Source organism: Phaeobacter sp. S60 (assembly GCF_000826845.1).
GTDB classification, from domain to species: domain Bacteria; phylum Pseudomonadota; class Alphaproteobacteria; order Rhodobacterales; family Rhodobacteraceae; genus Phaeobacter; species Phaeobacter piscinae.
In genome coordinates this window covers 1-56,823 of sequence record NZ_JSWJ01000016.1, presented here as the reverse complement: position 1 = coordinate 56,823, position 56,823 = coordinate 1, and the positions used below count along the sequence as shown (strand labels likewise).

Annotated in this window: 52 protein-coding genes (1 of these 52 only partly in view); 28 read left to right on the top strand and 24 right to left on the bottom strand. The window is 61.6% G+C overall.

Going from position 1 to position 56,823, the window contains the following annotated elements; translation table 11 throughout:
- The 4 genes in view from OO25_RS15625 to lptF are tightly spaced (at most 1 nt apart) and all read right to left on the bottom strand, a layout consistent with a single transcriptional unit that may run on beyond the window.
- Positions 1-266, bottom strand: the 5' portion of a protein-coding gene (locus OO25_RS15625; RefSeq protein WP_040181071.1) for a peptidylprolyl isomerase. Its footprint begins 1,000 nt before the window's first position; the window shows 266 of its 1,266 coding nt (coding positions 1-266); it begins with the start codon at positions 264-266; its stop codon lies off the left edge, out of view.
- Entirely contained in the window at positions 251-2,440 is a 2,190-nt protein-coding gene (locus OO25_RS15620; protein ID WP_040181069.1) for an LPS-assembly protein LptD, read from the bottom strand. Before OO25_RS15620 ends, OO25_RS15625 begins: the two co-directional genes overlap by 16 nt.
- Before the next feature lies 1 nt (position 2,441).
- Positions 2,442-3,545, bottom strand: coding sequence for an LPS export ABC transporter permease LptG (lptG, locus tag OO25_RS15615; RefSeq protein WP_040170731.1), 1,104 nt, complete (start codon positions 3,543-3,545; stop codon positions 2,442-2,444).
- Positions 3,542-4,693, bottom strand: a complete 1,152-nt coding sequence (lptF, locus tag OO25_RS15610; RefSeq protein WP_040170733.1) for an LPS export ABC transporter permease LptF — start codon at positions 4,691-4,693, stop codon at positions 3,542-3,544. The genes lptG and lptF overlap by 4 nt, the downstream gene beginning before the upstream one ends.
- 248 nt (positions 4,694-4,941) lie before the next feature.
- Between lptF and OO25_RS15605 the strand changes: the two genes are divergently transcribed.
- Positions 4,942-6,417 carry a leucyl aminopeptidase gene (locus OO25_RS15605; RefSeq protein WP_040181068.1) on the top strand — a complete coding sequence of 492 codons (1,476 nt, stop codon included), beginning with the start codon at positions 4,942-4,944 and terminating at the stop codon, positions 6,415-6,417.
- 34 nt (positions 6,418-6,451) lie between these two features.
- The gene (locus OO25_RS15600; protein ID WP_040181067.1) at positions 6,452-6,925 is read left to right on the top strand and encodes a DNA polymerase III subunit chi; all 474 of its coding nucleotides are present in this window, start codon (positions 6,452-6,454) and stop codon (positions 6,923-6,925) included.
- A gap of 20 nt (positions 6,926-6,945) precedes the next feature.
- On the opposite strand, the gene OO25_RS15595 is transcribed toward OO25_RS15600, so the two are convergent.
- The 3 genes from OO25_RS15595 to OO25_RS15585 form a co-directional block, all read right to left on the bottom strand.
- Positions 6,946-7,527 carry a TIGR02281 family clan AA aspartic protease gene (locus tag OO25_RS15595; RefSeq protein ID WP_040181066.1) on the bottom strand — a complete coding sequence of 194 codons (582 nt, stop codon included), beginning with the start codon at positions 7,525-7,527 and terminating at the stop codon, positions 6,946-6,948.
- 67 nt (positions 7,528-7,594) lie between these two features.
- The gene (locus OO25_RS15590; RefSeq protein WP_024096902.1) at positions 7,595-8,215 is read right to left on the bottom strand and encodes a MarC family protein; all 621 of its coding nucleotides are present in this window, start codon (positions 8,213-8,215) and stop codon (positions 7,595-7,597) included.
- Positions 8,215-10,068 carry an ABC-F family ATP-binding cassette domain-containing protein gene (locus tag OO25_RS15585; protein ID WP_040181065.1) on the bottom strand — a complete coding sequence of 618 codons (1,854 nt, stop codon included), beginning with the start codon at positions 10,066-10,068 and terminating at the stop codon, positions 8,215-8,217. The genes OO25_RS15590 and OO25_RS15585 overlap by 1 nt, the downstream gene beginning before the upstream one ends.
- Positions 10,069-10,311: 243 nt before the next feature.
- Here OO25_RS15585 and ndk point away from each other — a divergent pair, with 243 nt between their 5' ends.
- Positions 10,312-10,734 carry a nucleoside-diphosphate kinase gene (gene ndk, locus OO25_RS15580; RefSeq protein ID WP_014874960.1) on the top strand — a complete coding sequence of 141 codons (423 nt, stop codon included), beginning with the start codon at positions 10,312-10,314 and terminating at the stop codon, positions 10,732-10,734.
- Between the two features lie 104 nt (positions 10,735-10,838).
- On the opposite strand, the gene OO25_RS15575 is transcribed toward ndk, so the two are convergent.
- The 3 genes from OO25_RS15575 to OO25_RS15565 all read right to left on the bottom strand — a co-directional run bounded on the left by OO25_RS15575 (position 10,839) and on the right by OO25_RS15565 (position 11,925).
- A complete protein-coding gene (locus OO25_RS15575; RefSeq protein WP_040181063.1) occupies positions 10,839-11,363 on the bottom strand; it encodes a DUF4112 domain-containing protein in 525 nt (174 codons plus the stop codon).
- The gene (locus tag OO25_RS22395) at positions 11,356-11,526 is read right to left on the bottom strand and encodes a YqaE/Pmp3 family membrane protein (protein ID WP_040170748.1); all 171 of its coding nucleotides are present in this window, start codon (positions 11,524-11,526) and stop codon (positions 11,356-11,358) included. Before OO25_RS22395 ends, OO25_RS15575 begins: the two co-directional genes overlap by 8 nt.
- Before the next feature lie 69 nt (positions 11,527-11,595).
- Positions 11,596-11,925 carry a TfoX/Sxy family protein gene (locus OO25_RS15565; RefSeq protein WP_040181061.1) on the bottom strand — a complete coding sequence of 110 codons (330 nt, stop codon included), beginning with the start codon at positions 11,923-11,925 and terminating at the stop codon, positions 11,596-11,598.
- A 238-nt stretch (positions 11,926-12,163) separates the two neighbouring features.
- Between OO25_RS15565 and OO25_RS15560 the strand changes: the two genes are divergently transcribed.
- Positions 12,164-13,534 carry an alginate biosynthesis protein gene (locus tag OO25_RS15560; protein ID WP_040181060.1) on the top strand — a complete coding sequence of 457 codons (1,371 nt, stop codon included), beginning with the start codon at positions 12,164-12,166 and terminating at the stop codon, positions 13,532-13,534.
- Between the two features lie 90 nt (positions 13,535-13,624).
- On the opposite strand, the gene OO25_RS15555 is transcribed toward OO25_RS15560, so the two are convergent.
- The 3 genes from OO25_RS15555 to OO25_RS15545 all read right to left on the bottom strand — a co-directional run bounded on the left by OO25_RS15555 (position 13,625) and on the right by OO25_RS15545 (position 16,497).
- Positions 13,625-15,379, bottom strand: coding sequence for a SulP family inorganic anion transporter (locus OO25_RS15555; RefSeq protein WP_040181058.1), 1,755 nt, complete (start codon positions 15,377-15,379; stop codon positions 13,625-13,627).
- A gap of 121 nt (positions 15,380-15,500) precedes the next feature.
- On the bottom strand, positions 15,501-15,713 hold the full coding sequence (locus tag OO25_RS15550; RefSeq protein ID WP_040181057.1) for a DUF2892 domain-containing protein: 213 nt from the start codon (positions 15,711-15,713) through the stop codon (positions 15,501-15,503).
- Positions 15,714-15,819: 106 nt separating this feature from the next.
- The gene (locus OO25_RS15545; RefSeq protein ID WP_369808871.1) at positions 15,820-16,497 is read right to left on the bottom strand and encodes a Crp/Fnr family transcriptional regulator; all 678 of its coding nucleotides are present in this window, start codon (positions 16,495-16,497) and stop codon (positions 15,820-15,822) included.
- A gap of 276 nt (positions 16,498-16,773) precedes the next feature.
- Here OO25_RS15545 and OO25_RS15540 point away from each other — a divergent pair, with 276 nt between their 5' ends.
- The 3 genes from OO25_RS15540 to OO25_RS22595 are packed head-to-tail and all read left to right on the top strand — an operon-like array spanning position 16,774 to position 19,384.
- Positions 16,774-18,198 carry a cytochrome ubiquinol oxidase subunit I gene (locus OO25_RS15540; RefSeq protein WP_040181055.1) on the top strand — a complete coding sequence of 475 codons (1,425 nt, stop codon included), beginning with the start codon at positions 16,774-16,776 and terminating at the stop codon, positions 18,196-18,198.
- Between the two features lie 14 nt (positions 18,199-18,212).
- A complete protein-coding gene (cydB, locus tag OO25_RS15535; RefSeq protein ID WP_040181054.1) occupies positions 18,213-19,217 on the top strand; it encodes a cytochrome d ubiquinol oxidase subunit II in 1,005 nt (334 codons plus the stop codon).
- Entirely contained in the window at positions 19,217-19,384 is a 168-nt protein-coding gene (locus OO25_RS22595; protein WP_082035340.1) for a DUF2474 family protein, read from the top strand. Before cydB ends, OO25_RS22595 begins: the two co-directional genes overlap by 1 nt.
- Positions 19,385-19,529: 145 nt before the next feature.
- Here OO25_RS22595 and OO25_RS15530 read toward each other — a convergent pair whose 3' ends face one another.
- On the bottom strand, positions 19,530-20,144 hold the full coding sequence (locus tag OO25_RS15530) for a response regulator transcription factor (RefSeq protein WP_040170765.1): 615 nt from the start codon (positions 20,142-20,144) through the stop codon (positions 19,530-19,532).
- A 325-nt stretch (positions 20,145-20,469) separates the two neighbouring features.
- Here OO25_RS15530 and OO25_RS15525 point away from each other — a divergent pair, with 325 nt between their 5' ends.
- Together OO25_RS15525 and OO25_RS15520 are read left to right on the top strand one after the other, a co-directional pair.
- Complete coding sequence (locus OO25_RS15525) at positions 20,470-21,099, top strand: molybdopterin-dependent oxidoreductase (RefSeq protein ID WP_040170766.1); 630 nt, start codon at positions 20,470-20,472, stop codon at positions 21,097-21,099.
- A gap of 50 nt (positions 21,100-21,149) precedes the next feature.
- Complete coding sequence (locus OO25_RS15520) at positions 21,150-23,795, top strand: PAS domain-containing hybrid sensor histidine kinase/response regulator (protein WP_040181090.1); 2,646 nt, start codon at positions 21,150-21,152, stop codon at positions 23,793-23,795.
- Positions 23,796-23,996: 201 nt separating this feature from the next.
- Here OO25_RS15520 and OO25_RS22390 read toward each other — a convergent pair whose 3' ends face one another.
- The gene (locus OO25_RS22390) at positions 23,997-24,170 is read right to left on the bottom strand and encodes a DUF1328 domain-containing protein (RefSeq protein WP_040170768.1); all 174 of its coding nucleotides are present in this window, start codon (positions 24,168-24,170) and stop codon (positions 23,997-23,999) included.
- A gap of 969 nt (positions 24,171-25,139) precedes the next feature.
- On the opposite strand from OO25_RS22390, the gene dusA reads away from it, so the two are divergent.
- From dusA to OO25_RS15495, 3 genes are all read left to right on the top strand, one after another.
- The gene (dusA, locus tag OO25_RS15510; protein WP_040181053.1) at positions 25,140-26,147 is read left to right on the top strand and encodes a tRNA dihydrouridine(20/20a) synthase DusA; all 1,008 of its coding nucleotides are present in this window, start codon (positions 25,140-25,142) and stop codon (positions 26,145-26,147) included.
- A 212-nt stretch (positions 26,148-26,359) separates the two neighbouring features.
- Positions 26,360-27,226 carry a sulfite exporter TauE/SafE family protein gene (locus OO25_RS15500; RefSeq protein WP_040181049.1) on the top strand — a complete coding sequence of 289 codons (867 nt, stop codon included), beginning with the start codon at positions 26,360-26,362 and terminating at the stop codon, positions 27,224-27,226.
- 18 nt (positions 27,227-27,244) lie between these two features.
- Positions 27,245-28,039 (top strand): hypothetical protein, encoded by a 795-nt coding sequence (locus tag OO25_RS15495; protein ID WP_040181048.1) that lies wholly within the window; start codon positions 27,245-27,247, stop codon positions 28,037-28,039.
- 162 nt (positions 28,040-28,201) lie between these two features.
- On the opposite strand, the gene OO25_RS15490 is transcribed toward OO25_RS15495, so the two are convergent.
- The 3 genes from OO25_RS15490 to ccmI are packed head-to-tail and all read right to left on the bottom strand — an operon-like array spanning position 28,202 to position 30,167.
- Entirely contained in the window at positions 28,202-28,435 is a 234-nt protein-coding gene (locus OO25_RS15490; RefSeq protein ID WP_040170777.1) for a DUF1289 domain-containing protein, read from the bottom strand.
- A gap of 5 nt (positions 28,436-28,440) precedes the next feature.
- The gene (gene ruvX / locus OO25_RS15485; protein ID WP_040181046.1) at positions 28,441-28,914 is read right to left on the bottom strand and encodes a Holliday junction resolvase RuvX; all 474 of its coding nucleotides are present in this window, start codon (positions 28,912-28,914) and stop codon (positions 28,441-28,443) included.
- A complete protein-coding gene (gene ccmI, locus OO25_RS15480; RefSeq protein ID WP_040181045.1) occupies positions 28,911-30,167 on the bottom strand; it encodes a c-type cytochrome biogenesis protein CcmI in 1,257 nt (418 codons plus the stop codon). Before ccmI ends, ruvX begins: the two co-directional genes overlap by 4 nt.
- Positions 30,168-30,399: 232 nt before the next feature.
- Here ccmI and OO25_RS15475 point away from each other — a divergent pair, with 232 nt between their 5' ends.
- From OO25_RS15475 to OO25_RS15435, 9 genes are all read left to right on the top strand, one after another.
- Entirely contained in the window at positions 30,400-31,644 is a 1,245-nt protein-coding gene (locus tag OO25_RS15475; protein ID WP_024096925.1) for a sarcosine oxidase subunit beta family protein, read from the top strand.
- An 85-nt stretch (positions 31,645-31,729) separates the two neighbouring features.
- On the top strand, positions 31,730-32,059 hold the full coding sequence (locus tag OO25_RS15470) for a sarcosine oxidase subunit delta (protein WP_040170784.1): 330 nt from the start codon (positions 31,730-31,732) through the stop codon (positions 32,057-32,059).
- A 58-nt stretch (positions 32,060-32,117) separates the two neighbouring features.
- The gene (locus OO25_RS15465; protein ID WP_040181044.1) at positions 32,118-35,150 is read left to right on the top strand and encodes a sarcosine oxidase subunit alpha family protein; all 3,033 of its coding nucleotides are present in this window, start codon (positions 32,118-32,120) and stop codon (positions 35,148-35,150) included.
- Positions 35,143-35,715, top strand: coding sequence for a sarcosine oxidase subunit gamma (locus OO25_RS15460; protein ID WP_040181042.1), 573 nt, complete (start codon positions 35,143-35,145; stop codon positions 35,713-35,715). The genes OO25_RS15465 and OO25_RS15460 overlap by 8 nt, the downstream gene beginning before the upstream one ends.
- A gap of 180 nt (positions 35,716-35,895) precedes the next feature.
- Complete coding sequence (locus tag OO25_RS15455) at positions 35,896-36,351, top strand: hypothetical protein (protein ID WP_040181041.1); 456 nt, start codon at positions 35,896-35,898, stop codon at positions 36,349-36,351.
- A gap of 65 nt (positions 36,352-36,416) precedes the next feature.
- Positions 36,417-36,884 (top strand): hypothetical protein, encoded by a 468-nt coding sequence (locus OO25_RS15450; protein ID WP_242407053.1) that lies wholly within the window; start codon positions 36,417-36,419, stop codon positions 36,882-36,884.
- Between the two features lie 175 nt (positions 36,885-37,059).
- Positions 37,060-37,659 carry a superoxide dismutase gene (locus tag OO25_RS15445; protein WP_040170796.1) on the top strand — a complete coding sequence of 200 codons (600 nt, stop codon included), beginning with the start codon at positions 37,060-37,062 and terminating at the stop codon, positions 37,657-37,659.
- A 155-nt stretch (positions 37,660-37,814) separates the two neighbouring features.
- Positions 37,815-38,015, top strand: coding sequence for a hypothetical protein (locus tag OO25_RS15440; RefSeq protein ID WP_040170798.1), 201 nt, complete (start codon positions 37,815-37,817; stop codon positions 38,013-38,015).
- Complete coding sequence (locus OO25_RS15435; protein WP_024096933.1) at positions 38,015-38,467, top strand: host attachment family protein; 453 nt, start codon at positions 38,015-38,017, stop codon at positions 38,465-38,467. The genes OO25_RS15440 and OO25_RS15435 overlap by 1 nt, the downstream gene beginning before the upstream one ends.
- Positions 38,468-38,579: 112 nt before the next feature.
- Here the strand turns inward: OO25_RS15435 and OO25_RS15430 are convergent, their stop codons facing one another.
- Positions 38,580-39,122 carry a TIGR00730 family Rossman fold protein gene (locus OO25_RS15430; protein ID WP_040181038.1) on the bottom strand — a complete coding sequence of 181 codons (543 nt, stop codon included), beginning with the start codon at positions 39,120-39,122 and terminating at the stop codon, positions 38,580-38,582.
- Positions 39,123-39,287: 165 nt separating this feature from the next.
- Between OO25_RS15430 and OO25_RS15425 the strand changes: the two genes are divergently transcribed.
- Positions 39,288-40,982: a LysM peptidoglycan-binding domain-containing protein gene (locus tag OO25_RS15425; protein ID WP_040181037.1), complete on the top strand. Its 1,695-nt coding sequence runs from the start codon at positions 39,288-39,290 to the stop codon at positions 40,980-40,982.
- A 135-nt stretch (positions 40,983-41,117) separates the two neighbouring features.
- Positions 41,118-42,926 (top strand): ABC transporter ATP-binding protein/permease, encoded by a 1,809-nt coding sequence (locus OO25_RS15420; RefSeq protein WP_040169551.1) that lies wholly within the window; start codon positions 41,118-41,120, stop codon positions 42,924-42,926.
- A gap of 47 nt (positions 42,927-42,973) precedes the next feature.
- Here the strand turns inward: OO25_RS15420 and OO25_RS15415 are convergent, their stop codons facing one another.
- The 3 genes from OO25_RS15415 to OO25_RS15405 all read right to left on the bottom strand — a co-directional run bounded on the left by OO25_RS15415 (position 42,974) and on the right by OO25_RS15405 (position 48,380).
- Complete coding sequence (locus OO25_RS15415) at positions 42,974-43,201, bottom strand: hypothetical protein (RefSeq protein WP_024096937.1); 228 nt, start codon at positions 43,199-43,201, stop codon at positions 42,974-42,976.
- 89 nt (positions 43,202-43,290) lie between these two features.
- Entirely contained in the window at positions 43,291-47,094 is a 3,804-nt protein-coding gene (locus OO25_RS15410) for an efflux RND transporter permease subunit (RefSeq protein ID WP_040181036.1), read from the bottom strand.
- Positions 47,091-48,380: an efflux RND transporter periplasmic adaptor subunit gene (locus tag OO25_RS15405; protein ID WP_040181035.1), complete on the bottom strand. Its 1,290-nt coding sequence runs from the start codon at positions 48,378-48,380 to the stop codon at positions 47,091-47,093. Before OO25_RS15405 ends, OO25_RS15410 begins: the two co-directional genes overlap by 4 nt.
- A 297-nt stretch (positions 48,381-48,677) precedes the next feature.
- Here OO25_RS15405 and OO25_RS15400 point away from each other — a divergent pair, with 297 nt between their 5' ends.
- The 5 genes from OO25_RS15400 (at position 48,678) to OO25_RS15380 (ending at position 54,323) form a co-directional block, all read left to right on the top strand.
- Positions 48,678-49,349, top strand: coding sequence for a hypothetical protein (locus tag OO25_RS15400; RefSeq protein ID WP_040181034.1), 672 nt, complete (start codon positions 48,678-48,680; stop codon positions 49,347-49,349).
- Between the two features lie 66 nt (positions 49,350-49,415).
- On the top strand, positions 49,416-50,738 hold the full coding sequence (locus tag OO25_RS15395) for a PQQ-like beta-propeller repeat protein (protein ID WP_040169542.1): 1,323 nt from the start codon (positions 49,416-49,418) through the stop codon (positions 50,736-50,738).
- Positions 50,739-50,837: 99 nt separating this feature from the next.
- Positions 50,838-52,298: a ribosome biogenesis GTPase Der gene (gene der / locus OO25_RS15390; protein ID WP_040169646.1), complete on the top strand. Its 1,461-nt coding sequence runs from the start codon at positions 50,838-50,840 to the stop codon at positions 52,296-52,298.
- A gap of 331 nt (positions 52,299-52,629) precedes the next feature.
- Positions 52,630-53,643, top strand: coding sequence for a fatty acid desaturase (locus OO25_RS15385; protein ID WP_040181032.1), 1,014 nt, complete (start codon positions 52,630-52,632; stop codon positions 53,641-53,643).
- A complete protein-coding gene (locus tag OO25_RS15380; protein WP_040181031.1) occupies positions 53,640-54,323 on the top strand; it encodes a helix-hairpin-helix domain-containing protein in 684 nt (227 codons plus the stop codon). Before OO25_RS15385 ends, OO25_RS15380 begins: the two co-directional genes overlap by 4 nt.
- Positions 54,324-54,413: 90 nt before the next feature.
- Here the strand turns inward: OO25_RS15380 and serS are convergent, their stop codons facing one another.
- Positions 54,414-55,706: a serine--tRNA ligase gene (serS, locus tag OO25_RS15375; RefSeq protein ID WP_040181029.1), complete on the bottom strand. Its 1,293-nt coding sequence runs from the start codon at positions 55,704-55,706 to the stop codon at positions 54,414-54,416.
- 109 nt (positions 55,707-55,815) lie between these two features.
- A partial coding sequence (locus OO25_RS15370) for a pentapeptide repeat-containing protein (protein WP_139044789.1) occupies positions 55,816-56,823 on the bottom strand: 1,008 nt, incomplete at its 5' end.

Genomic DNA, 56,823 nt, shown 5'->3' with positions numbered 1-56,823 from the left:
CGATCAAGGATCAGATCCTCGCGGGCCTTTTTCTGCGGATCGCCCGGATCGCGCAGCAGCGTCAGAAAGCGGGCGCGCTGCTGCAGCTCATAGTTGGTGACCACGGCGTCGTTTACCGTCACGGCCGGGGCAAACAACCCCTGCGCCGCCGCGGGCACGGGGCCAAACATGACCGCCGTTGCCAAGGCAATGGCTGCTGCGCTCTGGGTTAGGCGCTGAACGAAGGGGGCCGCATCTTGGGGCCGGAAACTCAGGTGTTTTTGCATGATCGCCTGTACTTCTTGCTGCCGCTGTCCACGGAAAACCCGTTTAACGCGATGGTAAAGCCGAAATCCGTTGTCGGCTCAACACTTGTTGTCGATGTATAGCGCCGGTTGACCGAAAGATCGACCTTCACGCATTCATTGGAATAAACCAGTCCCAGCCCGGCGCGGGTGGCGCGGGCATCCGAAATGTCGTAGCGCAGACTGGCACTTGCGGTCCAGCCGGGGGTGACCTCATAGGCGCCGTCGAACCAGAGTTCGGAGACCTCTTCGGAGCGGCCTTCTGCGGGGTCGGTGCCCAGCCACATATAGGTGCCGGTGAGGCGGCTGCGGTCGGTCATCCAGTCGCCGCGCACCTCTGCCTTGGAGAAGTTGAGCGAGCCGTTGAGCAGCCCGCGCGTGGTGATCGCCAGATCGTCGTTCAGCTTCAGCTGCGCCGCCATCAACAGGTCAGAGGACGTGCCGCCAAGGCCAGAGCTTTTGGTGAACCGCCCATCGTCGCTGTCACGAAACACCTGACCGATCGTGGCCGAGGCCTGCCAGCCACTGGGGGAGAACCGCGCCCAGTTCAGACCGTAGACCACGGTCACCCCATCCTCGCGCGCATCCGTAGCTGGAAATCGCGACAGCTCCAGTAGGTTGCCGCGATCAAATTCGACAAAGTTGCTCTCGTCGTTGGGCACGGCCGTATCACCCGTATCAGTCCAGCCGATTTGCAGGATGGGTTCCAGATATTGCGTCGCGCCGGATTGCTCGCGCCGGGTCATCGGCAGCCGGAAGGTGAGCGCACTGCGCGGGCTGAAGCGTGAGGTTTTATTGGCGAACACGCTGTCATCATAAACCGCGAAGGCATCTGCCGCAGCGCCCAGCGACCATTCCGCCACCAACCCGCTGCCAAAGCGCCAGCTGCGCTGCCAATCCACATCGAAGGTGGCGCGCCCAACATCACGGCCGCCGGGATCTGTCAGAGTGCCTTTGATGTCAGATGTCCGGTTGTGACCGTGTGTTTCCAGCGACAGGCGCAGCTCGCCGCCGATCCGGGTCGGAAAGAACCGCTTCTCATAGTAGAGGTTGCCGATGGAGGAGGGGATCAGATCCTGATTTTCACTATCCCGCAGCGTCTTGTAGGAAATTGCGCTGGCGCGGAACAGGCTGTCGCGCTGCACTTTGGACACCACCACCTCGGAGCGCAGCCGGTCCAGATCCTGCAGGCCGTAGTCCACCAGATAGGCGTCATCCGACACGGTCTTAAGGTCAAAGCGCAGCTTGAACTCATTGCGCAGGTCAAATGTCCCCTCGGCAAAGACATAGCCGCGATCCTCGCCCCGGTAAAGCTCATCGCGGGTGTAGGCGCCGTTGATCTCAATCTCACCGCGCCGGAAGGCCTGCCGGTACCGCATATCCAGCGTCCGGGTGCGGGACGAAAGGTACGGCGATAGTGTCAGGTCGCGGTGGGGGCCGATGGTCAGGAAATATGGCACCTTCACCCCGGTGCCGAGGTTGGAGGTGGTGCGGATGGACGGGATCAGAAATCCGTTGGCGCGCTCCAGCGTCGGATCCGGCAGGCGGATGCCAGGAAAATAGAAAATCGGGGTGTCCAGCACCCGCAGCTGGGCGTTCTCAAGATAAAGCTGGCGTTCCTGCTGGTCGTGGGTGATCCGCTCGGCCCGGATCTGCCAGAGCGGCGGCCGCCCGTCGTTGCAGACATGGCAGGAAGTAACAGCGGTTTTGTAGAGCTGCGTATAGCGCCCGCCGACCCGTGTCATCTGCAAGGAGGCCAGTTGCAGCTGCTGCTGGAACACCATTCGCGCGCCGACAAGCAGACCGTTGCGCAGGTCGCGGTCCAGCTCAGCGGCATCCGCCAGAATGGTGATATCGCCGCCTTCGTCGATGCGAATGGGGCCCTCAATTTGCAAGGCGCCTTGCGTCTGGTCAAAGGTGATCTTACGCGCTGTCAATCTGACATCGCCCTGAAACGCCTCGACATTGCCCTCTGCCACCAGGGTGCGGTCCGGGGTGATGAACAGCTGATCGGCCACCAGAATTGCGGGGGCGTTATCTGCTGGTGCGCTCACCGCGCCCAGCGGTGCGCTTTGGGCGCGGGCGCTCTCGGGCAGGGCAAGCTGACCCAGCGCCAACCAAGGCAGAACCGTCGAAAGCAGCAGGGCGCGGCGCATGTTATCCGTCCTCGGCATGTAAGAGTAACCCCATCGTCAGCAGGATAGCGGCCACCGGCGGTGCCCAGCCGGCCAGCGCCACGGGGATCTGACCATTCTCCCCCAGGATCTGCGCGAAATTGCGCAGGAAATAAAGCCCAAAGCCCAACAGCACCGCTGTCAGCACCGCCAGCCCCGTGCCACCAAACCGTGCGTGGCGCATGGTGAAGGCCGCGCCAACCAGCGCCATGGCGATCAAAAACAGGGGCCGCGCCAGTTCGACCTGCAGCCAGACCTCATAGCGTTTGGTGGAAAACCCCGCCTCTGAGAGTTCGCGAATGGTGGCAGGAAGATCGTAGATCGAGATCCCCGTCGCCGTGCCCAGCGTGTCTCGGATCCGTTCCGAGGTCAGCGTGGTCGACAGGCGCAGGGTGGGGTGGCGCTCGGCATTGGTTTCCGGGTTCACGCCGACAATCAGCGGCCAGACCTTGGCCTTGGTCAACACCCAGTCACCGTTATCCAATGCAGCCTCTTTCGCCAGCGTCTGGCGGATCGGGCGTCCTTCCGGTCCGTAGGACAGGATCGTCACATCATAGAGCGTGATATTCTCGGTATCGCCACTGTAGCCTGTGGCGTGAATGACGGATTGCCCCTGCGCGCCGCCCTGACGCAGCCACAGCCCCTCACCAGTAAGCGACAGCGCCGCCGGGCCGCCGTTGCGATAGGTCTCCGCCAGGTCGCGGTAGCGGTTGGAGGTCGCCGCCACGATCGGGTTCAGCGTGCTGACCGCCAGCACGCCAATGAGAGCCGCCAACAGGACCGGCGCCGCCAGCGCCCGGATGCCGGAGCGGCCAATGGCGCGGGTCACCACCAATTCGCTGCTGCGGGCCAGCCCGATGAACAGCACAATGGTGGTGAGGATCATGATCAGTGGCAGAAACTCACTCAGCGCGGCGGGCGTGTTCAGCAACGTCAGGCCAAACAGCTGGCCCAGCGACAGATCCTGCGCCTCGAACCGACGGATCTGCTCGTTCAGGTCGATCAGCATCACAAGGGTTAACAAAACCCCGCAAATCACTGCAAACCATTGAAGAAACCGGCGCGCGTAATAGAGGTCGAGGGTCATGTTGCGCGCTCCCTGCGGCTTTGGCGGCTGTGACGGCCCCGCGCCAGAATTGGCCCCAGTGGCTTCGCCGCCAGTTGCAGGAAGACCAGCCCGACCAGCAGTCCGATCAGCGTTGGCAGGTAGATCAACGGCCAGAGATCCGCGTTCTGCAGCACCGGTTCCGACACCACGCCGCGCAACCCCTCAACGAAGATCAGGAGGACAAAGGCCAGCAAGGCCTGCCGCCAGACACCAAATCGCGAGAACCCGCCCAGCATCAGCGCAGCAAACCCGATCATCACCACCGCCACGCAGACCAGCGCCCGCGCAAACCGAAGGTGCAGCTCCTCCGCCAGCGCACCGGCGCTATAGGGGCCGTCGGCAATCAGCTTGGCGCGGTCGCGCAGCAATTCCAGGCTGGGGATCGCACGGATATTGCGGGTCTTTTCTTCAGCTTTGTTGGCAAGGCTGCTGATATCATAGGAGAAATCGGAGAATATGGTGGAGGAGAGCCGCTGCGTTTCCGCATTGATACGCTGCGACATGCCATCGACCATCACCAGATGAGTTCGCTCACCGTCGCGCACCAGATAGGCTTTGCCACCGGTGTAGGTCACACTTTCGGCGGGGTTGCGGCGGTCCGACAGAAACACGTCGTTCAGCGTGCCATCAGGATCAATCCGCCCGATATAGAATGTCACGCCCCGCGCCGGATGCAGGAAATCGCCCTCACTCAGCAGCTTGGCGGTCACATTGCGGGCAACCTCAGATTCGCGTTGCTCCAGCGTCGCTATGGAGGCCGGCAACAGCACATGGGTGAGGATCGACATCATCGCAGCCGTGATGAGGCCAAAGACCAGCGCCGGTTTGGCCATCTGCCAGGGGCTGGTGCCGGTGGCGCGCAGCACGGTCAGTTCGCTCTCGCTATTGAGCCGGTTGGTCACCCAGACTGAGGCAGCGAAGGCCGCAACCGGCAGCACCATACGCACCAGATTCGGCAGCGCCAGCGCGGTGAATTCGAGGAAAACCAGCGCCGACTGCCCATCACCGATCAACCGGTCAAACAGCACCACAGCGCGGTTGATCCAGAACACGGCCACCAGAATCAAGGCAAAGAACCCGAAAAACAGCAGGTATTGGGACAGCACATATCTGTCGTATCGTGACACGCGATCCCCCCAGATCCTACTGCCCTTGTTTTGAGGTGACCTTAGAGGATTTCATTGCCGGGGAAAACTGCATTCTGAACGCGCGCGACAGTCAGCCGGTGGCGGTCTGATACGCGGCGGCTTCTACGCCATCTGTGCCGGGCGTGGCGCTAAAATATATCTGACCCTAGTCATCGCCGCACAGGCAGGCTACCTGTTGGGCATTGAGGAATTGACCCTGAGAATTGACCCTGACAGGAGCCCCGAATATGCGTCCGCTGACCCCCACACGTTTTGTCGAATTTGATCCCAAGACCCTCTCCGATATCGAGGGCCGCGTGGTGGTTCAGATCACCCCCGAAGGGACATTGGGGCAGGCTGCGCGCACGGCCAATCGGCTGACCAAAGGCGCGCTGGCGCGTCTGGTCGAGGCCAAGAGCTTTGAGAAGGCCAAATCCGGCGATGTCATCTCGCTGGCTTGGCCCGCAGGCATGAAGGCCGAGGCACTGGACATCCTTGTGACCCCGCGCCGGATCAGCGCCATCGAGGCGCGCAAAGCCGGGGCCAAACTCGCCGCCCGCAGCGGTGGCAAGCCAGTGACAGTGATGGCAGGCTCCATGCCGCGCGCCGCAGATCTGGCGCTGGGAATGGCACTGCGCGACTACCGTTTTGACGATCACAAAACCGCTGACAAGGATCCGTCCGAGGCGGAAGTGGTCATCGCCCATAAATCCCCCGCCGATATCGAGGCGAGCTATGGCCCGCTGGCAGCCGTCGCCGAGGGCGTGCACATGACCCGTGATCTGGTCAATGAGCCTGCAAACGTGCTGACCACCACCGAATTTGCCAATCGTCTCGCCGAGATGGAGAGCCTCGGGCTCAAGGTTGAGGTGCTGGAAGAGGCCCAGCTGGAAGAGCTGGGCATGCGGACGCTGCTCTCGGTCGGGCAGGGCTCGGACAGCCCCTCCAAGGTGGTTGTGATGCAATGGAACGGCGGCGACGACGATGCCGCCCCGCTGGCGCTGGTGGGCAAGGGCGTTGTCTTTGACACCGGTGGCATCTCGCTGAAGCCTGCGGCGGGCATGGAAGATATGACCATGGATATGGGCGGCGCCGGCGTCGTTGCCGGCACCATGCGCGCCTTGGCCCTGCGCAAGGCGAAGGCCAATGTGGTCGGCCTTGTCGGGCTGGTGGAAAACATGCCTTCGGGCAATGCGACCCGTCCGGGTGATGTCATCAAATCCATGAAGGGCGACACCGTTGAGGTGATCAACACCGACGCCGAGGGCCGCTTGGTGCTCTGCGATGTGATGTGGTACGCGCAGGAGCGGTTCAAACCTGCCGGGATGATCGACCTCGCCACCCTGACCGGTGCGATCATCATTGGTCTCGGCCATGAAAACGCCGGTGTGTTCTCCAACGATGATGCGCTCTGCAATGCCTTCCTCAAGGCTGCCGAGGCCGAGGGCGAGGGCGCATGGCGCCTGCCGCTGGGCAAGGCCTATGATGATCTGCTGAAATCGCGCATCGCGGATATGAAGAACATCGGTGGCCGCGCCGCGGGGTCCATCACCGCAGCCCAGTTCCTGCAACGGTTTGTGCAGGACGACACCCCCTGGATCCATCTCGATATTGCCGGTGTGGCCTCGGTCAAAAGTGATACCGATTATGCGCCCAAAGGCGCCACCGGCTGGGGCGTCATGGCGCTGAGCCGTCTGGTGCAGAACATGTTCGAAGCGGACTGAAACGGGTAGCGTGGGGCAGGCAGAGGCGTAAACCATGGGTGCGGCCTATTTCTATCATCTGACCCGGCGGTCTCTTGAGGAGACGCTGCCGGTGCTGCTTGAGAAGGCGCTTGGCGCTGGCTGGCGCATTGTGGTGCGCGGCGTGGACCTGCCGCGGATCACGCGGCTGGACGAACGGCTGTGGCTGGGGGCGGAGGATCAGTTCCTCCCCCATGGCCTGGTCGGCGGCCCCCATGACGCGCTTCAGCCTGTCCTGCTCAGCCATGAGACCACGCCGGTGCCCGGCACCAGCTGCCTGATGGCGGTGGATGGGGCCGAGGTCGCGGCGGAGGAGGTCACCGCCTTAGAGCGTGTCTGCATCCTCTTTGACGGCACCAACCCCGACGCGGTCGCCCGCGCGCGGGTGCAGTGGAAATCCCTCACCGATGCGGGCTGTTCCGCCCAATATTGGTCCGAAGAGAGCGGGCGCTGGGAGAAAAAGGCCGAGAAAACAGCGGGCGGCGACTAAGGCGCAGGTTGGCCCCAACCTCAGCGGGTCAGGATCAGCGATCCGTTGCGGATCTCGATACTCGACCAGCGTTGCAGGTAATCCATCCCCAAGAGAGACTGATCCATCTGCCCCTCATTGACCGAGAGGGTGATATTGCGGTCCGTGATGCCGCCCAGCGACATGCTCTCAACCTTGGCCAAGGCGGTGCGCACCTCGCCATTGGCGGTCCGTGCGCGTCCCAGATAGGCCAGATCATCGGGGTTCAGGCCAACCCGCCGGGCGTCTTCCTCGTTCAGCACCACGGCGCTTGCGCCGGTATCGACCAGAAACTGCACCGGCACGTCATTCACATCCACGGTCAGGTAATAATGCCCGTCGCGGGCGCGCGGCACATCCACACGGCCCGCGTCGCGCATCACCACCTGCTGCGGCTGAACGGTGCTGCGGATATCTTCCCAGAGGCCATAGCCCGCAATCACCCCAAGAAAGATGAACGCCCAGATCGCCAGCTGCTGCACGGTCTTGCCCAGCCCCTGCCGGTTCTGCACGAACACCCAGGAGCCAACGGCCACCAGAAGCAACACCAGATATATCAGCCGTGGGGTTTCAATGCCGTCCAACTCGCCTCTCCTGCGCTATTTGGGCTTCAACACCCAATATGGGATGAATATCACCCGTTACGAGGGGTCAGCCCCCGGCAAAGCCAAAGGCGCGCAGACCGTCCAGAACGAACTGCACCGACAGCGCCGCCAGCAGCATCCCCAACAGGCGGGTGACGACAGTAATGCCGGTCTTGCCCAAAAGCCGCTCAAACAGACCGGAGAACAGGCACATGACCAGCAGGATACCCAGCACCGCAAAGACGACGCCCATCACCATGGCAAACCCGGCAAACCCCGGCTGCTGACCGGTCAGCAGGATCACCGTTGCGATGGAGCCGGGGCCGGCAATCAGCGGGATCGCCAGCGGAAAGACAGAAGGATCATCGAAGTCATCTTCCTCGCTGCGGTCCTCGCGCCGCTTGTTGCGGCGTTCAAACAGCATGTCGAGGGCGGTCAGGAACAGCAAGACGCCGCCCGCGATGCGAAAGGCGGCCATGGAGATCCCGGCAAATCCCAGCACCGCCTCGCCAAAGGCAGCAAACACCGCCAGCAAGATCGCCGCCGTCACAGTAGAGCGCAGGGCAATCGCCCGGCGCTGCGCTGGTGTCATGCCTTGCGTCAGCGCCAGAAAGATGGGGGTCAGGCCAATCGGATCCACGATCACAAACAGGGTGACAAAAGAAGTGATCAGAAAGGCCGTATCCATCACAGCGCCTCCGCTTTCTCCAGCTTCTCCACCGCCTTCAGCCACAGATCCTCTGCCCGGTCCTGCGCTTCCATCACTTCGGCGTATTTGCGTTGCCAGACCACGGCCTCATCCTTGCGCTCTTCGTCATAGAGGGCCGGATCGGCCAGCTTCTTGGCCAGCTTGTCCCGCATTTCACTGACCTTCTCCAGACGTGCCTCACCTTTGCGGACTTCGGCGCGCAAGGCAAGAAGCGCATCGCGCGAGGGGCGTTTGGGCTTTTCGGCCTTGGTCTTGGATTTACCCGCCGGTTTGTCGCGTGTCAGCAGCAGATCACGGTAGGAGGGCAGATCCCCCTCATAGGGTTTCACCGTGCCGCCGGAAACCAGCCACAACCGATCGGCCACAAGGCTGAGGAGGTGCATATCGTGGCTGACCAGAATAACCGCACCGGAATAAGCGGTCAGCGCCTCCACCAGCGCCTCGCGGCTTTCGATGTCCAGGTGGTTGGTCGGCTCATCGAGGATCAACAGATGCGGCGCGGGCAGGGTGGCCAGCAGCAGCGACAGACGCGCCTTTTGCCCACCAGAGAGCCGCCCGACCTCCATATCCGCCTGATCCGACCCAAGACCAAAGCCCGCCAGCCGCGCGCGCAACCGGGCCTGTCCCTCATTCGGGCGCTCACGTTGCAAATGCTGCAAGGGGGTTTCGTCAATATGCAGCTCATCCACCTGATGCTGGGCGAAAAACCCGATCCGCAGCTTGCTGGATTGGGTCATCTTGCCGGTCATCACATCCAGACGGCCCGACAGCATTTTGGACAGGGTCGATTTGCCCTCACCGTTTTTGCCCAGAAGCGCAATCCGGTCGTCCTGATCGATGCGCAGGTCCAAGCGGCTCAGGATTGTGGTGCCGTCATAGCCGACCGATGCGCCCTCGGTGGCGATGATCGGCGGCGACAGCTCTTCGGGTTCGGGGAAGGTGAAGACGGTGCGCGCCGCATCTTCGGGGGCGCGGATGGTTTCCATCTTCTCCAGCATCTTCACCCGGCTCTGGGCCTGTTTGGCCTTGCTCGCCTTGGCTTTGAACCGGTCGACAAAGGCCTGAAGATGCGCGCGGCGGGCGTCCTGCTTCTTGGCCTGTGCGGCCTGATTGGCGCGGTTTGCGGCGCGCTGGCGGGCAAACTGATCGTAGTTGCCGGAATAAAACGTCAGCCCGAGGTCTTCCAGATGCAGGATCCCGTTCACGGACCGGTTCAACAGCTCGCGGTCGTGGCTGATGATGATCACGGTGTGCGGGTATTTGACCAGATAGGCCTCCAGCCACAGCGCGCCTTCCAAGTCCAGATAGTTGGTCGGCTCATCGAGCAGCAGCAGATCCGGCTGCGAAAACAGCACCGCTGCCAGCGCCACCCGCATGCGCCAGCCACCGGAGAAATCCGAACAGGGGCGCTGCTGCGCCTCATAGTCGAACCCCAGACCCTTCAGGATCGAGGCGGCGCGCGCCTCCGCCGACCAGGCGTCGATATCGCTGAGCCGCGTCTGAATTTCGGCGATGCGGTTTGGATCCTGTGCGGTCTCCGCCTCCGCCAGCAGCTCCGCCCGCTCGGTGTCTGCTGCCAGCACCGTCTCGATCAGCGACACATCCGAGGCCGGGGCCTCCTGTGCGACGCCCCCAATGCGTGAGCGACTGGGCAGGGAGATGCTGCCGGATTCCAGCGACAACTCATTGCGGATGAGGCGAAAGAGGGTGGTTTTGCCGGTGCCATTGCGGCCCACCAAACCGACCTTATGGCCTGTGGGGATCGTGGCGCTGGCGCCATCGAAGAGAAGACGGCCTTCGACCGCATAGGAGATATCGCTGATACGTAACATAGGGGCGGTGTGGCCCAGCGACCCGGTGCTGTCAATTGGCCTCAGGACGTCTGACGGGTCAAAGCGCGCCGCAATGCGCGCGAACGGGCATATATGTCGCGACTTTGGCCAACTGATGGTCCCGACCGGGCAGGGGGAGTGCAACAACCCCCTTCCCATGAGGCGCAAGCCATGTTAGGCGGCGCGCGAAGTTTCCGGCCCCGGGAGGTCCTTTCCGTGGCCCAATATGCAGGAGTATGCCTAATGGCTCTGGAACGTACCTTTTCGATCATCAAACCCGATGCAACCCGTCGCAACCTGACCGGCAAAATCAACGCCAAGTTCGAAGACGCAGGTCTGCGCATCGTCGCACAGAAGCGCATCCACCTGACCAAAGCGCAAGCGGGTGAGTTCTACGCTGTGCACGCCGAGCGTCCGTTCTACGACGAACTCTGCGAATTCATGGCATCCGCGCCGATCGTTGCGCAGGTTCTGGAAGGCGAAAACGCCATCGCGAAAAACCGCGAAGTCATGGGCGCCACCAACCCGGCCGACGCTGCTGCCGGCACCATCCGCGCTGAGTTCGCCGAATCCGTTGGCGAAAACTCCGTCCACGGTTCCGACGCACCGGAAACCGCAGCGGTTGAGATCGCGTATTTCTTCTCCGGTCTGGAGCTGGTCGGCTAAGCCACCGCTGTTTCAGTATGTGAGCAAGACTAAAGGCCGCGCCGGAGCATCCGGGGCGGCCTTTTTCATAACGCGCCTTTCGGCGCGATCGTCAGGGATATCGATCAACTGTGACGCAGCCGTGCTTCGCCTGCACTGGTCGTCGATACCACGCTACCGCGACTGTGCACGCGTTGCGGCAGATTACGGGCGGCCTTCAATGTCTTGCGGGTCGGGGCGTTGATATGGTCGAACCCCCTGCGGGCCAGCCGTTTGGCCAAAGGCTCGCCCGCCATTGTCTTTTTTTCGAGGTGCCGCCTCAAGATGGCAACGTTGCGTAGATTGGCTTTCCAGCCAATGTCGAACAGATCGCCTACCAGGGGGATCGTGCCGATCGCCGCGTCAACGCCGATGTTACCGACCATCCGCGCCAAGGTTCCGTTTGAGGCCCCCATCCGGTAGCCGGACAGTACGATGTACCCGGCCGGCGCCAGCGCCAGCGCGTCACCGACGCCCGGCACCAGACCCAGAATGCTGTCCCAACCGACCCGCGTGCCCACAACAGGCAGGCGAAAGGCGCGGTCCATGCCATGCGCCAGCCGTTCAAGCGATTGCAGGCGCTCCTCATGCGGTGTGTCAACCTTAGGCATGATGGGGATCCCGCGCGATAATCCACACGGCATGAACGATACCGGGGATATAGCCCAGCAGCGTCAGCAGAATGTTGAGCCAGAAATGCTTGCCCAAACCAACCTGCAGAAAAACACCCAGTGGCGGCAGGATGATGGCGGCGATAATGCGAATAAGATCCATGATAGCTCTCCCAATTGCGCGGTTGCAGTTGCAGGGACAACGCGCAGCTTTGAGCAAAGGTTCCCGGAATCAGCGCCGTTCGATCACCCCGATCTCATTGAGCGCACGCTCGAATTCCGATCGGCTGGCATCGAAGCTCTCGGCCTTCAGCGTATCAAATCGTTTGCGCAGGGCCACTTTCTCCGCCCCTTTGCAATCATTCCAGGGCCGCCCCTGCAGGGCCATCACCAATACATAGTAACCGATAAAATGTGGCCGGCTGCCCGCTTCCAGCAATCGGGTGTAAGCCGCATCCGCCCCCAGCGCGCGCAATGCTTCGGCGGAGGGGATACCCGCCTTGATACAGGCAGTTTCAAAGGCAGGGCCAAGGTTTCGAATGGCGGAGATCGGCGTGGACATAAAGAGAACATAGCTGCCGACTTAGCGACTGTCACGGTCGTATTTTAGGGAAATTTGAAAGACTTCTATGATGAACTAAGCGCCGGTCCAGCGCTAAGGTTGTAGGGCGCTATCCTTTTTCGCGCATAAAAACGCCCACTGGATAGAAGATCGTCAACGCCGAATTTCTTAATGTGAAATCAACACGCCACCTCTGGCACGACCCAGATACGCCACGATACGCCGAAAGGAATGCAGCATGATCTACCCCATCGTTCTCGCCGGAGCTACAGACGCCGATATCGCCAACAGCGCGGATATGACGCCCCTGCACTTCGAAGAGGCCGCTGGTGTTGACAGCCGCTTTCAAACTTTGCTCTCGGCCCTCACAGTAGCCGAGTTTCACACACCAACCGTGCTGACCAGCAGCGCCTTTGCTGAGGTTACCGAGCGTCAGATGGCGGCACTGAACATCCCCGGCCGCCTGCTGTTGGAACCCGGTGCGACCAAATCCGCGGCCGGAACGGTTGCTGCGCTGCACAGCCTTGGCGGTTCTGCAGATACTCTGGCTCTAATTCTGCCCGCTGACCAGGATTTTGACTATGAAGGCCAGCTTCAAGAAGCTGTGGCAAAGGGTGTGCGGGCCGCTCAGCAAGGCGATATCGTGATGCTGGGTGTGCAGACCGACCGCGCCTGCCGCAGCCGTGGCTACATTGAATGCGCCCGCAGCCTTGCGGCCGATGAGGCCACGCCGGTGAGCAAGTTCCTCGACCAGCGCAGCCCGGCCTTCGACGGTTGGCGTGAGCAGCCTGCAGCAAAGCTCTGGAGCACAGGTATCTACCTTGCCAGACTCGACACGCTGCTTGCCGCCTACAAAAAACGGGCTGCCAGGATCCTCATGCCCAGCAAAACAGCTGTGACCCGAGGCCGACTGACAGAGAGGGGGCTTACACTGGACGCCGAAAGCTATCGCCGTGCCCGCGGCAGCTCTTTTGAGAGCGCGATCATCAGTCAGCATGACCGGCTGTCGGTGGTCGAGCTGGATACGGGGTGGGACGAAGCGGCGGCGTGGCAAGTGGAGCCGGAGGTTGCCAGTGACGCGGAGTGGAACGCCTGGCTCAAGGGCAGCGTCTCCGGTGAGGCAGACTGGTGCAAAACCCTGCCGCACAGCCGCAGAGTGAGTGCAGACCGCCCGGCCGGGACGGCGTGCCACAGCAGTAGGGAAAGCGATGCGGCAACTTTGGCCAGCTGGTATGCTGACCAGCTCCTTGAGGGGGGCACGTGTGGCCCCAATCAGACCACTGCGGAAAGCACCGCTGAAAGTTGGGGCCGCAGCGAGATCCTTGAAAGGGGTGCGCACTATATCGTTAAGAACCTGACCGTGATCCCGGGCCAGAGCCTGCCGCTTCCGGCGGCAACGCTGGGCACCCATTGGCGGGTCGTCGAAGGGGCCGCGATGATCTCTTCGCAGGAACGTGTGCAGATGGTCTGGCGGGATCAAAGCCTGACCAGCGGTGGTGAAATCCAGCAGATTGACAACATCGGTATACGCCCCTTGCAGTTGATCGAAGTGGCACCGGCCCGCAGCATCCGGATGGCAAAACGCAGGGTCTTGTCGGGCGTCGCTTAGGGGTCAGCTGGATCTCCGGCAGGCGCCAAACCTGAAACACCACGGGCTGCAGTATTTTGCGGCCCGGTTTGCGTTTGGCCGGGACTGCGCCTAGTCCCTAAGGGACGGCGCGGAGAGACGTGTCTCGCCTCCAGCAGGCCGCAATGCCTCCACCGCGTCGTGCTGGCTCAGGAAGACCTTGCCGGTGAGGTGATCCAACAGTGCCCCGCGCCGCAACCGGTCCATCACCGGCCCCTTCACCTCCGACAGATGCAGCGTCACGCCCATCTCGCTCAGCCGGTGCATGATCTCCTCCAGCGAGTCCAGCGCGCTGAGGTCGATGTCATTGATCGCGGCGCAGTGCAGCACAACGTGATCAATCTGCGGATCATCCGCCACCCGCCGGTGGATGCAGTCTTCCAGAAACCGCGCATTGGCAAAAAACAGGCTCTCATCAACGCGCAGGGTCAGCAGGCTGGGGTAGGTCTCCACCTCATGGCGCAGGATATTGCGGAAGTGTTCGGTGCCCGGCACCCGGCCCACTTCGGCGATATGCGGGCGCGAGGATTTATAAAGATGCAGCCCTATCGACAGCACCACACCGGCGGAAACACCCGCCTCGACCCCCATCAACAGCGTCAGCGCGATGGTGGCCAGAACGGCAGCGAAATCTGCCTTTGAATAGTCCCAGCTCTTGCGCAGGATAGAGAAATCCACCAACCCCAAGACGGCGGTGATGATGGTCGCGGCAAGGGTCGCCTTGGGCAGAAAATAAATCAACGGTGTCAGGGCAACGGCGGCAATTGCCAGCCCGATCGCCGTAAAGGCCCCGGCCGCCGGGGTTTCCGCTCCAGCGTCAAAATTCACCACTGACCGGGAAAACCCGCCAGTCACCGGGAACCCGCCGGTGAAGGCCGCGCCGAGATTGGCGGTGCCCAGACCGATCAGTTCCTGATCCGGGTCGATCCGCTGGCGCCTTTTCGCAGCAAGGGTCTGCGCCACGGAAATCGATTCCACAAATCCAATGACGGAAATCAGCACCGCAGGCAGCAGCAGCTGCGCCAGCAGATTCTGTGACAGATCTGGCAGGGTGAGGGGCGGCAGCGCCTGCGGCACCACGCCGACAATCTTCACACCGCTCTGCGCCAGCCCCAGTCCCCAGACCGCCAGCGTGGTGACGACAACCGCGGCAACCGGCCCGGCCTTGGTCAGAAAACCCGCCAGGCGCGTCCCGACCCCAAGTCGGCGCAGGGCCGGGTTCAGCCCGCGCCGCACCCAGAACAGAAACGCGGTTGCGCCACCGCCGATCAGCGCAGTTGGCCAGTTGAGCTGCGGCAGATGCTCCAGCAGCGACAGGAGCAACTCAGGCAGGGTGTGCCCCTCCGCATGGATCCCCAGCAGATGCTTGATCTGACTGGTGGCGATCAGCACGCCAGAGGCTGTGATAAATCCGGCAATCACCGGATGTGACAGGAAATTCGCAAGAAACCCCAGCCGCAGCAGCCCCATCGCCAATAAGATCGCCCCCGACAGCGCGGCCAGCGACAGGGCCGCAACCGCGTAGCCCATACTGCCCTGTGCGGCGATCTCACTCAGGCTCGCGGCGGTCATCAGGGAGACCACGGCGACGGGTCCCACCGCCAAGGCGCGGCTGGTGCCAAACACCGCATAAAGCAGGATCGGCACGATTGACGCATATAACCCGGCCTCAGGCGGCAAACCCGCCAGCAACGCATAGGCCAGCGACTGCGGGATCAGCATAATGGTGACAATCACCGCCGCGATCAGGTCATTGGTCAGGGTCAGGCGGTCATACTCCCGCCCCCAGGTCAACAGCGGGACATAGCGGGTCAGGAGAGAGGGCATTCAGGTCTTTCTTTGCGTGTGACATGCGGTCTCGCAGCGGGGCGTGTCTCAAACCGGCGCATCACCTTGAACGACAGCGCAGCGCCGGGGTCAAGCGACCAGCCGGACAACAGGACCGGGATCAGAGCTTGCAGCTGCGCAGGCCCAGAAGCGTGTAGACCGGACAGCTCCGGGTCAGCGCCACCAGTAGCATCACCGCCCCGAAAACCACCGACAATACCGTGGCCCAGGTTGCGGCAAAAATGGCAAATCCGCTGACAAAGGGCGCGGCAATGAGGGCCAGGCCCAGCATCAGGCGCATCATCCGGTCTAGGGTGCCGACGTTTCTGGTCATCTTATCTACTCCTTGGCGATATCTTCTCGCCAGAAACCGCAGATTGCCCCGCTCTGTCTGTGACAAAGTCACCCTGACGCACAACTATCGCCAAAACCGGCGCGCCTCAGCGTCCGGCCAGCTGCCGCAGGGCCTCGCGGTTCACTATGGCAACACTGCCACGCGCCAGCTGCACCCAGCCGCGGCGCTGAAACTCCTGCATCTGGCGCGACACCACCTCGCGGGCGGTGCCCAGATCCACGGCCAGTTGCTGATGGGTCACCGCCAGATGATCATCTGCTCCGGCCAGATCCAAAAGCCCCTGCGCCAGCCGCACGTCAACGCGCTGAAACGCGACCTCGTCAATAACCAGAAACAAATCAGTGATCCGCTTGGAGAAGGCCGAAAAGACAAAACTGCGGAACTCTGCCGAAGTGGCGACCAGCGCGTCAAACACCGACCGGGGCAGGGCTGCGGCGGCCACATCTGTCTCGGCAATGCCTTCTGCCGCGTAGTCTTCATAGGCGAGCAGGCAGGCGGTGGTCAGCACACAGCTGTCGCCCGCGTTGATCCGGTACAGCAGGATCTCGCGCCCACTGTCGGAGACCTGCTGTACCCGAACCGTGCCATCCAAGAGGAACAGCATGTTTTCGGGCGACTTGCCGGGACCAAAAATCACCGTGCCCTGCGGCACCTTCACCAACGCGGATTCGGCGAAGATATGCGCCTTGGTCTTCGAATCCAGCCTGGCCAATCCGGCGAAACGATCAATCCAGAGGGGCTCTGCCGGGGTCATAACTGTCATTCCGTTCCTGCCTGCGCCATTCTGCCACCTTCACCTCACCCCGAGGGGTCGCTGTTGCCCCAAGCCCTTGAAACAGGCTGTGCAACGGCATTTTCAGGAACTAGCATAAATGGGTGCGGTTCGGAAAACCTGAGACCTGTCGCCGCGCTGCGGCTTTCTGCCACCTGCAATTCTGCGCTTCGGTATTAGCTTTGTCACAAGAAGAAGGCCGCGCCACCACAGTTCGCACTCCTAACCGGTCAGGGGCGGCACCGAGTTCTAGGAAAGAGACCAGATATGTTTGATGGCCTGACAGCCGAGACACTGGCACGTATGCAATTTGCGTTCACCGTCTCGTTTCACATCATCTTCCCGGCATTCTCCATCGGTTTGGCCAGCTATCTGGCCGTGCTGAACGCGCAGTGGCTGCGCACCCGGGATGAAACCTACTACACCCTGTTTGAATACTGGAAAAAGATCTTCGCAGTCGCCTTTGGCATGGGGGTCGTCTCCGGCATCGTGATGTCCTACCAGTTTGGCACCAATTGGTCGGTGTTCTCGGACAAGACCGGTCCGGTGCTGGGTCCGTTGATGGCCTATGAGGTGCTGTCTGCGTTCTTCCTTGAGGCTGGGTTCCTCGGCATCATGCTGTTTGGCCGTGCCCGCGTCGGAGATCGGCTGCATATGTTCGCCACCGCCATGGTGGCCTTTGGCACGTTGATGTCGGCGACATGGATCCTCAGCGTGAACAGCTGGATGCAGACCCCCGCAGGCTACAGCATCAATGAGGTCGGTCAGTTTGTGCCGGAGGATTGGTGGCAGATTGTCTTTAACCCGTCCTTCCCCTACCGGCTGGTGCATATGGTTCTGGCGGCGTTCCTGACCACCGCGCTGGTGGTGGGCGGCGTCGGTGCCTTGCATTTGCTGCGTGACAAAACCGATGTGGCAGCCCGGCGGATGTTTTCCATGGCGATGTGGATGCTGATCGTGGTCGCTCCGCTCCAGATCTTTGCCGGTGATATGCACGGGCTGAACACGCTGGAGCACCAACCGGCCAAGGTGATGGCAATGGAAGGTCACTATGACAGCCACCCCGAGGGCGCCCCGCTGATCCTGTTTGGCCTGCCGAATGCCGAAACAAAAACAATCGACTACGCCATTGAGATCCCTAAACTCTCAAGCCTGATCCTGAAACATGATCTGAACGCGCCGCTGGCCGGGCTGGACACCATCCCGGACGAAGACGAGCCGCCGGTTGCCATCCTGTTCTGGAGCTTCCGGGTGATGGTTGGTCTTGGGTTTGCGATGGCGGGTCTTGGGCTGTGGTCGCTTTGGGGGCGTCTGCGCGGGCAGCTCTATGACAGTCGCTGGCTGCACCGCGCCTCGATTGCGATGGGGCCAATGGGCTTCGTCGCGGTTTTGGCCGGTTGGATCACCACCGAGGTCGGGCGCCAGCCGTTTACGGTCTATGGTCTGCTGCGCACCTCCGACAGTCTGGCGCCCGTGTCCGCACCTGCGGTCGCGGCCTCGCTGACGGCGTTTGTGATTGTCTATTTCTTCATCTTCGGGGCCGGAACCTTCTACATCCTGCGGATGATGAACAAGGCACCGGCGACCCGCAACCTTGGTCTGCGTGACGGGCCGGTGCGGGCGGCGGGGATCACCCCGGCGCAGCAGGTTGACCGAGACATCACCGATGATCCCACCCCGCAAGGCAACTGACAGAGGTCCTTACTATGTTGTTTGATCTATCCTTCATCTGGGCCGGGATCATCGCCTTTGCGGTGCTGACCTATGTTGTCCTCGACGGGTTCGACCTCGGCGTCGGCATCCTGTTCCCCTTCGCCACATCAGAGCGCGACCGTGCCACCATGATGAACTCCATCGCGCCGGTCTGGGACGGCAATGAGACCTGGCTGGTCCTTGGCGGCGGCGGGCTGTTTGCGGTCTTTCCACTTGCCTATGCGGTGATCATGCCAGCACTCTATATGCCCATCACCCTGATGCTGCTGGCGCTGGTGTTTCGCGGTGTGGCCTTTGAATACCGCTGGCGCACCACCCGCTGGCGCGGCGTCTGGGACAGCGCGTTCTTCGGCGGTTCCGTGGTCGCTGCCACCATGCAGGGCATCGCGCTGGGCGCGTTGGTGCAGGGGATCGAGATTGAAGGCCGCGCCTACGCAGGCGGCTGGTGGGACTGGCTGACGCCGTTCTCGGTCCTCACCGGGTTGGCAGTGCTGACGGGCTATGCGCTGCTGGGCGCGACCTGGCTCAATATGAAGACCGAGGGTGAGCTGCAGCGCCAGATGCGCGGCTACGCCCGTTGGCTTGCGGCGGCGACTCTGGTTTCAATCGGGCTGGTCAGCCTGCTGACGCCGTTTCAGGATCCGGAGTATTTCCGCCGCTGGTTTAACCTGCCCGGCAGCCTGTTCAGCCTATTGGTGCCAGGACTGGTCGCGCTGTGCAGCTACGCGCTGTTTCAGGGGCTGAAGGGCACGCGGGATGCGCAGCCATTCCTCGCCGCACTTGGGCTGTTTGTTCTCAGCTTTATCGGGATAGGTATCAGTTTTTACCCGTTCATCGTGCCGCCGGGGCTGACCATCGCCGAGGCTGCTGCCCCGGATGAAAGCCTGATGTTCACACTGGTCGGCGCGGTGGTGCTGGTGCCGCTGATCCTGGGCTACACCGCTTATGCCTATTGGGTGTTTCGCGGCAAAATCAACCCGGAGGAGGGCTACCACTGATGCAGGGAAAGCCCGTGAAACCCCGTCGTGAGCGCCAGTCCCCCCAGCCCGAACCGGGCGCGCGGCGCCCTATGGGTCGACTGATGTGGTTCGCGGCGATCTGGATTGCCAGCGTCGCGGCTCTGGGCTGCGTGGCCTATGTCATCCGCTGGGCGGTGGTTCCCTGATTTCGGCAGCCGGAGCGGGTTTATAGGCCCATCATCCGCGCCCGACGGTATATTCAGGATAAAAAAGCGCACTCAGCCACCGGGCTGGGCGCGCTTTCATGATTGAAGCGACTGTTACCAGATATGGTAGAGGCCGGCTGGCGGCTTAAAAAAGGCCAGCCTCCTTGGCTGTCAGCGCGGCTTGGGTGCGGTTCTTGGCCTCAAGCTTGCGACAGAGCGTGCGGACATGCAGCTTGATTGTGACCTCCTGCAACTCCAGCTCGCGGGCGATTTCCTTGTTCGACAGACCGCGACATAGCCCGTCCAGCACCTCAATTTCGCGCGGGCTCAGCTTGTCAGCAAGCGGGTGGGCAGGGGCCTCCGCCTCCTTACGCATCAGCTCAACCGGAACGTAGATTTCCCCGGCGCTCATGAACCGTACGGCATTCAGAAGCGACTGCGCGCCCATTGTTTTCGGGATGAAGCCAACGGCCCCGGCATCCAATGCCTCCTGCGCCGTGCGGCTGGGCGCACTGCCAGAGATGATCGCAACCCCCTTGCCACCATTGGCTTTCAGCGCGGTGCCCAACCCGGCGAGCCCCTGCATGCCAGGCATATTGTAATCCAGCAGGACCAAATCATAAGGCCCGTTTTCTTCAATTTCACTCAGCGCGCCGGGCAGATCGATGGTCGAGGTCACGGCGGCACCACCTTCTGATTTCAGATAGGCGGATATTGTTTCGCGAACCATGTCGTGATCGTCCGCCAAAAGAATACGCATGTAAGCTCCTGCTAAGTACCGGCTTTGATGTTAGGATAACCGTAATTTGGTTGATAAAATGTCAATCGCCCTTTGAGATGGGGCGCCGTGGTCTTTGGCCGTAGGTCGGGCTGGGCCGGGTGAAGGGTTGGGCCGTGGGTGTGGCGGCGGTTGGGGCAGCGGCTGGGGCAAGGGGATCAAATCCGTCCCTCCAAACCCGTAAGCCAGCTCCTATTTTGCCCTTCTGCGGGCGCAACCGCACGTAAAATCGTCCTCAGGTGGCAAAAAATCGCAGTTCTGGTTACGAATCCTATACCAAAGAATAGCAGTCTATCCGCAGGAACAGATGCCCGGCGCGGCGGTTTGTGACAGGTTGGGACCAGATCAAGGATGTGCATGGCCGCAGGGACACGATTGTTCAACGGATCGCACGGGCAAAAGGATTGACGCTATGAAACACTGGCACCTTCACATTGCAGCACTGCTCGCAGCTGTCACACTTTTTTGCGGTCTGCCATCCGGCGCCGTGCAGGCGTCCCAATCGGATGCGGCGGTGCTGACCGTGGCCATCAAACCTGCCAATGGCGGCGACATGCAGCGGCATGAATTCTCCATGGAGGAGCTGCGCAGCCTGCCGGTGGCCCAATTTGATACCCGGACCATCTGGACCTCGGGGGAGCAGGCCTTCACCGGGGTGAGCCTCGCTGCCTTGCTGGCCCATGTCGGCGTCGCCGACGGGCAGTCTGGTGTCGTCGTGGCCCGGGCGATCAATGATTACGCGGTTGAAATTCCCGTTTCTGACGCCACCAGCGGCGGCCCGATGGTTGCCTATGAACGCAACGGGTCGTCCATGTCGGTTCGCGACAAGGGGCCTTTGTGGATCGTCTACCCCTATGATAGTGACCCCACATATCGCACGGAGGCGGTTTATTCCCGCAGCATCTGGCAGCTTGAGGAGATCACAGTAGGCCAATGACAGGCACAGACAGAGGCCTCTCATAGGTGCGGCTCCGGGAAAACCCCTTGGTGTCGCGCAGCGTCCTGATCACCGTGGGCTTGGTTCTTGCCTTGCTCGCGGTGCAGTCTGTTCGGCTGGGGCGCGAGGTGCTGGTACGCCTGGAGGTGCTCTCTACCGCCGCCACCGATAGCCTGCAGTGGACCCTGTCCCAGGCCGAAATTGAGCAGCTGAAGCTGGAGAATGCCATTCTGTCAGCGCGCAGTGTGCAGGATCTGTCGCAGGTGCGCCGTGAATTCGATATCCTCTACAGCCGCGTGGCCACCATCCGCGAAAGCCGGACCTTCCAATCCGTGCGGGAAGCGCCGGAAAATGCCCAAATTCTACAACGGGTCATGGCGCGGATCGACAGGTTGATCACCTACATTGACGGCCCGGATGAGGCGTTGCTGTCCGGCCTGCCAAAGGTAAGCGAGATTTTGCGGGAGAACCGAGATGACCTGCGGGTGTTGGCGCTGGCAGGGCTTTCTGAACATGCGCGCGCAACGGAAGAGAAACGCCTGAACCTCTTTGCGATCCTGTCCCGGCTGGCTTGGGTTGTGCTCGCGCTTTGCGTGGCACTGGGGCTGACCGCGTTGATGTTGGGGCGGCTCTATCAACGCGGCAAGCGCCTCGCTGAACGCACCCGCTTTGCGGTAGCAAGGATGCGCGCCATGATCACCTCTTCCCTGGATGCCATCTTGGTTGTCGGCGACGATGGGCGCATTCAAGAGGTGAACGGCGCGGCAGAGACGATTTTTGGCTACTCCAGAGGGGAAGCCATTGGCGCCGATATGGCGGGGCTGATTGTTCCTGACCACCTGCGGGATGCCCATGAGCAGGGCATGCAGGCCTACTGCGCTGGCTGCCCTCCCAAGGTTATCGGCCAAGGGCGGGTCCAACTGGAGGCCAAGCGCAAGTCAGGCGAGATCTTCCCGGTAGAGCTGTCGATCACCGCGAGCCAATCTGCCGAAGAAACCGTTTTTGTCAGCTATCTGCGCGATATCTCAGAGCGAATTGCCGCCGAGGAGGAGCTCACTCGCACCCGCGACGAGGCGCTGGCGGGCGAGCGGGCGAAAGCAGATCTTCTCACCGTGATGAGCCATGAGATGCGCACACCGCTGACCGGAATCCTTGGCGCGTCTGAATTGCTGGACGGCACCTCCCTGTCGCCGGAGCAGCGCGAGTACCTCTCGGCGATCCGCATCTCAGGCGACCGGCTGATGGCCCATGTCAATAACGTCCTGCAGTTGTCGCAGCTGGAAACCGGGGTCGACTTTGAGCATCAGCGCATTTTCAACCTCAGTGATTTGGTGCAGGAGTTGGTCGATGCCCATCAGAATGTTGCCAGACGTGGCCGCAACGATCTGAGTTTGCACTGTAGCCTCGGGGCCATAGACGATGTGCTTGGGCGCCCGGTGGCGTTGAAGAAGATTTTGATCAGCCTGATCGAGAACGCGTTGCAGTATACTTCGGATGGGGCGGTGTCGGTCGATGTCCAGCGGCTTGGACAGAGTGATACCGTCGAAATCAGCATCGCTGATACTGGAGCGGGTATTGCCGAACATGATCTGGATCGGATTTTTGAAGATTTCATCCGCCTCGACGCAAGTTACGCGCGCAGCAGCGATGGCACCGGGCTTGGCCTAGCGATTACCCGCCGGATTGTTGTGGCCCTTGGGGGGGAGATTTCTTGTGAGAGCGAGCTGGGGGAGGGCAGCCTTTTCACTATTGCGCTGCCGCTACCAGCTTCCCGTACAGGTGGACCCGCCTCTGCTGTCGGGGGCGTTCCGACGCCCGAGCAGAGCGGGGCACAAGCTTTGGGGCCCGCCCCGCAGAGCGCCAACAACCGCCAGCCTATCAATGGCGCAGGGCGGATTCTCGTCGTAGACGATAATGAAATCAACCGGGTACTGGTGGAGCGGATGCTGACCAGTCTCGGCCATCATGTGGTGATGGCCTCTGGCGGCGCTGAGGGTGTTGAGGCCGCCCGGGCGGGCTGCTTTGATCTGATCTTCATGGACATCAGCATGCCCGAGGTCGACGGGATTAACGCCTCCCGCCAAATTCGAGAGCAGCAACTGGCCGAGGGTACACAGATCGTCGCCCTGACCGCCCATGTCGCCGCCCGAGATCACGCAAGGATACTTGACGCAGGGCTGGCTGAGGTGGTGACCAAACCAGTCAGCAGATCAACTCTTGCAGCGGTGATATCGCGCCGCATGCGCAGCGATCGGCCATGCGACAAAGAGATCACTGTAGCGAGCCGGCTGTCAGCATCCGCACCGGAACCCGCCGCGACCACTGGTCAGACTGCGGGCGGGGCGGTGTCGCATTCAGCAGCCAATTCCCCTGATCAAAGATCTGATATTGCTCAATTTTTACATGCTCTTGGCATGGACCGCGGAGCACGATTCCTTGTCGGGTACTGCGAAGAAGTTGGACAATTTCTGAGTGAATTGCGCAGCGCTGAAACCCTTGATCCGGCGTTGCGGCAGGAGGCGCATCGGCTGGCAGGATCGGCTGCAGTGCTTGGTTTCGCTGATCTGAGAGAGGCATTTTTGGGTCTCGAACATGCCGAAATACAGCATGTTCCGGACCTGACAGCATTGGTGCAAATATGGGACCAAGCCAGCCAAGAAATTGCAGAGTGCCTTCCGGGAAAGGCGACGGGCTAAATCGTGGCGCGGTGACGTAAAGCCAGACTGGGCACAGCCAAACGGCCGCATTTTCGATCAGCACAGGAACCCCTGCGACCGGCCACGGGCGTGACTGCCAGAACTACGTTTTTTCAGAATACAGATTTGAATGGTCCCGGCCCGGAGGGAGGGCCGGTGACAGGCGGTCTGCTGCGCTTAGGTGCCGACAGGTGGCGCAGGTTACACTGGCGGTTTGCCCTTCATCGCGCGCATGACCATTGCCACGACGAAGAGAACGAGGAAAATGATGAAAAGAATTTTTGCGATACCGGCAGACGCTCCGGCGATGCCACCGAAACCAAGCAGACCCGCGATCAGTGCCACAACCAGAAATGTAAGTGCCCAACCAAGCATTTTCTCTCTCCTTCAAAAGGTTAGTCCACAATCCGTGGATGCAAGGGTAACGCGTCAGGCCTCAGTTTGTTCCCCTGGCTCTGCGCCCGCGCCTATTGGGTCCGCTGCAGTTAGCCTTTGATTGGCGCAGTGACCAATAGGGGACACGGGCTTTCTCGAGGGTGTCACGAGCGTTGAGGCGGCAGAAGAGGGCGGAGAAAATGTGGAGTTTGCCGGATCGACGACCGGGATCGTGCACCCGTAGGTTTTTTTGACAGTGCATTTATGTCCCGATCAGGCTCCGGGCCGGGATTTCTGTCCCATGCGTTTCCTGAGGTGCGACCGCAGTGCCGGTCGGTGCGCAGAGGTCTGTCTCCGATCTACGCAACCAATCGTTCCCGCGGAAACGGATCAGTGGGCCAGCAGCACAGTTGATGAGAGGGTGTAACACGGCGCATGTCAAAGACCCCGACAGCGATCACTTCGCCGATCTATTTGCCCTTCGGAAACATGATGCCGCAGGTCAGATAGAAACAGGCTCCTGCGGTTGCGACTGGAGGGTGAAATTGACAGCCCCGAAGGCAGCTGCGGCATTAGTCACCGCTAGAAGCACCTCAGAACACGGGTAAACTGCGGATCGAGATTGCTGTTCAGGATTGGGGTGGTTTCGTCTACCTGCCGATGGAGAGCAGGGCGTAAGGGGCTATCCCGTCGCGAGCCGCGGCTCGGGTCTCGAGGTTGGCGCGTTTCATTTCAGGTTTCAGCGGCTGATCGCTTCTCAAAGGTGCGGTTGTCGCTAAATCTTTTGCCGTTTCGTTTCAGGTCCATTTGTGCGAGATAGCCGACCAACCCACAGAGGTGCTTGTGTTCTGTTCCTGATCCCATGATCCATAAATTTGGTAGGAGATTTGCGATTGTAGGATCACCGCGTCACAATGGGAGAAAAGCTCAATAAGCGGGTCCAGCATTGACCGCAAAACTGGTATCGTCATGGCAGAAAATATATACAAATCAGATATTTGGACAAGCTCGCGCCTGTCGGTTGCACCCATGATGGATTGGACCGATCGCCATTGCCGCTATCTGCACCGGCTGCTGAGCAAAGAGGCGTTGCTTTACACGGAAATGGTAACGGCGCCTGCTTTGGTGCGGGGGGGCGCGTTGCATTTGCTGGATCATTCTGTGCAGGAGCATCCCGTTGCGCTGCAACTGGGGGGATCGGACCCGGTTGAGCTGGCGGAGGCGGCGCGTTTGGGGGCAGGGGCGGGCTATGATGAGATCAATCTCAACTGCGGCTGCCCCAGTGACCGGGTACAGTCCGGCGCCTTCGGCGCGGTGCTGATGAAATCGCCGGATCTGGTGGCAGAATGTGTCGCGGCCATGCGGGCCAAGGTGGATGTCGAGGTCACTGTAAAGTGCCGCATTGGTGTCGATGATCAGGACCCGCAGGAGGTGTTGCCGGGGTTTATTTCCGCCATCGCAGAGGCAGGGTGCCCGCGGGTGACGATCCATGCGCGCAAAGCCTGGCTGAAAGGGCTCAGCCCCAAGGAAAACCGCGATATTCCGCCGTTGGATTATGACATCGTGCATCAGATGAAGGCGGAGTTTCCGCAGCTGCATATCTCGCTCAACGGGGGCGTGGCCAGTCTGGATGAGGCGCTGCCGCATCTGGAGCGTGGGCTTGATGGGGTGATGATTGGCCGTGCGGCCTATCACCAGCCCGCCGATATCCTGTCGCAGGCGGATCCGCTGATTTATGGCACCGGCAGTGCCACGGATCCGGTCGCCGTTGTGGGGCAGATGCTGACCTATATCGACGATCAGATGGTGCAGGGGGCCCGGTTGCATCAGATCACCCGGCATATGCTGGGGCTGTTTGCAGGGCGGCCCGGTGCGCGCAACTGGCGGCGGGTGTTGTCAGAGGGCGCAAGTCGGCCGGGAGCGGACACCCGATTGGTGGAAACCGCGCTGGAGCAGGTGACCGGGATCGCGGCCTGATCCGGCAGAGGCCTGAATATGGGCTGATCAAGCATCAGGTCTGCGATGCCCTGCGACCACGGGTCACTGCTGCAATCGACGGACCTGCAAGAAATCCTGAGACAAATTTGCGCTCACCCTGTAGGGGAGGGTTTGGATCTGCGCGCCGCGCACCGCCCACAAGAGGGCAAGGTGCCGACCGGGATCGCGACCGCCATGAAGGAGAGCCGTCAATGTCAGCCCTGACCACCAGTCTTGTGACCACTGCTGCCCTGCTGCCCGCGCCTGCGGTGCTGGCCCAGATGGCCGGCCTGCTGATCGTGACAGGGGCTGTGGCCGGTGTTCTGGCGGGTCTGCTGGGGGTTGGTGGCGGTATTGTTCTGGTGCCTGCGTTTTTCTATGTCTTCCAGACGCTTGGCTATGGCGGTGATCAGCTGATGCAGATGTGTCTGGCGACCTCACTTGCGACGATCATCGTGACCTCCCTGCGCTCAGTGATGAGCCACAATAAGAAGGGTGCGGTGGATTGGGGGATCCTGCGCGGCTGGGGACCGGGGATCGCCATTGGTGCCATCATTGGCGTCACGGTGGCGTCCTCGCTGCGCTCCACCACGTTGCAGGCGTTGTTTGGCGTGCTGGCGTTGGTAATTGGGCTTTACATGGCTTTTGGGCGCGCGGACTGGCGGCTGGGGCAGGAGATGCCAAAGGGCGCCCGGCGCATGATCCTGTCACCCATGGTGGGGTTTCTGTCGGTGCTGATGGGCATTGGCGGTGGCAGTTTCGGGGTACCACTGATGAGCCTGCATGCAACACCCATTCACCGGGCGGTGGCAACGGCGGCGGGCTTTGGCGTGATCATCGCGGTGCCTTCTGTGATTGGGTTCCTGTTCCTGCCAGTTGAGGCTGCGGCGCGTCCGCCGCTCACTGTTGGGGCGGTCAATCTGGTTGCTTTTGTGGTGGTGATTGCGATGACGCTGATCACTGCGCCTTGGGGGGTGAAGCTGGCCCATGCGATGGACCCGAAACCGCTAAAACGGGTGTTTGCGGTGTTTCTGATCCTTGTGGCGCTGAACATGCTGCGCAAGTCGCTCGGCTTTTGATTTTGTTAGGGGTTCGCAATGGGCTGGCAGGACTTCTTAACCCGTGGCTGGTGTGATTTCCCAGCTGATGCGGCCACCCTGGCCTGGGCGCGACATGCCCATGAGGCGGGCGTTCAGGCCTTAGCGGATCCGGCCAATGCCGACTGGCTGCAATGCGAGGGGACCTGGTTCATTGGCGTGGATGCGCTGCCCAATGATGCGCAGGGTCAGCTGCCCGGTGGGCCTGAGCTGGCGGGCCCCGCGCTTGATTTTATCACGGCGCATCTGGGCGGTCTGCCGGATCTGCATCGCGGGCAGGTGTCCTCCGTCTTTCCCGGCTATCCACGACCGCGCCCCGGTGAGGGGGAGGCGGCGCTGCGCTACCGGATCAAACGGGATGCGGCCCATGTGGACGGGGTGAAGATGTTCGGCGATGCCCGTCGCCGCAAGGTGGAGGAACCGCATGCCTGGGTGCTTGGCCTGCCGCTGAATGACAGCAGCGCGGATGCCTCCCCACTGGTGATCTGGGAGGGCAGCCATGTGATCATGCGCCGTGCCTTTGCAGCAGCTTTTGACGGCATCCCATTGGAGCAATGGGGCGATGTTGATGTGACCGACGCCTATACGGCCGCCCGCAAGCAGGTGTTTGAAACCTGTCCGCGTGTCACGGTGTCAGCAAAACCGGGGGAGGCCTATCTGATGCACCGGCTGTGTCTGCACGGTGTTGCGCCCTGGGCAGAGGGCGCCAGCGCACCGGAGGAGGGGCGGATGATCGCCTATTTCCGACCTGAGATGGCGGAGTGGACCGATCCGGTGCGGGGGTGGCTGTCTTAGGTCAGCAATCCTGCCTGGATGTTTCGCGTGCGAAACAATAGGTCAGGGGTTATTCCGCATGATTTTCAAAGTGTTACCGAGGCGCGCGCGGCTTTCGCTGGCAGAAAACTGTGCGGGGTCAGCCCACTACCCGTTGCTGCGCGACATGTGCCGCACGCCGCGTTAGCTGCGTTTTAGGCGGGCACTGCGGCCGCCGCGGCGCTTGGTCAGCTCCTTGGCGCGCTCGGGCAGGGCCTCCAGCAGCTCGGCCCGTTCATCGTTGCTCATCTTGGACCAGCGGGTGATCTCGTCGATGGAGCGGTAGCAGCCGGTGCAGATCCGCGCCTCCGGGTGGACGACACAGATTTGGATGCAGGGCGATTGCACCTCGTCACGTTTCCAGACCTCGTCGCTCATCTGCTTTATCCTGCCTTGATATGGCGCATCCGGTCGAGCGCCCCCTGCAGGATATACGACGCAGCGACGTGATCGATCACCTCTGCGCGACGTTTTCTGCTCGTATCCGCCTCCAAAAGCGCTCTTTCGGCGGCAACCGTGCTGAGGCGTTCGTCCCAGAAGCCGATTGGCAGCTCTGTCAGCTTGGCCAGATTGCGGGCAAAGGCGCGGGTTTTCTGACAGCGCGGTCCTTCGGTACCATCCATATTGCGGGGCAGGCCCAACAGCAGCGCGCCGACCTCGCGGGCTTTGACGATTTCGAACAGGCGTTCTGCATCCAGCGTGAATTTCTTGCGCCGGATGGTTTCGAGCGGTGTCGCCACGGTGCCCATCCGGTCCGAGATGGCGACGCCCACGGTTTTATCGCCAAAATCCAGCCCGGCAATCGGGGTGAAATTCGGGACTGCCGCCGCGAAGGCTTCAAAGTCATCATAGATCATTGGGTCAGTCCTGCCTGTTTGGCGGCGGCGGTGATGGTGGCAAGGGCCTCGGGCACCTCGGCGAAGACCTCTTGCGCCTCAGCATAGATGGCTTGCGCGCGATCGGTCTGTTGCAGCACCGATAGGGCGCCGATCAGCTGCGCCCATTCCTGCGGCGTGCCGCCGGTGGTGGCGAGCCGGTCTGAGAGGCCCTCAACCATGCCACGGATCATCTGCTGGCGGTCTTCGGCGCTCATGTCTTCCGCGGCGGCGATATCGTCGGCGCTGGGACCTGTCGCAGGGGCAGAGGGGGCGCGGCCCGGTGCAGGCACGCTGCCGGGGGTGATCGGCGTGTACTCAACACCGGCGCGATAGGCGATATCCTCAATCTGGGCGCTGATGGCGGTGACCCAGGGCGCGCCTTCCGGTCCCATGGCGAGGGTTTCGCTCCAGACCTCATAGGCGACATCCGGGCGGCCGATCTGGGCCATCATCAGCCCCCAGTAATAGCGCGCGCCGCCGTCAAAGCGGTCGAGCGTCAGCGTGGTGCGCAGGGCGTCCTCCGCCTCCGGGGAGACATAGCCGCCGGCGGCCATGATCTGCAGCTCTGCCAGCTCGCCGAAATCGCGGGCCTCCACATCACCGGACATGATGCGGATGTAGTTTGCCTTGGCTTTGGCAGCGGCGGCGAAATTGCCGAGGTTGGCCTCATGCTGGGCCAGCAGCGCCTGACCCTGCGCGTCGTCAACGCGTTTGCTGGCGGTGTCGCGCAGCTGATCGACCAGCGTGGCATAACCCGGCTCTACCACGCGGGCCGGGCGTTCGGGGGCGTCGGCCTCCGCCTCAGCCTGCGTGGGACGGGTGGCGGCGCGTTCCGCGGCGGCGTCGATGCGCAGTTGCAGGCCAAGGTCGCTGTAGCCCGGCGCGCCGAGATTGGCATAGAGCAGGTAGGTGCCACCGCAGACCAGCCCGATCAGCGCGATGGCGGCAGCGCTGGTCAGGGTGCGGGGCTGGGTGTGGCCGCTGGCGGCGGCCTGGACCTGAGCGTCGGCGCTCAAGATGCGGCGGGAGATCTCGGTGCGGATACGCTCGGCATCGCTGGCCTGCAGCACCCCGCGCGCCAGATCCTTGTCCACATCGCGCAGTTGCTGTCGGTAGACCTGCAGGTCATAGGCGGCGGCCGGTTCGCCGCTGTCGCGTCCGCGCAGCAGCACAAGGGACAGCAGCGTGGCGGTGGCCAGCGTGATGAGGCTGATAACGATCCAGAAGGTCATGGGGGCTCCCGCAGTTTCAATCCCATGTATAGGGGCTGGGGGGCGGAAAAAAGGCCTATCTGCTGCGGCGCGCTGTCCCGGTGGCGGGCGTAGAGGACGCAAAGGGTGCGATGAGCCTGTGGCGTCTTTGCTGCCGGATGTCGCAACCATGCATGATTGCGACGATAAACGGCGCAGGTCAGCCTTGTCTGTGGTGCATACCCGTTAACAGTCTCGAACCACGGATTCGCCCATGAAACGTTATTCTGCCTTTGCTGTCGCGCGTGAGGCGCTGCGCTACCACACCGGATGGGAACGCGCCTGGCGCTCTCCCGAACCCAAACGCCACTATGATGTGATCATCGTCGGGGCCGGTGGCCATGGTCTGGCCACGGCTTATTTCCTTGGAAAAAACTATGGCATCACCAATGTCGCGGTTCTGGAAAAGGGCTGGTTGGGTGGCGGCAACACCGGGCGCAACACCACCATCATCCGCTCCAACTACCTGCAGGATCCCTCCGCCGCGATCTATGAGAAATCGCGTTCGCTCTATGAGACGATGAGCCAGGACATCAACTACAACGTGATGTTCAGCCCGCGTGGCGTGATCATGCTGGCGCAGACCGAGCATGAGGTGCGCGGCTACAAGCGCACCGCCCATGCCAATGCGCTGCAGGGCGTGCAGACCGAATGGATTGAGCCTGCGCGGGTGAAGGAACTGGTGCCGATCATCAATCTGGAAGGGCCGCGCTATCCAGTTCTGGGCGGGCTCTGGCAGGAACGCGGTGGCACCGCGCGCCATGATGCGGTGGCCTGGGGCTATGCGCGGGCCTGTTCGAACATGGGCATGGACATCATCCAGCAGTGCGAAGTCACTGGTGTGCGTAATGAAAACGGCCGTGTCGTCGGTGTCGACACCACCAAGGGTGCTATCGACTGCGACAAGCTGGGCATGGTGGTTGCGGGCAATTGTTCGCATCTCTCCGAAATGGCCGGTTTCCGTCTGCCGGTGGAAAGCGTGGCGCTGCAGGCGCTGGTGTCTGAGCCGATCAAACCCTGCATGGATGTGGTCGTGATGGCCAATACCGTGCATGGCTACATGTCCCAGTCCGACAAGGGCGAGATGGTCATCGGCGGCGGCACCGACGGGTTCAACAACTACACCCAGCGCGGTTCCTTCCATCATATCGAGGAAACTGTGCGCGCCCTCAATGAGACCTTCCCGATGGTCAGCCGTCTGAAGATGCTGCGCCAGTGGGGCGGGATCGTGGATGTGACCGGCGACCGTTCACCGCTGATCTCCAAAACGCCGGTTGGCAATATCTTTGTCAACGCAGGCTGGGGCACCGGTGGCTTCAAGGCGATCCCGGGCTCCGGCTGGGCGATGGCGGAACTGATGGCCACAGGTCATTCGCCGCTGGCCGAAGAGTTTTCGATGATGCGCTTCAAAGAAGGCAAATTCATCGACGAGAGCGTCGCAGCGGGTGTGGCACACTGATGCCGCGCACCGTCGTAAAATTCTTGGAAGAATTTTGCCGAGGATTTTCGAAAATCCTTGGCCCCCAGTTGGAGAGGTCCGCACAATGCTGATCCTTGAATGCCCCTATTGCGGCGTCAAAGCCGAAGAAACCGAACTGGCCGCAGGCGGCGAGGCGCATCTGAAGCGTTTTGGCCCCGGCTCGTCAGATGAAGAGTTTCATGACTATCTGTTCATGCGCGAAAACCCCAAGGGGGTGCATTTTGAACGCTGGCGCCATGCCAATGGCTGCGGCAAGTGGTTCCATGCCGCCCGCTGCACCACCACGCTTGAGGTCTTTGGCACCTATTCGGCGCAGACCTATGAGCCGCCGCAGGAGATCCTGGATGCGGTCACGGCCAAACGCCCCGGTTGGACATGGCGGGATCTGAAATGATCGCCTCTCTGAACGTCACCTCCCTTTTCGTCGCCCTCTCTTGCGAAAGGTCCGCCACATGAGCACGCGCCTTGCCAAAAACGGCCGGTTGATCGACCGCTCCAAACCGATCGAATTCACCTTCAACGGCAAGCGGATGAAGGGCTATGCAGGCGACACGCTGGCGTCTGCCCTGTTGGCCAATGACCAGATGATGGTTGGCCGCTCGTTCAAATATCACCGCCCGCGTGGTCTGGTTGCGGCTGGCCCCGAAGAGCCCAATGCGCTTGTGGGGCTGGGCACCGGCGACCGGTTTGAACCCAATCAGCGCGCCACCACGACCGAGCTGTTCTCGGGCCTGTCGGCGCAGTCGCAGAACCACTGGCCGAGCCTTGAGTTCGACGTGGGTGTGGCCAACAACGCGCTGGCACGCTTCCTGCCTGCGGGTTTCTACTACAAGATGTTCATCCACCCGCGTCCCCTGTGGAAACATGTCTATGAGCCGATCATCCGCCACTCTGCCGGTCTGGGCAAAGCGCCGGACAAGGAGCTGAAGGACGCCGATACTTACGAGCATTTCTATTATTTCGCCGATGTGCTGGTGATTGGTGGCGGCGTGGCTGGTCTTCAGGCGGCCAAGGCGGCGGCCAGCTCCGGTGCCAAGGTGTTGTTGCTGGAGCAGAACAATCACTGGGGTGGTCGTGCGCCGGTTGACGGTGGTACCATCGACGGGATGGAGCCGGACGCCTGGGTTGAGAAAACCCTCGCCGAGCTGCGCGCGATGGACAATGTCACCCTGCGCGACCGCTGCATGGGGGCGGGCGTTTATGACCACGGCTACGCGCTGGGGTATGAGCGGCTGACCGATCATGCGCCGGGGCAGGGTGGTCCGCGCCACCGTCTGTGGCGGATCCGGGCCAGCCAGATCGTCACGGCAACCGGTGCCATTGAACGTCCCCTGTCCTTTGCCGGGAATGATGTGCCGGGCGTGATGCTGGCAGCCTCCATGCGCGATTATGCGGTGAACTGGGGGGTGACCCCGGGCCAGAAAGTTGTGGTTGCCACCAACAATGACGACGCCTATCGCACGGCAATTGCCCTGCATGGCGCGGGTGTTGAGGTGGTCCGTGTGCTCGATGCCCGCGACAGCGGCGGCGGGGCCCTGATGGAAGAGGTCCGTCAGCTGGGCATCCGCGTTGAATGTGGCCGGGCCATTGCCAAGGTGAAGGGCGGCAAGCGCGTCACATCCGTGGCGATCTGCGCCCAGAATGGCGAAGGCGGCGCGCAGGAGGAGGTCGAGGCCGATGCGGTCGCGATGTCCGGTGGCTGGTCGCCGGTTGTGCACCTGTGGTCCCATTGCGGTGGTAAGCTGGTCTGGGATCAGGCCCATGCGAATTTCCGTCCCGATGCCTCGCGTCCGCCGCTGGGTGCGGATGGCAATGGGTTTGTCATCGCAGCAGGTGCCGCCAATGGCGCTGCCGGTCTGGCGGCGGCGTTGAGCGATGCGCAGGCCGCAGGGGAAGCGGCGGCGAAGGCCGCTGGCCGCAAGGTCAAAGCGGCGGCCGCGCCGGTCGGAGATGCGCCGGTTGAAAAGGCGATGGAGCCAGTGTGGCTGATGCCCGCCAAGGCTGACATCAAGCTGCGCATGAAGACCTGGTTGGACTATCAGAACGACGTCAAGGTTTCGGACGTGCAGCTGGCCGCGCGCGAAGGTTTTGAGAGCGTCGAGCATACCAAGCGTTACACCACGCTGGGCATGGCAACCGATCAGGGGAAGCTTTCGAATATCAACGGCTTGGCGATCCTTGCTGATGCGCTTGGGTCTGAAATTCCACAGGTGGGTACCACCACGTTCCGTCCGCCCTATCACCCGATTTCGATGGGGTCGATTGGCGGTGAGGCCCGCGGCGAGATCTTCCAGCCGCTGCGCAAGACGCCGATGCATGACTGGCATGACAGCAATGGTGCGGATTGGGAACCGGTGGGCCAGTGGCGCCGTCCCTTCGCCTATGTGCGCTCTGGCGAGAGCCTGCATGACGCGGTGAACCGCGAGGTAAAGAACACCCGCGAGAACCTCGGCCTGCTGGATGCCTCGACCCTGGGTAAGCTGGTCGTCAAAGGACCGGATGCGGGCAAGTTCCTCGACATGATGTACACCAACATGATGTCGACGCTGAAAGTCGGCAAATGCCGCTACGGTCTGATGTGTTCGGAGAACGGGTTCCTGATCGACGATGGCGTGGTTGCGCGCATTGATGAGGACACCTGGCTCTGCCACACCACCACCGGCGGTGCCGAGCGGATCCATGGACATATGGAAGAATGGCTGCAGACCGAATGGTGGGACTGGAAGGTCTATGTTGCCAATGTCACCGAACAGCTGGCGCAGGTTGCCGTCGTTGGCCCCAATGCCCGCAAGGTGCTGGAAAAGCTGAACGAAAACGCGGGCGGCGGCATGGATCTCTCCAAGGAGGCGCTGCCCTTCATGGAATGGCGTGACGGTGAGATCGGCGGCTTCAAGGCGCGGGCCTACCGGATCTCCTTCTCGGGTGAGCTGTCCTATGAGATCGCGGTTGCGGCCTCGGACGGGCAGGCGTTCTGGACCGCCTTGATGGAAGCGGGCAAGGAATTCGGGGTGATGCCGTATGGCACCGAATGTCTGCATATCCTGCGTGCCGAGAAGGGCTTCATCATGATTGGTGATGAAACCGACGGAACCGTTATTCCGCAGGATCTGGGCCTGAACTGGGCGCTGTCGAAGAAGAAAGAGGACTTCCTCGGCAAGCGGGCGCATACCCGCAGCCATATGGCCGATCCCGACCGCTGGCAGCTGGTGGGTCTGGAAACCACCGATGGCTCGGTGCTGCCGGATGGCGCCTATGCGGTGGGCAATGGTGTGAATGCCAATGGACAGAAAAACACCATCGGGCGCGTGACCTCGACCTATTACTCGTCGAACTTGGGCCGTGGCATCGCCATGGGTCTGGTCAAGCATGGTCCCAAACGGATGGGCGAAGTGATCGAATTCCCCGGCACCGACGGGACAATCTACAAGGCCAAGATCGTCGATCAGGTCTTTTACGACAAGGAAGGGGAGAAGCAGAATGTCTGATCCTGTCAGCGCAATGAATGGTGCGAAGTTTTCCGGTTTGGCGCAGGTCGAAGACAGCGGGCTGCAGGGGATGATCACCCTGCGCGGCGATCTTGCATCTGACACCCTGAAGGCGGCGGTTAAAGCCGCCACCGGGGCGGATGTTCCAACCAGCGGTCAGGTGTCACTGACCGATGTGGGCGGTGTCGCGTGGATGTCCCCGGATGAGCTGCTGCTGCTGGTGCCCTACGCCGAGGTTGAGGCCAAGGTTGCTGACTTGTCAGAGGCGCTGAAAGGCGAGCACGCGCTAGCGGTTAACGTCTCAGATGCGCGCGGTGTGTTCCGCCTGTCTGGTGATGGTGCTCGTGAGGTTCTGGCTAAGATCTGCCCGGTGGATCTGTCGGCTGAGGCCTTCACACCCGGTCAGTTCCGCCGTACCCGCATGGCGCAAGTGGCAGCGGCCTTCTGGCTGGACCACGACGGCGCGTTTCACATCGTCTGCTTCCGTTCCGTTGCCGGATATGTCTACAATTTGTTATCCACAGCGGCGCACCCACAATCTAAGGTAGGCGTGTTAACTGGTTAAGGCAATTTAGCCTTGTGGCGTGTTTTACGCTAAGTTACAGTGTCCTTGGATTTCCGGGGGCACTTTTTTATTTGGTATTGTTGGTCGTTGACCAGTTTCTGATTCGTGATTTTCCCTAGTTCGGAAGCGTCGTGATGCTGCGTGGTGCCGCCCCGCAGCCCTGGCTGTTGGGAGGTCGAAATGTCCAAGGTCGGTGACCTGTTTGTTCCAAGGGCCCGGGTACTCGGTCTTGTGGCCGGGTTTGCGCTTGGGGCAGGTCTGGCGACACCGGCTATGGCGCTTTCAGGCGTGTATACCTGCACAGTTAAATCACTGTCGGGCCGAGGCTGGATCCCGCCACAGATCAGCTTGCATTTTCACGATGAATGGACGGCAGAAGTGGTGCATACCGGCAATGTCAGCGCTTTGTCTGGGCGCCCGTTGAAAGCAGGATTTTTCCGGGTGAGTGATGTATCCTTTCGCCTTAGCTGGATGGTCATCAGTGCGTCTGTCGGAAATGGGTCCGAAGCGGTGAATACCCATTATCGTGCCGTGTTCAACACCCAGAACAAGAAACTCTCGGTACAGGTTATCTCTCTCGACAGCAGGGCAAAACCACCGCGCGGGATTGGTCAATGTGTCCAAGTGACCAGTTAGCTGATGATGTCGAAATTGCGCCGTAACGATAGCCGTTGACAATCTGAGATGCAACTGTCAGGCGAGTGTCTGATTTTGTATACGTCCAGAAGAGAGCGCAGGCTTTACCAATGAAAACACTGATCAAAACCGCCGCCGTCCTCGGCACCCTGTGTGCTGCAACGCCTGTCGCGGCGGCGCCGGTGACTTATGATTGCACCCTCCAGTCTTATGAGAAACATGGCTGGATCGCGTCGCGCGTTCTTGTTTTTGTAGACCATGAGGAAAAGGTCAGTGGCGTGATGGATGGCATTATTGCCAGTCGTCAGAAAACCCCGATGATTGTGCCTTATGATCAGCGCTCTAAGCAGCGGTTGAAGTTGAAGTGGACCCTGAAAAACTTGGGTTCGAGCCAAGGATCAACCAAAGTCACATATTCCGCGACCATGGACGAGCCGCGTATGAAGTTGTCGATTTCTGCCCGTGTGCATGGCGCAGATAACCGCCCCTCCGGCAGCGGCCCTTGCAAGCGCAGCGACATCAAGCTGAATTGACGTGAAGGCGCGCCAATGGCGCAGCTTAGCGGATCGTGTGGCAAGGTCTCAGGCAGCGGTGTCTTGCAAAATGCTGCGGATATTTTTTGGTGTTTCCCCGGCTTGGTCTTGACCAGAGGGGACACCAGCCGCATGTATCTGCCTAGAAACGCAACAGATACTACAGGGGGCCCAGATGGCTTTTGAACTTCCCGATCTTCCTTACGCCCATGACGCGCTGGCATCCAAAGGCATGTCCGCCGAAACACTGGAATATCACCACGACCTGCACCACAAGGCTTATGTCGACAACGGCAACAAGCTGATCGCGGACACCGAGTGGGATGGCAAATCGCTGGAAGAGATCATCAAGGGCACCTATGACGCCAATGCAGTTGCCCAAAGCGGTATCTTCAACAACATCTCCCAGCTGTGGAACCACAACCAGTTCTGGGAAATGATGGGCCCGGGCGAAAGCAAGATGCCGGGCGAGCTGGAAAAAGCGCTGGTAGACAGCTTCGGCTCGGTTGACAAATTCAAGGATGAGTTTTCCGCCGCGGGCGCCGGTCAGTTCGGCTCTGGCTGGGCCTGGCTGGTCAAGGACACCGATGGTGGCCTGAAAGTGACCAAGACCGAAAACGGCGTGAACCCCGTTTGCTTTGGTCAGACGGCACTGCTGGGTTGCGATGTGTGGGAGCATTCCTACTACATCGATTTCCGCAACAAGCGTCCGGCCTATCTGACCAACTTCCTCGACAATCTGGTCAACTGGGAAAACGTTGCATCGCGCATGTGATACTTGCGTAAGTGATAGCTGCGCAGCAATCAGAAATTTGGCCTCGTCCACGATCGGACGGGGCCTTTTTTTGTGCCGGGACCATGGCATCCAGCGGAACAAATCCTCGCGCTCAGTGGTTGTGTTTGTGAACCCACAACAGATGGAGGACCGACATGGCAGACCGCGTCAGATCAAAAGATGGCCGTCAGGAGACCAAGGAGATTCTTGGCGCTGAGGGCAAGGTATCGCATGGCGGGCGCACCGGTGGTCGACTGGCCCGGGAGGTCGCGACCGAGGATGAGGAAAAACGCGCCATGGAACGCCCAGCAGGTGCAACACGGGTGACCAAATCCAACGAGCAGGAGGATCAATAATGGCACAGCTTGACCACGGCACCTTTGTGTTGGTGACCGACAGTGAGAAGGCATTGCTGCTACAGAACACCACCGATGCGCAGAATCCACATTTGGAGGTGCGCCGCAAGGAAGAGCAGGACAATCCGTCTGACATTGACCAATCCGCCAATCGGCCCGGTCGGATGCATGATGGTGGCCCCGGCCAGCGTTCGGCACTGGATGATACCGACTGGCATGAGTTGGCCAAGGAGCGATTTGCCGACGACATTGCCGATCTGCTCTATGAACGGGCGCATAAGGGCAAGCTGGGGAACATCGTGCTGGTGGCCTCGCCGCAGGTTCTGGGCAATCTGCGCGGCAAACTGCACAAGGAGGTGCAGGATCTGGTCACAGCGGAAATTCCCAAGACGCTGACCAATCACCCGATTGATGAGATTGAGAAGATTGTGCAGCAGGAGCTGGCTGCCTGATTGGTGCCAAGCGACCGGCGAAATATGAATTTAGAAAACGCGGTGCTGTGAGGCGCCGCGTTTTTTTTGCGTCTCGCAGCGGTTCGTGCTGCGATCTCGCAGGGTCTGGGCATCAGCCGCGCAGGGTTGCCAGCGCATCCTCCACAGTGCTGACCCAGGTGAGCGCCTCGGTGGTTTCCGTGCCGGCAAAGCCTTCGGCCACCACATGCTCGACCAAGGCCTTCAGCGGATCCCAGTAGCCATCGATATTGAGGATCAGGATCGGCTTTCCATGCAATTCCAGCTGGCGCCAGGTCAGTGCTTCGAACAACTCGTCCAGCGATCCGGCGCCGCCGGGCAGCACCACCACCGCATCAGCATTGTAAAGCATCACCTTCTTGCGCTCATGCATGGTCTCGGTGACCACATAGGTGTTAAGATCGGTCTTGGCGACCTCGCGGCGGACCAGATGCTCGGGGATGACGCCGAAGGTGTGCCCGCCTGCGGCCTGCGCCGCACGTGCGACCCGGCCCATCAGACCGACATCACCGGCGCCGTAGACCAATCGCTGACCCTGCGCCGCTAGCCCGGTGCCGAGCGCCTCGGCGGCCTCGGCATAGGCGGGGCGGATCCCGTCGCGCGATCCACAATACACACAGACGGAATGAATACGCATGGCAGTCACCTTTTTTGTTGTGTTCGGAGGGGAAATAAGTCGTCCTTTGGTCCCTGATAGCGGCATTGAATGGCTGGCTCAAGCAAGCGGGGGGCACATCCCGCAGGATCGACAGCGACGGCGCCCCGGAAGGGGGTTGTCGAGGGTCGGAAGGGAAGGAACAGAATGACGGATGTAACGGGCAAAGGCGGGTTGTCTGCAACCGCCATCGGCGGGGTTGCGGCGGTGGTCGTGGTGCTGGGCGGGGTGATTTTCCTGCAATGGGGCGCCTCGGAGCAGACAGAGGCGCCCCGCAGCACTGCGGGCACGGGGGACAGCGCGGTTATTTCGCCTTCTGCCAGCTCCGATGGCGCGCGCGCGGTACCTGTCCCCGCCCATGAGGCCCCTGTTGCGCAGCCCCCCGCCGTGACTGCGGAGACGAACAGCGCTGACGCCGCTGCGCCCGCTGGCGAGGATATTGCGGAGGACGTGGCTGGCGGTGATACCTCAGCGCAGGCTGTGACGGATGCGGGAGAAGACGAGGATGCAGCGCTGGCCCTGAATGCGCCGCAGATGGATCTGGCGCGGTTTGAGACCGACGGCAGCGGCATGGTGGCGGGGCGGGCGACGCCCGGTGCGGTCGTATCGCTGTTGCTGGACGGGGTTGTGGTGGAGCGGCTGACGGTGCCCTCCGATGGCAGTTTTGTGCTGTTCACCACCGTTGCCCCGTCGACCCGCCCGCAGGTGATTTCGCTGGAGGCGGCGCTGGGGGAGGCGGTTCTGCCTTCGGATGCGCAGTTTATTCTGGCCCCCGTGGTCCCCGTGGCCCCGGTTGAGGTGGCGGAGGCCCCGGTTACTGAGCGGCAGGTGGCGGACGAGGCGGCGGCCGGCGCGCAAGCAACAGACCTTGCATCGGCGGCGGCTCCGGAGGGGGATCGTCCTGCTGCCGGTACGGCTGATGCGGACACCAAACTCTCCGAAGCGCCGGAACCCCGCGGCAGTGACGTTGCAGCGGATGCGCCAGATCAGGCCATCGCTCAGACGGATGTGGCGGACAGCGAGGCAGAGGAACCCGTCGTCGTGGCGGCTGCCGGGGGAGCGTCTGAGGTGTCGCAGGAGGAGACGGTGACAGCCGGCAACGACATACCGGCGGCGGAGACGCAGGCTGTCCCTGCCACGGATGACAACCGCGATGAGGCGCAGGACGCAGCGGCTGTGCAGGGTGCGAAGGGTGATGCGGCGCAATCAGATGACGTCGCGGCGACAGCGCCGGAGATCGCGGCAGAGGCGGCGCCGGAGCAGAGGGCGGTGCTGCGCTCTGATGCCAGCGGTGTGACGCTGGTACAGCCGCCGACGCCAAGCCTGGCCGAGGCACCACAGACCGTGGCGCTGGATACCATCTCCTACGATGCGGAGGGCGCCGTGGTGCTAAGCGGTCGGGTGCGCTCCGATGCGGTGGTGCGCGCCTATCTGGACAATGCGGCGGTTGCCGATCTGCCGGTGGACGAGGAAGGGCGCTGGTCCGGCGTCCTGCCGGATGTGGCGCCGGGGATTTACGCGCTGCGGCTGGATGCGTTGGACACCGACGGCAAGGTGCTGAGCCGTCTTGAGACCCCGTTCAAACGGGAGGCACCAGAGGTTTTGCAGCCACCGGTCGAGGCGGCCGCCACAGGTACCACAGCACCGGATGCAGCCCCCACCGGGGCGAAACCGCTGGTGCGATTGGTCACCGTACAGGAGGGCGACACCCTCTGGGCAATTTCGCGGGAGCGGTATGGCGACGGGCTGCTTTATGTGCGGGTGTTTGATGCCAACCGACAGGCGATCCGGGACCCGGATCTGATTTACCCCGGTCAGGTATTCTCCGTCCCGGTGCAGTAAGACCATAGCCTGATCCCGCCAGGGGGCTGCATACCGTGCCGCCCCTCAGCCAGAAGATGGGCCATGATATAGTGGCTGCGCTGGTCAAAGTGCCACGCGGCCCCTATGTCAAAGGTCTTGCAGTAAGGACATGTGATGACAGACAGCGATATGACAACCGCGCAGGAGGAGCGTCGCTCCGGTCTGCGCACGTTGCGCCGTGTTTTCCCCTACCTTTGGCCCGAGGGGCAGGCCTGGGTCAAATACCGGGTTGTGGCGGCGCTGGCGGTGCTGATTTTGGCAAAGCTGGTCGCGGTTTACACGCCGATGCTCTACAAAGGCGCGGTGGACAGTCTGGCGGGCGAGGGCGTGCCGCCGTTGGCCCTGGGGGCGGTTGGCCTGACCGTGGCCTATGGGATGGCGCGGATCCTCACCACCGGGTTTCAGCAGCTGCGCGATGCGGTGTTTGCCCCGGTTGGCCAGCGCGCCCTGCGGCGTCTGGCGCTGGAAACCTTCCGCCATATTCACCGCCTGTCGATGCGCTATCACATCACCCGCAAGACTGGCGGGTTGAGCCGGATTATCGAACGCGGTGTGAAAGGCGTGGAATTCCTGCTGCGCTTCCTGCTGTTTTCCATCGGACCGCTGGTGCTGGAACTGGCGCTGGTCGCCATCATCCTCGCGGTGCTATTCGACATCTGGTATTTGGTCGTAGTGGCGGTCACGGTCGCTCTTTATGTGTGGTTCACCTTTGCGGTGACCGAATGGCGGGTGAAGCTGCGCCGGGAGATGAACAAGCAGGACACCGATGCCAATCAGAAGGCCATCGACAGCCTGCTGAACTACGAGACGGTCAAATATTTTGGCGCCGAGGATCGCGAGACTGAACGTTATGATGTGGCCATGCGCGCCTATGCCAAGGCAGCGCTGAAGACGGCCTATTCGCTGGCATTCCTGAACTTTGGCCAGAGCCTGGTGATCACCGGCGGTCTGGTGGCGGTCATGGTGATGGCGGCAATCGGCGTGCAGCAGGGCAATCTGACGGTGGGCGATTTTGTCATGGTCAACGCCTATATGATCCAGATCACCGTGCCGCTGAACTTCCTTGGGACTGTGTACCGCGAAATCCGGCAGAGCCTGGTGGATATGGGCGAGATGTTCGATCTGATCGAACAGGACCCGGATGTGAAGGATGAGGGCAACGCCAAGGTCTTGCAGGTCAACGGCGGGGCGATTGCGCTGGAGAATGTGGAGTTCGGCTATGACAGCGACCGCCAGATCCTGAAGGGCGTCAGCTTTGAGGTGGCGGCGGGGCAGACGGTGGCCATTGTCGGGTCCACCGGGTCGGGCAAATCCACCATCGGGCGACTGTTGTTCCGGTTTTATGATGTGACGCGCGGCGCGCTGCGCATCGACGGGCAGGATGTACGCGAGGTCACGCAAAAGAGCCTGCACGCCGCGATTGGCGTGGTGCCGCAGGATACCGTGCTGTTCAATGATACCATCCGCTACAACATCGCCTATGGCCGCGCTGGCGCCACTCAGGAGGAGGTCGAACAGGCCGCACGCGATGCGCAGATCCACGACTTCATCATGCGGCTGCCAGAGGGCTATGAGACGCAGGTCGGCGAGCGCGGGCTGAAGCTGTCGGGCGGTGAGAAGCAGCGGGTGGGCATCGCACGGACGCTGCTGAAAAACCCGCCGATCCTGCTGCTGGATGAGGCGACATCGGCGCTGGACAGCGATACCGAGCAGGAGATCAAGGAGGCGCTGTCGCGGGCCGGGCAGGGACGCACGGTGATCACCATCGCGCACCGGCTGAGCACGGTGGCGGAGGCTGACCAGATCATTGTGCTGGAACAGGGCGAGATCGCCGAACAGGGCACCCATGAGGATCTGCTGGCCAAGGACGGGCGCTACGCGCATCTGTGGCAGCGCCAGCAGTCGGATCAGGACGCGGCGTAGCCGTTGCGTTCTGGATATCGGCTATCTCGGGGTCTGTGTCTGCGCGTCTAACCGCTGACGTAGACCCCGTCCTTGGGTTTGTAGAAAATCTTCTGATTATGTAGCCGTCCGAGCAGATCATGGATCTGGCGCAGGCTGTCCTCGCGGCTGTGACCAGCGATGCCCTGTGCCTGCTGGTTGGCATCGGCCAAGCTGTCGCGAGTGCGTTGCAGCGCGGCCTCGATCAGGTCGACATCGGCGATGGTCAATTCAAACATATCGTTGAAATCGGGCATGGGCTGGGTCCTTTCTGCTGGGGGGCTCTGGCGGTGGTGATCTGCCTGCTGAAACGAATAACGCCCCGCGAGGGCGGGGCGTTGTCATGTTATTCAGCGGCGCGAAGCGGTGTTGACGGCGGAGTTTCGCGGTCGTCGCGCGTGGTGGTCTTGGCCGGGGGGCTGTCCGGGTTCGGTTCAGCCTCCCACAGGATTTCCGTGGTGGGCAGGGTGCGGGCCTTGGTGGCCAGCCGCATATCCCGGGCAATTCGGCTGGACCGGCCACGGGTGAGCCGGGCCAGCAAGCGGCCGAGCGCGCCCAGGTAGATTCGCAGCCAGACCCGAATCGCCAGCAGCGACGGCGTGACCAGCAGCGTCAGCACAGTGGCGATGCCAAGACCGAAGACCACTGCCGTTGCCAGCTGTTTCCACCACAGCGAGGTCGGGCTGTCGATCGAGTAGCCGCCATTGATGAAGTCGAGGCTGAGCCCGAACATCATCGGCGCAAGACCTGCCATCGTGGTGATGGTGGTCAGGAGAACCGGGCGGATGCGGGCCTCGGCGGTGCGAATGATCGCCTCGATCCGCGGCATCTTCTGGGCGTATTCCTGATAGGTGTCGATCAGAACGATATTGTTGTTCACCACGATCCCCGCCAGCGCGACGATACCGGTGCCGGTCATGATGATCGAGAACGGCTGCTGCATCACCATCATGCCGATCAGCACGCCGGTGGTGGAGAGCACCACCGCCAGAAGCACCAGCACCGAGTTGTAGAAGCTGTTGAACTGGGCCAGCAGGATCACGAACATCAACGCCAAGGCACCGGCAAAGGCTTTCATCAGGAAGGCACCGGATTCGGCCTGTTCTTCCTGATCACCGGTCCATTCCCATGTGATGTCCTTGGGCAGCGGGTCGGTGTTCAGCCATTCCGTCAGGGCGGCGATGCGTTCATTGGCATTGAGGGCGACAACGCGGGCGTCATCGTCCAGCGCGGTCTGCACCGCCTCAAGACTATCGGCGCTGGCGAGGCTGCGCAGCTTCAGCGGCGCACCGCTTGGTCCGGTCAGGTCGCTGGCGCTGGTGTCGCTGCCCTCGGCGAAGGATTTCACATAGGCCAGCGTCTGGTCTTCACCGCTGTCTCCGCCGGTGGTGATCACCTTCGAAAGGCCGGGTTCGATATCCGCCTTCACGTCATAATAGCGCTGCTGTTGGACACGGCTAATCTTCTCCAGCTTTGGCACCGGCTGGCGTGAGATGAAGTTGGACAGAGGCACAAGGCCGTCCTCGGTGCGCAGTTTCATCACATCAAGGGTGGAGAGGACGCGGTCCTCCTCCGGCAGGCGGACGCGGATTTCGATTTCCTCATCCGAGCTGTCGACGCGCATGGTATCTAGAAGAATCCCGCGGGTGACCAGCTGCACCATGGCGCCAACGGTGGCGACATCAGCGCCGTAGCGGCCGGCCTTTTCGACGTCGACGTCGATCTGCCAGTCAATGCCGGGCAGGGGCAGGCTGTCCTCGATCAGGTCCAGCCCTGGGGTCTCATCGAACCGGGCGCGGGCGGTCTGCGTGGCGGCGGTCAACGTGTCCCAGCTGTCGCCCTTCAGGCGCAGATGGATCGGCTTACCAGAGGCAGGCCCCTGCGCCAGTGCGCGGATCTCAGCCTCGAAACCGGGCAGTTTAGCCAGCTCGGTATTGATCTCCTCAATCACGGTGTCGCCGTCGAAATCGGTCGCTGTGACCTCACGGGTGAACCAGCCGTTGAACCAGGTTTCAGTCTGGGTCGGGCGATCCTCCCAGGGGATGATCTCGAACTGCACCTGACCTACGGTGTCGGGCGGTGTCTGCGCGCCGGAGGCATCGGTGTTCAGCCCGCCTTCACCCGCGAAGGAGAAGACATTGACCACCGCGGGATGCGACAGGATGACCTGTTCGGTCTGGCGCACCATCTCGTCCTCTTCCATCAGTGAGGTATTGCCGCGCGCCCGGACATAGGCGGTGGCCTGTTCCGGTTCGGATTCGACAAAGAACTCAACGCCGTAGTTGTTGGTCGAGAACAGTGTGAAAACTGTCATGATGGAGAAGGCAACAGCCCCGATCGCAACAAGAGGCATCACCGGATTGCCGACGATGAACTTAATGAAATGGCCGAAAGGAGTGTGCGTGTAACCCGCTTTGACGGATGTTTCCCGGCGGCGCAGGCTGGCCGCCCCCAATGTGACGGAGGCGCCGAAGGACGCCAGCACAAATATCAGTGCGCCAAACACTAGTGCAGCCCCATCCGGCACATCCGAAGGCAGCAGGTAGCCGCCATTCAGCATCTGCATCGCGCCTGCAAACATGCCCCAGAGCATCACGGGCACCAGCGCCGCGCGCAGCCACCAGGGCGCAACAGCGCGCAGCCCATCGGAGAGGTTCTCGAACAGGCGGCTCATCCGGCCGGTGACGCCGCCCATGACGGGCAGGTAGATCAGCGCCACCACCAGCGACGCCGACAGAACAAAGATCAGGGTGACCGGCAGCATGCCCATGAATTCACCGGGAACACCGGGCCAGAACAGCATCGGCAGGAACGCACAGAGCGTGGTCGCGGTGGAGGAGACCACCGGCCAGAACATGCGCTGCGCCGCCTCGACATAGGCGTGCATCGGGCCGGTGCCTTCCTTGATGCGTTTGTCGGCGTATTCAACCACCACGATGGCGCCATCCACCAGCATGCCCACCGCGAGGATCAGACCAAACATCACGATGTTGGAGATGCTGATCCCCATCACAGCAAGCAGCGCAAAGCACAGCAGGAAGGAGGTCGGGATCGCAAAGCCGACCAGCAGGGCCGCCCGGCTGCCAAGCGCCGACAGCACCACAATCATCACCAGCGCGACGGCGGTCAGAACCGAGCCTTCCAGCTGGCCGACCATGGAGGCCACGACGCGGCTTTGGTCATTTGAGGTGCCGACGGAGACGGCTGCTGTCAATTCCGGCGGCCATTTGGTTTTTGCTTCAGCCAGCGTTTCCTTCACCAGATCAACAGTGTCGATCAGGTTGTAGCCTTTCCGCTTCACCACCTGCAGGGCAACGGTATCCTCACCGTTGAACCGGGCAGTGCCGCGACGGTCCTCGAAGGTGAAGTTGATGGTTGCCAGTTCGCCAAGCGTGACCACGCGGTCGCCATTGGTCTTGATCGGCAGCTCATAGATATCACGCACGTCGTCAAAGGAGGAGGGGATCTTCACTGAGAAGCTGCCCTGATTGCTCTCGACCTCGCCCGCCGCGATCAGTTGGTTGTTGTTCTGCACAACGGTGATCAGCTCAAGCGCCGTGACGTTGTAAGCCTCCAGCCGCAGGGGGTCGATCAGCACCTCGACCATTTCGTCGCGATTGCCGGCGATCCCGGCCTCAAGCACCGGCTCCAAGGCCTCAAGATCGTCCTGCAAATCCTTGGCGATCCGCGCCATTGTGCGTTCCGGCACGGCGCCGGTCAGGTTGACAATGACGATGGGGAATTCGGAGAAGTTGATCTCGTTGATCGAATATTTCTCAGCCCCCTCGGGGAAATCCGCCTCGGCGGCGTCCATCGCATCGCGGACGTCGGCCATGATGGCGGTCTTGTCCCAGCCAAAGTCAAACTCAAGCGCCACGCCGCCATAGCCTTCGGCGGCGGTGGAGGACATTTTGTCGAGCCCGTCCAGATCGGCCAGCTCGGTTTCCATCACCTTGACCAGCAACGTTTCGGCATCCTCGGCAGAGATGCCGGGGAAGGGGACGGAGATGAACAGGGCCGGAATTTCGATGTCCGGCTCACCCTCTTTCGGGAGGCTGGCATAGGCAAAGCCGCCGACCAGCAGCGAAATGGCAATGAATGCCAGGATCATACGGGCCCGTTCTGCGGCCCAGCTGACGATACCGGTCATTGGGATACCTCTTTAAACGTGGGCGCAACAGAAACGCCCGCAACAACAAAATCCTGTCCAACGACGATCACATCGGCCTGTTCCGGCAGACCGCCCACCCAGACGCCGCTGGCTTCGTCGCGCAGCAGCTGGATGGGGTAAAACCCGACGGTCATGTCGTCTTTTACCACACGCACACCCAATTGACCGTCGTTATTCAGGGTCAGCGCCGACTGTGGCAGGTAATGCGCTTTGGCGCCCTCGGCTGAGATCACGATATCGGCGGTCTGGCCGTCGCGGATCGCAAGATCCGGATTGGGTACGGTGATTTCCACCTCGAAGGTGCGCGTGGTCGGATCGGCGGAGCGGCTGATAAAGGTGACCTTGCCCTCAACATTGCGACCATTGGCCAGTTCCGCCCGCGCGCCTGCCCCGATGGTGACGCGGTTCACCTCAGTTTCGGGCACATAGCCAACCAGCTTGATGGTCTCCAGCTGGATCACCGTCGCGCAGAGGCTGCCAGGTTGCATCAGGCTGCCCAGCTCGGCGGTATCGCTTTCCAGCAGCCCGTCGAAGGGGGCCAGAATGTCCAGACGCGCCAGTTCCTTTTCAGCGGCGGCAACCTGGGCAGAGGCAGATTCGATGCCGGCGCTGGTGGTTTGCAGCCCAGTTTCCGCCGTGGCGACGCCAGCCACCGCCGAGCGTTCCGCCGCCTGCGCGGAGGCAAGACGGGTTTCAGAGGCAAAGCCACCTTCGGAGAGTTTGGCGGCTGCTGTCAGGTTGATCTGCGCTTCCTTGAGGCGGGCGCGGGCCTCGTCCAGGCGGGCCTGCGCCTCGGGAACGCGGATTTTTGCCTCGCTCAGTCGGGCCTTGGCCTCCAACAGCGTGGAGGGGCGGGTGCCGGGATCCAGTTTGCACAGAAGATCGCCCGCCTTCACCTGCGCGCCCTTGCGCAACGGTTCTGACAAAACGGTGGAGGTGGTTTCGGAGCGGACTTCGACCTGGCGGATCGCTTGTGTCTGCCCGCGCAGGACAACCGCGCTGTCGATGCCACGGGCGGTGCTGCGCAGGGCGACCACGCCGACGCCTGAATTGCCGGTCTTGTCAGCGCTGGCGGCCTGCGGGGCCGCAGTCGCTGCCGCTGCCGCTGCGGCGGGTGTTTCGGTCGGTTCGGAGGCATCAGCGGATGCGGTCTCATCGCTGAGCTGCTCGCCACGGGCAAAGGCCAAAAGCGCATCCCGCTCAATCACGGCATAATACAGGCCTGCCGTCACAACAGCAGCAGTCATCAGGGGAATTACACGCATCTTGGGCCTTCCTAAGTCATAGTCATCCCGTCCGGGACATATAGAGCCACTCAACAATCATACCATTAATGGGCATATTCGGGCGAACTGGCGCCAAGTGATATGGGTGATATAGGTATTGTCCATACTAAACTCTGTAGTTCAGTTCACATTTTTTGCCTTTTTGGAGCAGTTTGTGGCCGTGCCGGGGTGTCAGGGCCACTTGGCTTGGCACCGGTTGCACTGTAAGAGAAGCAGAACACAGGAAACTTTCCGGCAACTGCGGGGGCGGTTGCGGGATCTGCCAGGGACATTTTCATGAGCGACACCGACAGCTTTATCGATGAGGTGACAGAAGAGGTCCGCCGCGATCGCCTGTTCAAGATGCTCAAACGTTATGGCTGGATTGGCGGCGTTGCGGTGGTGCTGATCGTAGGCGGGGCGGCCGTGCGCGAATTTAACCGCGCCCAGACCGAAGCCGCATCGCAGGCGCTTGGCGATCAGATGATTGCAGCGCTGGACAGCGATGACAGTGCGGCACGGGTGACAGCCCTGGATGCAATCACCGCTGAGACCGCAGGTGGGGATACGGTTCTGAAGCTGTTGCAGGCGGGCGCCTTGGCAGATGCCGGAGACCGTGCGGCGGCTGTTGAGCGGCTGAATGCGGTTGCGCGCAACGGTGAGATGCCCCTGATCTATCGTCATATTGCAACGTTCAAGGCGCTTGGTCTGCAGCAGGAGAGCCTGCCAGCGGCAGATCGCCGGATCCAGTTCGAGGCTTTGGCCCAACCCGGTGCGCCGCTGGCGCTGCTGGCACAGGAACAGCTGGCACTGATTGATATCGAAGAGAACAACACTGACGCCGCCATTTCGCGGTTGCAGGAGATTATTGCCTCCGCCGGTGTCACCTCGGACTTGAAAGACCGTGCTTCGCAAGTGATTGTGGCGCTTGGGGGAGCGCTGGAGCCGGTGGCGGCGACAGAAGGCTAAGATCAATTCGGCGCCGATGGGCGCCACGATAGCGTGCAGTACAAAGTGCAGTAATGGGGCAGGGCAATGACGGCAGTAACAAGCTTTTGGAGCGCGAGGGGCATTCTGACGGGGACCGCATTGGCGTTGGTCCTGTCCGCCTGCGCCGAGCCTGAGGTCATCCTGCGCGGCGAGCGTCTGGATCTGCGCGACGACAGCGTCACGGTTGTCAGCAATGAGACCCGCGCCATTGCGTTGCCTGCAACGCGCAACAACGCCAGCTGGCCACAGGGGCCGGGCGTTGAAGGGCTGCGCCCTGTACATCCGGCGCTGGCTGCTGCGCCGCGCGCAATCTGGGCCACCTCGATCGGCGACGGTGACAGCCGCCGCCAGCGCATCACCGCGACACCGGTTGTGGGCGATGGGCGTATCTACACGCTGGACAGCGGCGCCAAGGTTTCGGCCGTTAGCCCTACCGGGGCGTTGCAGTGGCAAAGCGAGTTGTTGCCTGCGTCTGACAGCTCAGGGCAGGCCACCGGTGGCGGTTTGGCCTATGACGGTGGCGTGCTTTATGTCTCGTCCGGCTATGGCGTGCTGACCGCGCTGGATGCCGCCAGCGGGGCAACCATCTGGCGGCAGGAGCTGGAGGCCACAGGCTCCGGTCAGCCCACGGTGCGCGACGGTTTGGTCTATCTGGTGGCCGGAGATGATACTGGCTGGGCGGTGCATGCCAAGGATGGCCGGATTGCCTGGCAGGTTCAGGCCACCCCCAGCCCCTCGAACATTCTGGGCGCACCGGCGCCTGCGGTCACCTCTGATCTGGCAATCTTCGCCTTTGGTTCGGGCGATCTGACCGCAACCTTCCGCAGGGGCGGCCTGCGGCGTTGGAACGCCTCCGTGGCGGGTAAGCGGATTGGCCGGACCATTTCCCGTATTAGCGATGTCACCGGCGCGCCTGTAGTGTCCGGCAACCGGATGTATGTGGGCAACCAGTCCGGGCGAACAGCGGCTTTTGACCTTGGCAGCGGTGATCGGCTGTGGACTGCGCCCCATGGGGCGGTGGATCCGGTCTGGGCGGTTTCGGGCAATGTGTTCCTGATCAGCGACCTTGGCCAATTGGTGCGGCTGGATGCGGACAGTGGCGCAGCTGTCTGGGCGACGGATCTGCCCGGATACCTCAAGGATAAACCCCGCAAACGCGGCGCAGTAGTGGCCCATCACGGGCCGGTTCTGGCCGGTGGTCAGGTGGTGGTGGCCTCCAACGACGGGCTGTTGCGCTTCTTCAGCCCCGAAAGCGGCGCGTTGCTGCGCAGCGTGGCGGTGCCCGGCGGCGCCAGCACCGCGCCTGTTGTGGCGAATGGCACGCTTTATGTTGTGTCCACCAAGGGTGAATTGCACGCTTTCCGATAGCGCTTTGATGCGGTAGGAGAGATTTACGCAGCGATGTGCTCTGGCAGGGCGCGCGCAGATGCGCTATGGGGCGCGTCTGAATCGCAGAAAGTTGGTCTGATGTCTTTTACCCTCGCTATTGTGGGCCGCCCGAATGTGGGCAAATCCACATTGTTCAATCGTCTCGTCGGCAAGCGGCTGGCGCTGGTGGATGACCAGCCCGGCGTCACGCGCGATCTGCGCGAAGGGGAAGCGCGTCTCGGCGATCTGCGCTTTACCGTGGTGGACACTGCCGGTCTGGAAGATGCCACCGACAACTCGCTGGAAGGGCGGATGCGCCGACTGACCGAGCGGGCGGTTGATATGGCTGATATCTGTCTGTTCATGGTGGATGCCCGCGTTGGCGTGACCCCGGTGGACCAGATGTTTGCAGAGATCCTGCGCAAGAAATCCGCCCATGTGATTCTGGCCGCCAACAAGGCTGAGGGCAACGCCGCCGATGCCGGTGTGCTGGATGCCTGGGGCCTGGGTCTGGGGGAGCCGATCCGCCTGTCCGGTGAGCATGGCGAAGGTTTGAATGACCTTTATTCGCAGCTGATGCCGCTGGCGGATGAGTTTGAAAAACGCGCCGAGGATGACAGCCCCGAGATTGACGTCGTTCTGGACGAAGACGCCGACGAAGACGATCTGTCGGTGCCGATGCCAACCCGCAATAAACCGTTGCAGGTGGCTGTTGTCGGACGTCCCAATGCGGGCAAATCCACCCTGATCAACAAGATCCTGGGCGAGGATCGCCTGCTGACCGGGCCTGAGGCCGGAATCACCCGCGATGCGATTTCGCTTCAGATCGACTGGCAAGATGTGCCGATGCGCATCTTCGATACTGCCGGCATGCGCAAGAAGGCCAAGGTGCAGGAAAAGCTGGAGAAGCTCTCCGTCTCCGACGGTCTGCGGGCGGTGAAATTTGCCGAAGTGGTGGTGGTCCTGCTGGATGCGGCGATCCCGTTTGAACAGCAGGATCTGCGGATTGCCGATCTGGCCGAGCGGGAAGGCCGCGCGGTGGTGGTCGCGGTCAACAAATGGGACATTGAGGATGAGAAGCAGGAAAAGCTGCGCAACCTCAAGGAAGCCTTTGACCGGTTGCTGCCGCAGCTGCGCGGCGCGCCGCTGATCACGGTTTCGGCGAAGACTGGCAAGGGGCTGGACCGTCTGCACGCAGCGATCATGCGCGCCTATGACGTCTGGAACCGCCGGGTTCCCACCGCGGCGCTGAACCGCTGGCTGACGGGGATGTTGGAACAGCACCCGCCGCCCGCCCCGCAGGGCAAGCGGATCAAGCTGCGCTATATGACCCAGGCGAAGACCCGTCCGCCGGGCTTTGTGGTGATGTGTTCACATCCCGACAAGATGCCCGAGAGCTACAATCGCTATCTGGTCAACGGGCTGCGGCAGGATTTTGATATGCCCGGCTCGCCGATCCGTCTGACGCTGCGCTCGCAGTCGGACAAGAACCCCTACAAGGGTAAGAAAAAGGCGCCGCCGTCGAAGCTGCGCAAACATCTGGAAGGCCGCCGCAACTAAGCGCGCGCCTGTTTCTGGTTAAAATATCAGGCAGTCTCCCACCTTGGGGGCTGCCTTTTTTCATGGCTGGGGCAGGTTTGTGCCTGCGGTATCGGCAAGATTTGACCGCAAGCCATTGGCTTTGCTAGGCTTCACCATAGGTTATTGAAAGATGGGGCGCGTGCCTTGCAGAACTGGGGTGTGACTGGGCCGGGCACAGGGATCGGATCGGCACAGGCAGGGCAGACGCCGGGATATGAACCGTGACGGTTCGGGATATCGCGAGGTTATCGGCCATGTGCTGAGGCCTGGCGTCACGGCAGTGTCACACGGCGTCTCTAGGGAACATCCCATGGATTTGAGAGCATATACGCGGACCTATTGCGAGAAAGACAACCGGCTGGCCGCGCTCAGCTATTTCGGGACATTTGCGGTCTATTTCCTCGCGCTGACGGTGGCGATCCGCCACGCGGAGGTCTGGTATCTGATGCTGCCTGCGGGGGTGGTTTTTGCCTTTGCGGCGGTGCGGCTTTACGTGCTGCAACATGATACCGGGCATCAGTCGCTGTTTGAAACGCGCCTCCAGAATGAGCTTGCCGGTCATGTGTTGTCGCCCTTCACCTTTGCCCCGTTTGAGGTGATGAAGCAGAACCACAATGAGCATCACGCCTATGTCGGCAATCTGGAGCACCGCGAATCCGGCGAGATCCACACCATGACCCTGCGCGAATGGCAGGCGGCGGGATGGGCGCAGCGGCTGGCTTATCGGCTCTATCGCAATCCGCTTGTGCTGGTGCCGCTGGGGGCGGCGTTTACCTATTTTGTCCGCTACCGTTGGCCAAAGAATACGCTGCGGTTTGGCGCCTTGGGGGTGGTTCTGCACAACGTCGTCATTCTGCTGCTGCTTGGGCTGCTTTATGCCATTGCGGGGACAACTGGCGTGCTGATCTGGCTGGGATTTTCGTTTCTCGGTGGGATGATCGGTGTGTTTCTGGTGTATCTGCAGCATAATTTTGAAGACACCTATTGGGATCGACGGCCCGACCTCAATCCGCAAGTTGCGGCGCTTCAGGGATCCTCCTGTCTTGACTTTGGCTGGTTTTTTGACTTTGCAGTCGCCAATATCACGCTGCATGACATTCACCATTTCAACGCCCGCATTCCCAGCTACCGGTTGCGCCGCTGCCACTATAATCTGCCGCCCGAGATTGCACCGCGTCGCATTGGGTTTGGCGAAGCGATCCGCGCTCTTGGGCTGAAGCTCTGGGACGAAGATCATCAGCGGCTGGTGCCATTCCCGCCGGGCAATGCGCCGGGGCAACTGGCCACGGCAGCAGGGCAAACCAATACGCAGGAGCCTTCATGACATCCATCGCCAAACTTCCCGGAGTCGGCCCCGCGCTGGCGCAGATTTTGACCGACCATGGCTGCGCTACGATTGAGGCGGTGGCGGGGAAATCGCCGCAGGAGCTGAGCAATATCCCAAGGATCGGCAAGCTGCGCGCGGCAAAGCTATCTGCAGAAGCAAAGAAGGCCCATGGGGAAACCAGCCCAGAGCAAGGCAAACCTGCCCGCCGCGCAAATGGGGTCGCTCCAGCGATGCCGAATGGTGCAGCGCAGGAGAAGCCCGTTGACCACGCTGAGGCTGATAGGCTCAGCTCCGCGCTGGCCGCGGCTGAGGCTGCCCGTCGTGCAGCGGAAGCCAAGGCCGAAAAAGCTGTGCTGAAAGCCAAAAAATCCGCGAAGAAAGCCGCGGCGCTTGCTGAGGAATTTGCTGCCGCAAAGGTGAAAGCCAAGGCGAAGGCCAAGCGGGTGAAGGCCAAGGCCAAACGCGCGATTGAGAAGGAAAAGGCCAAGGCGAAGGCCATCCTTGAGGCCAAACATAACCCGAAGAAAGAGGCACCTAAGAAGGACAGCGGCAAGAAAGACCCATCCAAGAAGGACCCGACCAAGAAGGCGTCAGCCAAGAAAGACGCGGCCAAGAAATCCCTGGCCAAAAAGCAACCTGATCCGGGTGCTGCTGCGAAGGGTAAGAAAAAGAAATAGCGCCGCCGGGACGCTATGATGAGAACAAAGAAAAACCGACGCAGTAAGGCGCCGGTTTTTTACTTTTTATTAAGAGGTTGCGCGCAGTTGTTAAACCAATGCGCCCTCCGCCGTCAGGGTCAGGCGACCGCCCAGATAGGGGGCCAGAACCTCTGGCAGTTTGACGGACCCGTCTTCCTGCTGGCCGTTCTCCAGCACCGCAATCAGGCAGCGCCCGACCGCTAGACCAGAGCCGTTGAGCGTGTGCAAATATTGCGGTTTGCCGCCATCAGCCGGTTTGAACCGCGCATTCATGCGACGGGCCTGGAAATCACCGGTGGTGGAGACCGAGGAAATCTCGCGGTAGGTGTTCTGACCGGGCACCCAGGCCTCGATGTCGAAGGTGCGGCGCGCGCCGAAGCCCATGTCCCCGGTGCAAAGCACTACGGTGCGATAGGGGATGCCCAGTTTTTCCAGCAACCCCTCAGCGCAGCGCAGCATGCGCTTTTGCTCATCGTCGGACTGGCTGGGGTGCACAACCGAGACCATCTCGACCTTCTCAAACTGGTGCTGGCGCAGCATGCCGGAGGTGTCTTTGCCCGCGCTGCCCGCCTCGGAGCGGAAGCACAGCGTATGCGCGGTCATGCGGATCGGCAGGGCGGCCTCATCCAGCGTGTCGCCCGCGACGGAATAGGTCAGCGGCACCTCGGAGGTGGGCACCAGCCACCAGCCATTGGTGGTCTGATAGCTGTCATCGCCGAATTTCGGCAGCTTATCGGTGCCATACATCGCCTCGTCACGCACCAGCACCGGGGAGTTCACCTCGGTGAGGCCGTTTTCATCCACATGGGTGTCGACCATGAACTGCGCCAGCGCGCGGTGGATGCGGGCCACGGCGCCCTTCAGCAGCACAAAGCGCGCGCCGGAGATCTTCGCCGCGGTTTCAAAATCCATCGCCGCCGCGACGCCCTTGATTTCAAAATGCTCTTTCGGGTCGAAGGCAAAATTGGGGAGCGCGCCCCATTTGCTGACCTCGACATTGTCGTCCTCATCGGCGCCCGCTGGCACGTCCTCGGCCGGTAGGTTGGGGATGCGCGCCAGCACGTCGGTCAGCTTCGCGTCCAGCTCCTTGGCCTCGGTCTGCAGGGCTGCGACTTCGGCTTTCTTGCCGGCCACCTCGGCGCGCAGACGTTCGAATTCGGCGTCATCCCCCTTGGCCTTGGCCGCACCGATGGCCTTGGCCGCCTTGTTCTGCTCGGCCTGCGCGGTTTCAGCCGCCTGGATCTTGGCCCGGCGGGATTCATCCAGCGCCAGGATGTCAGAAGACATCGCCGCATCCCCACGCCGCGCCAAAGCGGCGTCAAAAGCGGCAGGGTTCTCGCGGATCGCGCGGATGTCATGCATGGGAGGTGCTCCTAAAGCGTTGAATCAGTGCCGCCAGCATATGCCGGATGGGGGCGGGAAGGGGAAGGGGGCGCGAGGTATTGGCGCCGGGGTGTTGTGGGATGGCACGTTAGGGGGCGGTGGGAGGCGTGTAGTTGTGAGGGTCTGTTTGCCATTTTCTCCATTCTCGGAATGTTTGGCCATGGCCCATTGCAAGTTTTGGCCAATGGGCGGGCCAATCCGAGCTGTCCGGTCCGCTGCCGTTCGGAAGAACAGTATCTGTTGTGCCAAATCCGCTATTAAGCTGTTCTAGGCCTATATTTGTACGAGAAAAATCCACTCGGCTCAGCAAAGAGCCCGAAAGATCGGCTCGATTGAGTCTGCTGGTGCCATCAATCGTTGCTGCGCTGATATCTGCGCCCTGCATATTCGCGCCTCCGAGGCGTATTCCCTGCATCTTTGCTCTGCGGAGGTTTGCACCCCGCAGATTCGTCGAAGCGAGGTCGGCTCTTTGCAGCTCGGCATCGGAGAGGTCAGCGCCCTGCATGTAGGCATGGCGAAGACTCGCGCCCCGTAACATCGCTCTCCCGAGAAATGCTTGCTGTAGATCCGCCCCGCTAAGGTCAGACGTCAGCATCTCAGCATTGCCCAGATTGGTACCTTGCATCTTCGCAAATGGGAGACTGGCATTCAGTAACTGTGTATCTCTTAGAAATGATCCTTGCATATGGCTCCCCGACAATATGGCACCTGACAGGTCTAGACCTGTCAGGTCGAACCTTTGAAGATTGGCGTGTCGCAGATCAATAGAGATGCTTACGCAGTTCACTGCTCGGATCCGTTTCATCCGGCCTAGAACCTGAACCGCATTTTCCATGTCTGAGCGTTTAACAGTTAGCCCAAATAGCCAGCGGTGCAATTCTTTAGGCGTCGGTTCTTCTGGAGGTATCTCGGCGGGTACTTCGCGGGACAGTTCGCGCACATAAACGCTGAGCAGTCGCGAAACTCGGGGAGCTGTGTCCGGGCGCTCCTTCACCAGTCCCTCCAACCGGTCGATGGCGGCGTTGCGCCGGGTTATGTCATCTTCCCAGATATTTTGTTTCCGCTCTTCGTCCCAGCGCTGGCGCATGGCGTGTAG

Bases quoted from the DNA above. Each gene is read 5' to 3' on its own strand.
- OO25_RS15440 (WP_040170798.1), top strand. From the start codon at position 37,815: ATGGCAGACCGCGTCAGATCAAAAGATGGCCGTCAGGAGACCAAGGAG.
- lptG (WP_040170731.1), bottom strand. From the start codon at position 3,545: ATGACCCTCGACCTCTATTACGCGCGCCGGTTTCTTCAATGGTTTGCA.
- OO25_RS15585 (WP_040181065.1), bottom strand. From the start codon at position 10,068: ATGTTACGTATCAGCGATATCTCCTATGCGGTCGAAGGCCGTCTTCTC.
- OO25_RS15435 (WP_024096933.1), top strand. From the start codon at position 38,015: ATGGCACAGCTTGACCACGGCACCTTTGTGTTGGTGACCGACAGTGAG.
- OO25_RS15455 (WP_040181041.1), top strand. From the start codon at position 35,896: ATGTCCAAGGTCGGTGACCTGTTTGTTCCAAGGGCCCGGGTACTCGGT.
- OO25_RS15380 (WP_040181031.1), top strand. From the start codon at position 53,640: ATGACATCCATCGCCAAACTTCCCGGAGTCGGCCCCGCGCTGGCGCAG.
- OO25_RS15575 (WP_040181063.1), bottom strand. From the start codon at position 11,363: ATGCCTAAGGTTGACACACCGCATGAGGAGCGCCTGCAATCGCTTGAA.
- OO25_RS15410 (WP_040181036.1), bottom strand. From the start codon at position 47,094: ATGACCGGTATCGTCAGCTGGGCCGCAGAACGGGCCCGTATGATCCTG.
- OO25_RS15590 (WP_024096902.1), bottom strand. From the start codon at position 8,215: ATGGATACGGCCTTTCTGATCACTTCTTTTGTCACCCTGTTTGTGATC.
- OO25_RS15425 (WP_040181037.1), top strand. From the start codon at position 39,288: ATGACGGATGTAACGGGCAAAGGCGGGTTGTCTGCAACCGCCATCGGC.
- OO25_RS15550 (WP_040181057.1), bottom strand. From the start codon at position 15,713: ATGACCAGAAACGTCGGCACCCTAGACCGGATGATGCGCCTGATGCTG.
- OO25_RS15430 (WP_040181038.1), bottom strand. From the start codon at position 39,122: ATGCGTATTCATTCCGTCTGTGTGTATTGTGGATCGCGCGACGGGATC.
- OO25_RS15400 (WP_040181034.1), top strand. From the start codon at position 48,678: ATGAGCGACACCGACAGCTTTATCGATGAGGTGACAGAAGAGGTCCGC.
- OO25_RS15490 (WP_040170777.1), bottom strand. From the start codon at position 28,435: ATGAGCGACGAGGTCTGGAAACGTGACGAGGTGCAATCGCCCTGCATC.
- cydB (WP_040181054.1), top strand. From the start codon at position 18,213: ATGTTGTTTGATCTATCCTTCATCTGGGCCGGGATCATCGCCTTTGCG.
- OO25_RS15530 (WP_040170765.1), bottom strand. From the start codon at position 20,144: ATGCGTATTCTTTTGGCGGACGATCACGACATGGTTCGCGAAACAATA.
- der (WP_040169646.1), top strand. From the start codon at position 50,838: ATGTCTTTTACCCTCGCTATTGTGGGCCGCCCGAATGTGGGCAAATCC.
- OO25_RS15470 (WP_040170784.1), top strand. From the start codon at position 31,730: ATGCTGATCCTTGAATGCCCCTATTGCGGCGTCAAAGCCGAAGAAACC.
- OO25_RS15445 (WP_040170796.1), top strand. From the start codon at position 37,060: ATGGCTTTTGAACTTCCCGATCTTCCTTACGCCCATGACGCGCTGGCA.
- OO25_RS15560 (WP_040181060.1), top strand. From the start codon at position 12,164: ATGATCTACCCCATCGTTCTCGCCGGAGCTACAGACGCCGATATCGCC.
- OO25_RS15605 (WP_040181068.1), top strand. From the start codon at position 4,942: ATGCGTCCGCTGACCCCCACACGTTTTGTCGAATTTGATCCCAAGACC.
- OO25_RS15525 (WP_040170766.1), top strand. From the start codon at position 20,470: ATGCCCGGCGCGGCGGTTTGTGACAGGTTGGGACCAGATCAAGGATGT.
- OO25_RS22390 (WP_040170768.1), bottom strand. From the start codon at position 24,170: ATGCTTGGTTGGGCACTTACATTTCTGGTTGTGGCACTGATCGCGGGT.
- OO25_RS15405 (WP_040181035.1), bottom strand. From the start codon at position 48,380: ATGCGTGTAATTCCCCTGATGACTGCTGCTGTTGTGACGGCAGGCCTG.
- dusA (WP_040181053.1), top strand. From the start codon at position 25,140: ATGGCAGAAAATATATACAAATCAGATATTTGGACAAGCTCGCGCCTG.
- OO25_RS15540 (WP_040181055.1), top strand. From the start codon at position 16,774: ATGTTTGATGGCCTGACAGCCGAGACACTGGCACGTATGCAATTTGCG.
- OO25_RS22595 (WP_082035340.1), top strand. From the start codon at position 19,217: ATGCAGGGAAAGCCCGTGAAACCCCGTCGTGAGCGCCAGTCCCCCCAG.
- OO25_RS22395 (WP_040170748.1), bottom strand. From the start codon at position 11,526: ATGGATCTTATTCGCATTATCGCCGCCATCATCCTGCCGCCACTGGGT.
- serS (WP_040181029.1), bottom strand. From the start codon at position 55,706: ATGCATGACATCCGCGCGATCCGCGAGAACCCTGCCGCTTTTGACGCC.
- OO25_RS15475 (WP_024096925.1), top strand. From the start codon at position 30,400: ATGAAACGTTATTCTGCCTTTGCTGTCGCGCGTGAGGCGCTGCGCTAC.
- OO25_RS15565 (WP_040181061.1), bottom strand. From the start codon at position 11,925: ATGTCCACGCCGATCTCCGCCATTCGAAACCTTGGCCCTGCCTTTGAA.
- OO25_RS15420 (WP_040169551.1), top strand. From the start codon at position 41,118: ATGACAGACAGCGATATGACAACCGCGCAGGAGGAGCGTCGCTCCGGT.
- ruvX (WP_040181046.1), bottom strand. From the start codon at position 28,914: ATGATCTATGATGACTTTGAAGCCTTCGCGGCGGCAGTCCCGAATTTC.
- OO25_RS15460 (WP_040181042.1), top strand. From the start codon at position 35,143: ATGTCTGATCCTGTCAGCGCAATGAATGGTGCGAAGTTTTCCGGTTTG.
- OO25_RS15500 (WP_040181049.1), top strand. From the start codon at position 26,360: ATGTCAGCCCTGACCACCAGTCTTGTGACCACTGCTGCCCTGCTGCCC.
- OO25_RS15545 (WP_369808871.1), bottom strand. From the start codon at position 16,497: ATGACAGTTATGACCCCGGCAGAGCCCCTCTGGATTGATCGTTTCGCC.
- OO25_RS15555 (WP_040181058.1), bottom strand. From the start codon at position 15,379: ATGCCCTCTCTCCTGACCCGCTATGTCCCGCTGTTGACCTGGGGGCGG.
- OO25_RS15395 (WP_040169542.1), top strand. From the start codon at position 49,416: ATGACGGCAGTAACAAGCTTTTGGAGCGCGAGGGGCATTCTGACGGGG.
- OO25_RS15620 (WP_040181069.1), bottom strand. From the start codon at position 2,440: ATGCGCCGCGCCCTGCTGCTTTCGACGGTTCTGCCTTGGTTGGCGCTG.
- ccmI (WP_040181045.1), bottom strand. From the start codon at position 30,167: ATGACCTTCTGGATCGTTATCAGCCTCATCACGCTGGCCACCGCCACG.
- OO25_RS15385 (WP_040181032.1), top strand. From the start codon at position 52,630: ATGGATTTGAGAGCATATACGCGGACCTATTGCGAGAAAGACAACCGG.
- OO25_RS15415 (WP_024096937.1), bottom strand. From the start codon at position 43,201: ATGCCCGATTTCAACGATATGTTTGAATTGACCATCGCCGATGTCGAC.
- OO25_RS15495 (WP_040181048.1), top strand. From the start codon at position 27,245: ATGGGCTGGCAGGACTTCTTAACCCGTGGCTGGTGTGATTTCCCAGCT.
- OO25_RS15600 (WP_040181067.1), top strand. From the start codon at position 6,452: ATGGGTGCGGCCTATTTCTATCATCTGACCCGGCGGTCTCTTGAGGAG.
- OO25_RS15465 (WP_040181044.1), top strand. From the start codon at position 32,118: ATGAGCACGCGCCTTGCCAAAAACGGCCGGTTGATCGACCGCTCCAAA.
- ndk (WP_014874960.1), top strand. From the start codon at position 10,312: ATGGCTCTGGAACGTACCTTTTCGATCATCAAACCCGATGCAACCCGT.